Source organism: Vibrio sp. Isolate25 (assembly GCF_022398025.1).
Taxonomy (GTDB): domain Bacteria; phylum Pseudomonadota; class Gammaproteobacteria; order Enterobacterales; family Vibrionaceae; genus Vibrio; species Vibrio coralliilyticus_A.
The window spans coordinates 57,672-111,980 of sequence record NZ_JAKEUT010000018.1; the positions used below are offsets into that span (position 1 = coordinate 57,672).

Genomic DNA, 54,309 nt, shown 5'->3' on the forward strand with positions numbered 1-54,309 from the left:
ATACTTGTGCGATGGTCAGTGGAGGACTAAAGCTGAAATAGAGCGACTCCAAAACCAGCCACTGGCTGCCGGGGACTAACCCTTGGCTTATTTACCCTTTTATATAACTCCAGAAGAGTTTGCGGAGAAGCAAAAGCAGCAAGAGCAGGAGATTGCCTCTGGTCGCAATCAGATAAGTTGGTATAAATACGATATTGAGGAGCCAAATAGATATCACAATATATTNTAACCCTTGGCTTATTTACCCTTTTATATAACTCCAGAAGAGTTTGCGGAGAAGCAAAAGCAGCAAGAGCAGGAGATTGCCTCTGGTCGCAATCAGATAAGTTGGTATAAATACGATATTGAGGAGCCAAATAGATATCACAATATATTGATGAGCCTCGTACCTATTTCTTTATTGTCGGTGATGCTGGGTTATTTTTGGCTTGCTAGTGGCAAAGATGCCTTTATGGGTTTTGGTTCCCTTGTTCTTTTGGTGTTTGGCTATGGCTATTGTTATTTACTCTTTGGTCTTGATTATCGCTACGATTACCAGCTCTCTGAACTAGGCTTGGTTGTGAAAAAGCGGCGTAATATNGCTAGTGGCAAAGATGCCTTTATGGGTTTTGGTTCCCTTGTTCTTTTGGTGTTTGGCTATGGCTATTGTTATTTACTCTTTGGTCTTGATTATCGCTACGATTACCAGCTCTCTGAACTAGGCTTGGTTGTGAAAAAGCGGCGTAATATCCCCCGTTGGGTGAATAGTGCCTCTCAAGTGGCAGCGTGGTTTGGTGCCATTGTGTGCATTTTTGCAGTATCAGTGGCAGGCCCTATGATTCTGGCTGGTGCTGGTGGGCTAATTTTGCTTTCTTTCACCGCATTGAAGCGCCAGCCGGATGAAGAAACCGAAGTACGAATTGGGCATAGTGGAGATGGAATATGTGCCCGTTTTCACTCTAAAAGAAAAGTGATCGAACTATTTTACAAATTTGATGATTGTGATTTCGAGGATTTGGAAAAAACGCTAGTGTCCCGATATCACTCAATAGGTAAGTCCTATTTATTTTTTAGCTCACAGGAACAGATGGCTCAGGTAATAAAACTTCTGTCTAATGATTGGAATATATCTTGTGAGGAAGTGAAAGAGGCGAAAAATATTTTTGGTATAAAAAATTTACCAGAGGCTTTTTTAAATACGCCATTTAGGGGGGCAACTTTTCCTGTCGATGAGGTTCAATCACTACGCTTATCTAATGCGCCATTACCAGAACAGCGTTACTTCGAATCTTTAAATACAGACCACTAACCCTTGGCTTATTTACCCTTTTATATAACTCCAGAAGAGTTTGCGGAGAAACAAAAGCAGCAAGAGCAGGAGATTGCCTCTGGTCGTAATCAGATAAGTTGGCATAAATACGATGTTGAAGAGCCTTTTCGTTATTTCAATTATTGTATATCTATTGCTGTTAGTTCTCCTGCTTACCTTCTTGCCTACGTGCTTTTTGAGCGTGGTGAAACTTTTTTTAATGTATTGATGTTCGGACAGGCGATTTTCTTATCCGGCCTTGCTTACCTTATGTTTGGCCTTGATTATCGTTATGACTATACGCTTTCAGAGAGAGGGTTAGTGGTAAAGAAACGGCGCAATATGCCACGATGGGTGAATAGTGCTGCGCAGGTGATGGCATGGCTGGGGGCGGGTGTTTGTATCTTTATGGTTGTCACGGTTGACCCTATGATTCTTGCCGGTGCAGGCGGGTTGATTTTACTTTCTTTTGGTATGCTCAAACGCCAGCCGGATGAAGAAGCCGAAGTACGAATTGGGCATAGTGAAGACTGGTTATTCGCTTACTACAATAAAAAACGTAGAGTTATACAGTTTTTTCATAAGTTTGATCTGTGCTTTTATCGCGATACGGATAGAACAAAGGTCTTCCGCTCCAACAGTAGAGGTGACAGCTATCTATTTTTTAGATCTCAGAATGAATTGGAAGGTATGTTAGAGAGGCTATCTAATCAGTACCAACTAGAATGTATCGAGGTTGTTGAGCATAAAGAAATATTTACGGCCAAGGTTGAACCGAAGTTGGCAGGGATTCCCACCCGTTATCTTGAGTTTTCAAAGGCAGAGCTAGACAGTATTAAAGCGAGAAAAGAGCCACCACCAAGATGGAAATACTTGTGCGATGGTCAGTGGAAGACTAAAGCTGAAATAGAGCAACTCCAAAACCAGCCACTGACCGCCGAGGAGTAACCCTTGGCTTATTTACCCTTTTATATAACTCCAGAAGAGTTTGCGGAGAAGCAAAAGCAGCAAGAGCAGGAGATTGCCTCTGGTCGCAATCAGATAAGTTGGTATAAATACGATATTGAGGAGCCAAATAGATATCACAATATATTNGCTAGTGGCAAAGATGCCTTTATGGGTTTTGGTTCCCTTGTTCTTTTGGTGTTTGGCTATGGCTATTGTTATTTACTCTTTGGTCTTGATTATCGCTACGATTACCAGCTCTCTGAACTAGGCTTGGTTGTGAAAAAGCGGCGTAATATGCCCCGTTGGGTGAATAGTGCCTCTCAAGTGGCGGCATGGTTTGGTGCCATTGTGTGCATTTTTGCAGTTTCAGTAGCAGGTCCTATGGTTCTTGCTGGTGCGGGTGGGCTAATTTTGCTTTCTTTTACTGGGTTAAAGCGTCAACCGGATGAGAAAGCAGAGGTACGAACTGGCTATCGTGAAGACTGGTTATTTGCTCAATACAATAGAAAACGAAAAGTATTAATACTCTACTTTAAATATGATACCTGTCGCTATACTGATGTAGCAAAGACAAGCGTAGTGCGTAGCCATAATCGTGGTGGTAGCCACCTCTTTTTTAAGACCAATGAAGAGATGGATACGGTTATCGATCAACTTACTCAGTATTATTTTATTGAGTGTGTTGAAATTGAAAATCATCGTGACATGTTTGGCATAGAGTGCTTCAAACCTTCTAAGCTACTAGATACCCCGTCTAGGACTAAGCTTTATCCAGTCGCTGAAGCTATGGAATTGAATCGGACTAATGCTTCTCTTCCTGATTGGAAGTACCTTTATCAGGGAAAATTTCGTACTAAAGAAGAAATCACAAAACTACAAAGCCAGCCACTGACTGCTGGGGAGTAACCCCTAGCTTAGTGACCTCTTTCTTGGTCACTATAAACCAAGCAGCTTTAAACTGAGTGATTTTTAAACCACGCAAAGCTTTAACTCACAAAGCTCTGTGTGGTCTATAGCGCTGACGCTTTACCAATCTATACATGGCCATTTTCTGGTTTTGTTCCCCCCAACAATGATTCCACTCGACCTCTGGTCATTAGCGAAGAGTCGAGGTTTGTGATAGCCCTATCATTTTTCCCATGCCTATTTCGAGCCTTATGACATTGCTCACAATAGAGTTTAAGTGATACAAAAATATAGTTATTGGATTTTTTTTGCTATTTAAGAAATATCCGACATTCTTTAAATTTAACTCATTACTTCAGCACCAATGAGTTAAATAATGATTACAGAACTAACTAACGTCAATTTAATTAAAGGAAAGCTTCAGGCCAACAATAAAAAAGAAGTTTTTGAAGAGCTTTCCAGCATGCTATTTGAAAATGGCAACATTAATAGTAAAGAGAATTTTTTATCTGATATTGAAGCACGTGAATCATTAAGCGTGACGTCAATGGATGGTATTGCTTATCCCCATTCGAAAAGTAAAGCGGTGGTTAACCCTGCTATTGCGGTTGGTGTCAAGCGTGAAGGTATTGATTACGCTGATGAAGAAGGTGTTGAACCAACAGTCTTTTTTATGATCGCTTCTCCTGATAATGGTGCAGATCATCATATCTATGTCCTCCAAGAACTATTTGGCAAGTTTAGCGAAGAATTTATTGGAGAAATTCATAACGCACAAGACGAACAACAAATATTAAATGTTTTAATTAATTCTTAAGGCGTGAAATTATGACGGCAATTATAGCTCAAGAAAATAATAGTAGTGACTATAAAAAAATATTAACTACGATGAAAGGCCATCTTTTATTTGGTACTTCACATATGTTGCCATTTATTGTGGCTGGTGGTGTACTACTCGCTCTTGCAGTAATGGCATCAGGTAAAGGTGCGGTGCCAGCAGACGGCCTATTAGCTGATATTTCTAATATCGGTATTAAAGGTTTGGTGCTGTTTCCTATTATTCTTGGTGGCTTTATCGGTTACTCAATTGCTGATAAACCGGCATTAGCACCAGCGATGATCGCTTCTGGCATTATGGCTGATATGGGCGGTGGCTTTCTTGGCTGCATCGTAGCGGGCTTCCTTGCTGGCGGTGTCGTGCTTCAGCTTAAGAAGATACCGCTTTCTACCAACATGACCGCGTTGGGTGCGTACTTTATTTACCCTCTTCTTGGCACACTGATCTCGGCGGGTATTGTGCTGTGGGGGATAGGTGAACCTATTAAGGTTTTCATGGCGTCAATGAATGAGTTCTTGGCTTCAATGGCTGGGGCATCAAAAGTAGTGCTGGGAACGATTCTGGGTGCGATGACAGCCTTTGATATGGGCGGCCCAATCAACAAAGTAGCAACACTGTTCGCTCAAACCCAAGTGGATACTCAGCCTTGGCTAATGGGTGGCGTTGGTATCGCTATTTGTACGCCACCACTGGGTATGGCACTTGCTACCTTCCTATTTAAGAAAAAATTCACCAAGCAAGAGCAAGAAGCGGGTAAAGCGGCAGCAATCATGGGCTCAATCGGTATCTCGGAAGGTGCCATTCCATTTGCCGCAAATGACCCTGTCCGAGTTCTGCCTTCGATTGTAGTGGGTGGTGTTGTTGGCTGTGTATTTGGCTTCTTAACCGACGTATTGCTGCATGCCCCATGGGGAGGCCTGATTACTGCGCCTGTATCTAGCAATATTCCAATGTACGTTGTCGGTATCGCATTAGGTTCCATGACCACTGCTCTGATTGTCGGTTTCTGGAAGCCTGTTGCTGAAGAATCAGAAGACGACACGCAAGAAGCTGAGCCTGTTCAGGCAAAATCTGCACCTGTAGCTGGCGAAGGCGAGTATGACATTGTGGCGGTAACGTGCTGTCCTTCAGGTGTTGCACACACCTTTATGGCGGCAAAAGCACTGGAAAAAGCAGGCGCCGCGGCTGGCATTAAAATCAAGGTTGAAACCCAAGGTCAGAACGGCATTCAGAACCGTATTACTGACCTAGATGTTGCCAATGCGAAGCTGGTTATTCTGGCTCATGATATCCAAGTGAAAGATGTTCACCGTTTTGCAAACGCCAAGGTGGTGGAATGTTCAACCAAAGAGGCCATGCGCAAGGCAGCAACGCTGATTAATTCATAAGCATCCATAACGTTAAGCTCCTAATTAAGAGCCCTTTCCCCCAAAGGGCTCTCCTCCCTACTAAATATAACGATAATACGGTAAGTACATGTATAGACGTAGTTTACTTTCACTCGCCATTCTAGTCGGCCTTTCTGGCGGGTTAGTCGGTTGTAACAGTGACAATGACAACAGAGAAAAAAAACCTGTTGATTTGACAGTGTTGGAATATGTCGATCCCATGATTGGCACCGCAGCATCGGGACATACCTTCCCCGGAGCGACGGTACCGGCAGGCATGGTACAGTTGTCCCCCGATACGTTTATTGGCTCTGAAACGGACCATGAATCTGGCATGAACCCTTGGCATTCAGCTTCTGGTTATTGGGATTCATCAAATTACGAAACCGGTGAAATAGTCGATACTGATGTGCCACTTTACGGTTTCTCCCATACTCATCTCTCTGGCACAGGTGCCACCGACTTGGGTGATATCCTAGTTTTACCTTATGCTGATTTAGCCGATACCCAGCTAAACTCCTTTGACAAAGTCAATGAAGAGGCAAGCGCGGGCTACTACAAAACTAAGCTAAACCAAGGCCAAATTGAGGTTGAGCTGAGCGCAACCAAACGGGTTGGTTTACACCGATATGTCTTTGCTGAAGGTGCTGAGCGAAACGTTAAGTTCGATTTAGGCCATACCCTTTTGAACAATAACGGTGAATCACTCAACAACAAGCTGGAAGTGGTGGATGACTACACGCTTCGCGGTAGCAAAAAATCCACTGGTTGGTTCCAAGGCCAAGATCATCAAGGTCACGATATCTTCTTCTATGCCAAATTTAGTCAGCCAATTGCTAGGGCAATGTTGGGCGAAAGTGACACTTTGCCTACTCAACCGATGGCTCAGAGTTCGGTTTACGAAGGTGACGACCTAACCGCCTATCTAAATTTTGGCGCGGGTGATGAAGCTATTGAAATTCGAGTGGGTATCTCACCAGTGAGCTGGCAAGGCGCACAGAAGAACTTAGAAGCCGAAGTGCCTGAGTTTGATTTTGCGCAAACGAAAGAAGACGCAGAGTATGCATGGGCTGAAAAGTTAGCCAAAATCAAGCTAGAAGGAGGCAGTGACGCAGAGAAAACCAACTTCTACACCGGTATGTACCACATGATGATCGCCCCGATAGAGTTCTATGATGTCGATGGTCAATATGTGGATATGCTGGGCGGCCTGCGTAAACTAGAAGAGGGTGATACGCCCAATTACTCTATCTACTCCACATGGGATACGTTCCGTGCTGTTCACCCGATGTGGACCATTATCGATCCTAAACAAGCGACTTTGTACGCCAAAGATTTAATTCGCAAATCCAATCAGGAATTTGGGTTAGTGCCTAAATGGGAAGGGCACGGCTCAGAAACGGGCACCATGATTGGTTATCCCGCGGCTGCGATCTTGGGTGATGCAGTGACCAAAGGCTTAGTTGATGCTGAAGCGGCGTATTCCGCCTCGGTGAAGTCTGCACGTTACGCTCCAGATGAATATCCGCAGATCCACGATGATATTTTAAGTTCAGTGATGGCAGGTCAATTGAGCTATCACGAAGATGAACAGTGTGTGCGATACCCGAATTGGAACTCAGTCTCATACTCGTTGGAGTACTCCTTCTACGATTGGACCATTGCCGAAATGGCCAAAGCTACAGGCGACATGGACGGCTACGAAGAGTTTAAAGCGCGTTCCTATTACTCGCTTAATCATTGGGATGCTGATGCCGGTAATGCTGATGGCACAGGTTTCTTTGTACCTACCGAGCTGAAAAAGGGTGGCGTTGACCCATGTGAGCTGAAATATGCCTCTGCCGACTTTGACCCTTATCTATCAGATGCTTATTACTACACTGAAGGCAATGCATGGCAATGGCAATGGACCTTTATGCAGGACTTGGACAAGTTGACCGAGATCATGGGAGGCACTACTGGCTTAAACGAGAAGCTCAACAACCTGTTTAATGCTGATCCTAATGGCGGTGATGCCCATCAAGATATGACCGGTTACATTGGCCAGTACATCCATGGTAACGAGCCATCGCACCATGTGATTTATCTCTACAACCGTACGGAAGAATCGTACAAGGCGCAGGAGTATCTGGATCAGGTCTATGATGAGTTCTACAAGCCTACTCCGGATGGCATTATCGGTAATGAGGATGTTGGCCAAATGTCGGCGTGGTACTTAATGTCTGCCCTCGGTTTTTACCAAATTTCCCCTACGGATCCCACCTACAGCATAGGCCGACCTATTTTCGACAAAGCCACCGTAGATATCGGCTTGGGTACCTTTACAGTGACAGCGGAAAATAACGGCCCAGACAACATGTACATCAAAGAGGTGACCATTAACGGTAAGCCTTTAGATAAGTACAACACCTTCCAGCACAGCGAATTCAAAGCGGGTGGCGAACTCCATTTCGTCATGACGGGTGACAAGTCTCAGGCAATGAAAGCCAATCTTGGCGAGTAATCATTTCTAAGGGGGCTAAGTGCTCCCTTTTTTGTGTGCAAACTCAATCTTGGACAATAACCATGCAATTTAAGAAAACACTTCTCTCAATCGCAGTGCTCAGTGCTGTGTTTAGTCTGGCTGCTTGTAACAGCGATGACGAATCCGCATTTGATGTGACTGCTACGCCCACTCTGGCATACGTTGATACCTTGATTGGTACCGAGGGCTTAGGCAATGTAAACCCTTCCCCCGTGATGCCTGAGGGGATGATCCAGCCCTCACCGGATAACTTTGACCCGACAGGCTGGGAGGGTAAAGGGTCACCCGTGGAGTATGACCCAGTACACGATTTGCTGTCTGGCTTTTCCATGACCCATATTTCTGGTGCGGGTAAAGGGGATTTAAACGATTTTGCCTTTTTACCTTACACCGGGTTCGACACTGACCCAGTAACGATGGATAAAGCCTCTGAAGTGGCGGAAGTGGGTTACTACGCCGTGGATCTGGTGGAGACGGGTGTTAAAGCTGAACTTTCGGCCACAGATCGTGTGGCATTCCAGCGCTATACCTTCGAGCCCGGAGAAGACCGAAAAATCCGCATTGATCTGCAGCATGAGTTGCTAGAACAGTACGGCAACCATTCGCGCAATATCTATTACAAAAGGGTCAATGATACTACCGTGGTCGGTGCACGTACTTCTAATGAGTGGGGACAGTGGCAAACTGTCTTCTTTGCTGCTGAGTTTTCCGAGCCTATCGTTGAGGAAAACTTGTATTCAAAGTTGGTCTCAGAAACGGAGCTGACAGAGACGGACGCTACTGAGGTGGGGTTAGAAGACTACCGAGGGTACGCTGAGCATGAGTCCGTTCCGGGCGAGCCGGAACCAGATCCGGAGCGTTTGGCTCGGATGGCCAATGATGTAATGACGCATTTGAACTTTGGTAAGGGTGACGAGGCGCTAGTGGTCAAAGTCGCTGTGTCTGGAACGGGAGTGGACGGCGCACTGAAAAACTTAGCCGCAGATACTAATGGCTGGGATTTTGAGCGTGTGGTCGCCAAAAATCGCACTGCATGGCAAAACGTGCTGGGTGATTTTGAATTAGAGGGGAGCAATCAGGCAGATAAAACCCTCTTTTATACTTCTTTGTATCGCACTTTCATCGCGCCATTTGTCTACCAAGATGTGGATGGAAAGTACCGTGGTATGGATGGCAAAGTTCACCAAGCGGAAGAGGGCGTGGTGAATTATTCTGTCTATTCGATGTGGGATACCTTCCGCGCTGCTCAACCGTTGAAAACCATCGTAGATAAAGAGCGTGCCATCGAACATGTCCGTGACCTCTTGAATAAATACCGCACTGGCGGCGTACTACCTAAGTGGGAACTGCATTCCGATTATACAGGGGAGATGGTCGGTCATCCTGCTATGGCTGTGATTGCTGATGTCATGGTGAAATACCCTGACGCTTTTTCAGCCGAAGAGTTTGATTTGGCGCTGCAAGCAGCTGAAGAGTCGGTGAATTTTGACCTGAACAAAACCGAAACTTGGGTTCCTTACCAAGACGCATGGAATGGTGACAAACGTTTCACCATCATGACCCGCCACAATGAGTACCAAGAAGACAATGGCTTTATTCCAGCTAATACGAAGTGGGCCGCTGATGCGGGCGATAAGCCAGGCTATGTCGATGGTTTAAAAATGGATAAGTACGATGAACTGGTCAGCGAGTCTGTTTCTTATGGTTTAGAAAATGCGTACTACGACTGGTGTATCGCGCAAATTGCCAAGCTGGCGGGTGATGATGCCCAATATCAGCGCTATATGGCACGTTCAGAGTCGTTCAAAAACTACTTCGACTTCAATCCAACCTACTACGGTAAGTTGCAAGATCCCGATGGCAATGCCTTGGGTGTGACCGGATTTATGCGCCCTGTTTATCTCAATAATGGCTCGAAGGAGTGGGCAAATAACCTGAAAGTACAATGTCTGGATGACAATCTGGCGCTCGCGATTCCAGATCATATGGATTACGACCAGTGTAAAGACCGCGCGGATCTCAAGCCTTACGACACGTTCTGGCCATATCGCGCCGAGCACCGTGGTGAAGACTTCACCGAAGGCAATAGCTGGCAGTGGACTTGGTTTGCACCGCACAACCTCAATGGTTTAGCTAATGTCATGGCGGGCGAATTCATGGAACGTGATGACTTCTCGTTACCTGAAGATGTCACACCAAAAGGCAAAGCGGCATTTTTGACCAATTTGAACGCCTTGTTCAATGCGGATCCAAATGCAGATACCAGCCAATCTCACGACATGTCGGGCTACATTGGCCAATTTGTGATGGGTAATGAGCCCGATCACCATGTGCCTTATCTCTACAACTGGACGGCACAGCCATGGAAGACCCAAGAGGTCATTGATCAAGCCATGAACACGTTTTATCACCCGACCCACGATGGCTTGATTGGCAATGAAGATGTCGGTCAGATGTCGGCTTGGTATGTGATGTCCGCTTTGGGTTTTTACCAAGTGACGCCGGGTGATGCGACTTACACGATCGGACGCCCGTTATTTGATAAAGCGGTGATCCCTGTTGATGGCGGTCAGTTCACTATTACGGCGGAAAACAATAGTGACGAGAATATCTACGTCAAGTCAGCCACCATCAATGGTCAGCCTCTTGGGGAAAATTTTACTTTTGCCCACAACGAGCTTAGGGACGGTGGTGAATTGCATTTTGTGATGACATCCGATCAATCTGAAGCGATGCAAGCACAGTAATCCAGCCTCTCCACAATCGCAAAAAGAGGGGCAAGCCAGCCCCTCTCTTTCTGTAGACACTTTAATCACTATGGAATAGAAACATGAAACTAAAAAGAACGCTCGTCTCTACTGCAATCATCGCTGTGATGTTGGGGCTCGCTGGCTGTAATCCTGAAGAGGACAGCAGCGGCTCCGGCACGGTTTTAGACACCACTCTGACTCAATATGTCAACCCAATGATAGGTACCGGAGCTGATGGCCACACCTTTCCTGGCGCGGTCGTGCCTTATGGCTTGGTTCAACTTTCCCCCGATACTGAGATGGAGGGCTGGGGATCAGCCGCGGGTTACTTTGATCATGGTGAGCTGACTGAAATTCCTGTTTATGGTTTCTCTCACACTCACCTCTCAGGCACCGGAATTACCGATCTTGGAGACATCCTCGTTTTGCCCTTTACCGAGAAAGAAAATGCGGTTTACAACACTTTCGATAAGAAAAACGAAACTGCAGCAGCCGGATATTACGCTGTGGAGCTAAACGAAGGCAAAATCCAAGCTGAGCTGACAACGACTCAACGTGTTGGTTTTCATCGCTACACGTTTAAACAAGGCACAATTCCACGCATCAAGTTCGACCTTGACCACACCCTAAACAAGGGTCATTTTGATAACCGTACAATGAATGGCGACCTTGAGTTTATTGACGCTTACACCATACGCGGTATGCGTAGCTCAAATGGTTGGGCGAACAACCAGCATGTCTATTTCTATGCGAAGTTCAATCAGCCTATCGTCAAGGCAATGGCGATGGTGGATGGCGTAGAGACTGAAATTGATGTTGAAAATGACAATATAGATGCCACCAAAACCATCGCCTATTTAGATTTTGCGCCTTCATCGGTACCGCTGGAAATTCAAGTCGGCTTGTCTCCGACAGGTGTCGAAGGCGCTCAAAAGAACTTAGAAGCCGAAGCACAAGGTGTCTCTTTTGATATGGCACGTGAAAAAGCCAATGATGCGTGGCACCAAGAGCTGAGCAGAATGATAGTGTCGGGTGGCTCAGAAGATCAGAAAGAAATCTTCTACACCGCGCTTTATCATGCCTCGATTGCCCCTATGATTTTCCAAGATGTAGACGGTCAATATCCGGCGATGCGCACCCGTATTCAAAAAGATGCCGGAGAGACACCGAACTATTCCGTCTACTCAATGTGGGATACCTTCCGTGCCGCTCACCCGTTAAAGAGCATCATAGATCCTGAGAGAGCCGAAGAATTTGCTAATGACTTGATTCGTAAGTATCAAGATGGGGGAATTTTGCCCAAATGGGAGTTGCACAGCCATTACACCGGCACCATGATTGGCTTCCCTGCCGTTTCCATTATTGCGGACGCAATGGCGAAAGGCTTGGATGTCGACCCACAGCTTGCCAAAGAAGCGGCGGAGTTCACCGTTCGTTACCACGAACCGGAGGAGTTCCCAGACTGGACCGAAGATAACAATATCGGCGCGGCAAGTGTGGTGCAGGTACAAGCGTACGAGGATAATGGTTTTGTCCACCACGGTTACTGGAACAGTGCCTCTTATACCCTAGAGTTTGCTTATGGCGACTGGGCGATGTCAGAAATTGCCCGCATGGCGGGTGATACGGATCTGCAGAACGAGTTCTTAACTCGGGCGGAAAACTGGCTGAACCATTGGGACCCAAGAACGGGGTTCTTACGCGCGAAAAACCATCCTGACAGCACATCACCTAACAAACCACCACTCGAGTTTTATCAGCCAGTGGATGAGGAAAGATTGGATGAGTGTGTTTTGGTGGAATTCCCTAGCGGTTCTGGCGAAATGAAACCGCAATGCCCGTTATTGCCGTTTGACCCTTATTACGTCGACGAGTTTGCCTATACCGAGGGCAATGCATGGCAGTGGAAGTTTCAGCCGATGCATGACTACAAGCGCTTAAAAGAAGAGATCTATAATGCGGATGCAATACGAGGTAAAGACACTACTCCAGAGATAGCCTTCCGTGAAGATTTGGATGAGCTCTTTAATGCCAGTTCATCCAATACTGGCGAAGAATTACCTGATTTGACGGGCTACATTGGTCAATACATGCATGGCAATGAGCCATCGCATCATATCCCATACCTGTATGCGCTTACCGATGAACCTTGGAAGACGCAGGAATATCTCGACCAAATCATGTCCGAGATGTACACCACTGAGCCTACCGGACTGATTGGTAACGAAGATGTAGGTCAAATGAGTTCTTGGTATCTGATGTCCGCCATGGGCTTCTATCAAGTGACCCCAGCCGATCCAACTTACACTATTGGCCGCCCACTGTTTGACGAAGTTACCATTCCGGTAGAAGGCGGTGAGTTTAAGATTATTGCGGACAATAACAGCCCTCATAACAAATACGTCAAGTCAGCCACCATAAATGGTCAGCCTCTGGGTGAGAACTTCACCTTCAAGCACGATGAAATTAAAGCCGGAGGTACACTCCATTTTGTGATGACCGGCGATAAGTTACAGGCGCTTCAAGCGCAGTAAGCTGTGATAGCAATATAAGAAAATGGCTTGGCAATCTGTCCAAGCCATTTTTATTAGCGAGTGGCCGGGGTAAAAAGACTAAAGGGAGAAAACTGTATATATGTAACCTTTCTCAATGGTGGAGATATCTGTAAGGCAAATAATAAAATCGTTAACATTATTATATTCTAGGCAGTTTGTGGCGTAGTGTTTACTGTAAGATTGGTGTGCTTTCTGGATTTTTGTAACCTTAAAATGAAAGTGTGAGATGGCTCATTAGTACAAAAGACCGGTAGGGTGTATACCTGTAGGCAGAACTAATTCAAACATGGGTTATCTTGAATTAGCTTTGTGTATAGAACCCTATGCGTAGAGTGTAGCTAATGATTTTTAATGACTTAATTTCATCGGTATTAAATGAGCGAGAGCCATTTCATAACATATGGTTTGCGGGGGATTTTCACACACCGCCAGAATTTAGCTATCAGGTTAATTTCCCCCGTTTAGAATTGGTTCTTAGTGGGGAATATATTAATGAAATGGAGAGTCATGACCTCAAAGTGACTCAAGTTATTGCTCAACAAGGGGACGCGATATTTATTCCTCCCAATTGCTGGAATAAGCCGGATTGGGATACCGATTGTTCTGTGTTAAGCATTCTATTTGGTCGCCGCCAAATGGGCTTTAGCCTAGTCAGTAAGAGAAAAAATGAAGCAAGCTTTTTCGATATCCAAAAGCATAGTATTCAAACTCGTTCCGGCTTTGCTATTGATAACATTCTAGAGGCACTCAGTGCTTTAGCTCGTGAAAGCAACAAGAAACCCATGGATGAGCTTTTACTACAGGCACTACTGCAGTATTCAAAGAGTATGCTGGACACTCCAGTTGAGAAGAAATCCCATAATCGTGTTCAGGATCTGTATCAGGGGATTTGTATCTATATTCAAGAGAACTTTCATCGCCCAATTACCCGTGTCAGTATTGCATCACGTTTCAGTATCTCCTCTAACCACCTCTCTCGTTTGTTCCGCCAGCAGGGGCACATGACACTCGCGGACTACATTACATGGGTCAGGATCGATCGCGCTAAATTCATGTTGAAGAAGTATAACTTTAAGCTGAATGAGGTATCTATCCGCTGTGGATTTAAAGATGTGAATTACTTTTGTCGTGTGTTTAAAAATCGAACTGGCAAAACACCTACAGAATACCGCGCGTCTATCTAGTTAATATTAAACAAGTAACCTTGACATGGCGTACATAAGTAGCGCTTGTAAGTCGACACTGCTTCTTGTTAGTAGCAACCGCTCAGCGACTTGGCCTGTCAGTAGATTACGGGTGAGGTTGGTTGCTGCCATGATTTGCTCAGGCGTTGGTTTGGTTGGCATAACCAGAGCTATGGCGAGATTGACGTTGCCCATTTTGGACGCCCAATCTATTGGTGCTTCACTGGCAATAACAGCGACAGCAAGGTGCTCTGCATCCGCAAACATGACATGGGGGAGAGCGATACCAGGTGTGACACATGTGGATGAGCGCTCCTCTCGCTTAATGAGGTCGAGAACGAGCTTATCGGCTTGGAGTGGATGAATGAGCTGGGCTAATCCTTTGAGGCATTCGAACTTATTGAGCTCAGTGTAGGCTTTGGCGTAGTACCATTGGATCTCACAGGGTGGGCATATTTGGGGTATGCGTTCAGCAAGTTGGCTGCAAAACTGATAGTCGATATGAGAGCCAACCACAGTAAAGTGTTCCGCGATGATATCTTTGATGACAAAACAGGCTAGCTCCGCATCAATACCCTTTGCGGTGATCTGGCAAAGGTCACCATGTTGAAGACCCACTTGCAACATGGCAACGGACTTGGTGAGGTTAGCACTGCGGTTTTGCGTGATATTGATGATACGTAACGTACTTTTGAACTTTTTGGCTACCCGATTAAGGGGCAAGCTCACGTAGGCGCTGGCATTGCTATTGTCGACAAAAAAGGTGATTTGGTATTCGCTCATCAACAGACTTAGCCACGGCAATGCACTAGGAATACTTTATCGACATTAAGTAATACACTTTCGATTGAGATTTGAACTTGGTTGGAACCTTCAAAACGGCCGGGCTGTTCAATCTCAATATCGGACACAATCAATACGCGATCCGCTTGATCAATATCATGGGGGGTGAGTTGGTTTTCTATCCCCATCGCGCCTTGAGTTTCAACTTTAATCTGTACGTTATACTTTGGGGCTGCTTTGATGAGAGCATCCGCTGCCATATAAGTATGAGCGATGCCTGTAGGGCACGCTGTCACCGCTACGATTTTCATAGTTTATCCACCTATTTTTGGGGGATATTATCACAGCGCTTTGGAGGGGAATTGATTTAATATCAATAAACACAAGAGCACTATCACAGTTTAAATTTCACGTTACATTAATCCAGTAAATGCACCTTCTGTCCTGTATATCGAGGGAAGCGGGGTCGCTAGGGTATATACCGCGTGGAGCGTTTCAAGGTACCAATAATGGACATAACCAACCTAATAAAGCCGGAGACCATTTGCTTAGATCTTAAGGCCGAAACCAAAGAGGAAGTGCTCAAGGAGCTTGTGGGCATGCTCGATGCTGCAGGTAAGCTTGAGAGCAAAGAAAGGTTCCTCTCTGATGTTTGGCGGCGGGAAGAGATTGGCAATACCGGCTTTGATGAGGGGATCGCCATTCCGCATGCCAAAAGCGATGCGGTAGTTCAGCCATCTGTTGCTGTGGGCATTAGTCGTAAAGGCATCGATTACGGTGCTGATGACGGTGAGCTATCAGATGTTTTTTTTATGCTGGCATCGCCAAATAATGACGAGCACCACCATATTGAAGTATTGGCACAAATTTCTACCAAGATCATTGAAGATGGTTTTGTTGAGCAGCTCAAAGCGGTTGATACTGCCTCAGAGGCGCTAGAGTTACTAACTGGTACTCAAAATAATGCTAATGAGAGTGCATTAGGCTCTTCTGAGTATGTGCCTGTGAGCCCATGGGCTCGAAAGCTCAGTCGTATCAAAGAGCACCTGTTGTTTGGTACCTCCCATATGATCCCGTTTATAGTCGCGGGTGGGGTGCTGCTTTCCCTTTCGGTGATGTTATCCGGACATGGTGGTGTGCCCGAGGAAGGCGTTCTTGCTGATATTGCAGAGATGGGCATGGCTGGCCTTACACTCTTTACAGCGGTATTGGGTGGTTACATCGCTTATTCTATAGCGGATAAGCCTGGTTTGGCCCCTGGAATGATAGGCGCTTGGATCGCAGTGAGTCATTACAATACTGGTTTTTTAGGAGCAATTGTCGTCGGTTTTTTCGCCGGGTTTGTGGTTTGGTTACTAAAGAAGATTCAGTTGCCAGACAGCATGATGTCGCTTGGCTCCATTTTTATTTATCCGTTGATTGGTACGTTTGTCACCTGCGGGGCGGTGATGTGGCTGATAGGATCACCCATTGCCACAGCCATGACGGTAATGAATGACGTGCTCACTGGTATGGCAGGTTCTGGTAAGGTGATGTTAGGTACGGTATTAGGGGCGATGACCGCCTTTGATATGGGAGGGCCGATCAATAAAGTCGCGACCTTGTTCGCTCAAACCCAAGTCCATACCCAGCCTTGGCTGATGGGCGGAGTGGGTATTGCCATATGTACCCCGCCATTAGGCATGGCATTAGCAACCTTCCTGTCACCGAGTAAATTCAAACGTGAAGAGCGAGAAGCAGGAAAGGCGGCGGGTCTCATGGGGATGATCGGGATCAGTGAAGGCGCGATTCCTTTTGCCGCTGGCGATCCCGCGCGAGTACTCCCCGCGATTGTGGCTGGTGGTGTTGTGGGAAATGTGGTGGGTTTTATGTTCCACGTGACCAACCATGCACCATGGGGAGGTTGGATTGTGTTACCTGTCGTTGATGGCAAGGTTGGCTATATTGTGGGCACGGTTGCAGGCTCAATGACAACGGCTCTGATAGCCATTGCTTTGAAGAAACACGTAGTGGAAGGAGAGAGCCTTATTGCTCAGTCGCCAGCTTATTCATCCGTTATAGGTGAGGGCGAAGCGGATATTCTCGCGGTGACTTCATGTCCGTCAGGGGTAGCGCATACTTTTCTGGCGGCGAAATCTTTGGAAAAAGCAGCAGGTGCTGTGGGGGTTAAGATTAAGGTCGAAACCCAAGGAGCAAATGGCATCATCAACCGAATTACTCCCGCTGACATCGAAAAGGCCAAAGTGGTGATATTTGCTCATGATGTTGCAATCAAAGAGCCTGAGCGTTTCAAAAAGATGCGAGTTATTGATGTGAGTACCAAAGACGCCATGCTTAACGCTGCTGCGTTAGTACAGGCGAACACAGAATAATTAGCATCTGGTGCTGAAGCTTGGTTAGATTACACGATTTTAGGTTGTCCGTCTGAAGCGGTGGCACCACCATCAACGGGTAAATTCACACCATTAATAAACGAGGCATCCTCACTGGCTAAAAACGCGACTACCGCAGCAATTTCTTTTGGTTCAGCTGCACGCCCCAAAGGGATACGTTCATTAAACTTGTCGCGCACTAAATCTGGCCAACCATTAGTCATATTGGTTTTGACTAAGCTTGGGCATACGGCATTGATGCGAACCCCGTCCAAACCATGGTCCAGCGCCATTGCACGGGTTAGATTTACCACCGCTCCTTTCGTTGCACAATAAAATGCTGCACCCCAATCACCACCTAAACCAGACACCGACGCTGTGTTGATGATGCAGCCGCGGGATTTCAGTAACTCTGGTAAGGCAAATTTTGTACAGTAAACCACACCATCGATATTCACTGCCGAAATTTTACGCCAATCTTCTACACTACATTCCAGCACATTTCCGGGAATATGAATGCCCGCATTGTTGACTAGAATATCCAGTTGCCCGAAGTGTTCGACACAAGTTTGGATTAAGGCTGCCACTTGTTGAGCATCTGAGACATCGACTTTCTGCGCGGCCACGCGAGACTGATCAAAGTGCTCTAAAGCTTTTAGCAACTGCTCTTGCTCCCAGTCTGCTAGCATCAATTGAGCCCCTTCATCATAGAGACGTTGCGCAATAGCTAAACCAATACCATTCGCGGCACCAGTGATGATTGCCACTTTGTTGGTTAAACCTTTCATAGAAAAACTCCTTCGTTGTTAATTTGAAAAACAGGATCTTGTTGCTCTTCGCTTCTGGCTTGCATGAGTTTGTAGTTGTCTGAGTAGTCCACGGGAATCGCGACGACTGCTGGCCCTTCTACTTCCATTGCTTGGCGGAGAATAGGCATTAATTGCTCCGCTTGTGTCACGGCAAACCCATGCGCACCGAACGACTGCGCGTAAGCTTGAAAGTCTATCGGTCCAAACTTTACGCCTGAGATGCGTTGATATTTTTTCTGCTCCTGCATTTCCACCATGTTGTAAGCATTATCGACCCAAATGATATGAACTATGTTGCAATTTAAGCGCACTGCGGTTTCTAGCTCCATGCTCGACTGCATAAAGCCACCATCACCAGAAACTGACACTACCTTATGCCCAGGTTTTAATAAGCTCGCAGCAATTGCCCAAGGTAGCGCCACTCCCATCGTTTGCTGACCGTTCGAGACCAACATCTGTCGAGCGCGAAAACAGCTTAAATAGCGTGCTATCCAAATATGAAAACTCCCCATATCGAGACACAAGGTGGTATCGGGTGTGATGATTGCCTGCATGGTTTTGAGCAAGCTTAACGGGTGAAAACCTGCTACTCGCTGCTTAATCGGAGAGCTTTTGATGATATGCCTTTGTTGCGCCACTTCTTCTAGAATCGATACTGCCGTAGACGATAAACGGGAGCATTCGCGGATCTGTGTACAAAGTGTTTGTAATGTCGAACCAATATCGCCAACAATTTCGAGACAGGGTTGATAGTGCTGTTGATACTGCGCAGGCTCAATATCAATATGAATGATTGAGCAACGGCGAGCATTCCATAGTTCTGGGTCGTATTCGATGGGGTTAAAGCCGATGGTGATAATCAAATCGGCATCTTGCAGTAGCACATCCCCCGGTTGATTATTGAATAGCCCGACTCGGCCAGCAAAATGGTGATAATAGTGAATATCGACGGCCCCTGCCGCTTGATAAGTCCCCACCACTGGTAATTGCGTTTTTTGTAAAAATTGACTGATCGTAGAGGCGTTGGCTTGATCGCTGGCATGTAAGCCAAGCAGTACCACGCAGCGCTGTGCTTTATTAATCCGATGAGCGGCTTCTTCAATGGCGACCCGATCCGCATAACCGCTTGGGCGAAAACTAGGTGGGATAACTAAGTCTGTATCCGTTTGCTCACTTAAGACATCTTGTGGAATGCTGATAAAACATGCGCCTTGGCGTCCAGACTCAGCAATTCGAAACGCATTGGCCATGATTTCACTCGCTGCGTCAATATGCTGGATCTCTGCGCTGTATTTGGTTACTGAGCGAAAAATGCTCACCGTGTCCATGCTCTGGTGAGTCTGTTTTTGCTGGTAAGTTCGTTTTACCGCGCCACCAATAGCCAGCATCGGATCACCCTCTGCGTTGGCTGTTGCAACACCGGTGACTAAATTTCCACATCCCGGACCTGAAGTCGCCAAGGTCACGCCCGCTTTACCCGTCAAACGTCCCATGATGCCTGCCATAAACGCGCCATTGGCTTCGTGTCTTACCGGAATCAGTTGCACTTTAGTGTCTTCCAGAGCGTCAAATAAGCGATCAATTTTAGCTCCGGGTATACCAAAGACATACCGAACACCTGAGGTTTCTAGCTGCTGGGCAATTAACTGCGCGCCACTGCGCAAAGCGTGAGGGGATGACATAACATTTCCTTTTGACTGACTATGTGTTGAGTTATTTTTCAGCCGCTTCGATAGCGGCATGAAGATCTTTTGGTACTAGGTCGGCATCAAGAAAATCGCTTGATACTGGTGTATCAATCACAAGACGTGAGACACGACCTATTTGTAGAAAACCCGATGAAATTAGGTAGTCCTGAACATGGCCTCCGCCTGTTCTCGCTCGATTAATAAAATGTTCGTGATAGCCGGGGACATTAATTCCAGTGGTGTACCTAGGACTGCGAAATCCTGCCATCACACCGGATTGATGCTTAAAATGAAACGTGGGTTGCTGTTTTATTGCTTCGAGCATGGGCCGATACGGACGTTGCTGTTTAGGCACCGTGCGGGTTTGGACGAGTGGAAAACTCCCTTCAAGCCGAATCGCACAAAAGATGTTGTCACTAGGAATCAGACGATCGATAAGTCGATGGACTTCTTGACGGGTTAACGTGTCATTAATTGGCAGCTCAATGTCTGGTTTGAAAAAAGTGAACACCGCGAAAGGGGTTTTTTGATCAAGCTGAGCAGGATGTGCTGAGCCATTCGCGTGCAGTTGGAACACTTGATTATCAAAAGCAATCAATTCGCCATCTAATTGATTAAAAGTCCCTAAACCAAAATCACCGTGTTCAAGCAATTCAGCAATAGTTGTTGACCCTTCATAAACACCAGCAATCAAAGCACTCATCAGTGAAGTTTGATAAATCTCGCCTTCTCCTGAGCCTTGCTGATAGCGAGCAAACTGTTCTGAAATTTGCTGAGAGCAAGAACAGACTGAAGAGATAGAACGTTGCATAACTGAACCTAAATATGAATCAAGATGTATATTTAGATTGACTTGAGGCGCCCAACAAATCCAATATAAAAAAGATTTATTTTGATATGAAAAATATATGGATGAATGATGGAATTTCGCTACATGAAGTACTTCGTCGCAGTAGCTAAAGCGAAACATTTTACCCGTGCAGCAGAGCAGTTAGGCATCGCTCAACCACCGTTAAGTCAACAGATAAAGAAACTAGAAGAGGAGTTAGGCGTTACTTTATTTAAGCGCTTATCTCGCGGTGTTGAGCTGACCGCAGCGGGTGAAGAGTTTTATCATGATGCACAGCACATTTTACAAGAGGTGGAGTGTTGTCAGCGTAAGCTAGAGCAAATTGCGCGAGGGGAAAAACAGGAGTTACGTATCGGACTTGCTTCTTCAACGGCGAGTAGCAGTGAAGTTTTAGAAAATATTCGCAGGTTACATGAGCAATATCCGACGCTTAATTTAGTGGCTGTTGAGCACTCAATGCCCGAGTTGGTCACATTGATTAAACAGCGGCGTTTGGAATTCGCTTTTATGCGCCTGCCTTGCTATGCCTGTGAGTCACTTAACCGGCAGGTCTTATTTGATGATCCTCTTGTGGCAGTTACTCCGGCTAGCTATCGTTTGGTTGCTCATTCAACACTCGACTTGACCCAGTTAAATAATGAGAATGTCTTAATGTTCCCTCGTGATGCTGGCCCAGCGCTGTATGACCGTATTGAGGCGGCTTTACATAATGCGGGAGTACATATTGCTCGACCTTATGCTGCGCCACAATTGCGCACCGCAATTACCATGGCACAAGCCGGCTTTGGCATTGCGATAGTACCGTTATCTTTAACTGAACATCTTGATCAGTCAGTCGTTATACAGCAAATCAATGATATGCCTTTTGTCAGTCAGGTCGCATTGGTATGGGATAGCCATCATCATCACCCCTTAATTAATACCAGTATTCGATGCATGAATAGCCTTAAACATGATCGCTTGCATGCCTAACACATGTAATCAATATCAGACTTATGCACGGTATTTTTAATGGTCAGTTTGTCTGTTCATAGACATGACTTGATTCGATTGATATCCCCTACATTGGCCAAGAAACCACTGACCATACCGATGGCATAGTTAGTCATTGATACTAGTCGGTATTGGATAGGCCTAGCCTTCTTTGCCAGTATCCGGATTGCATGAAGCGCTGCTCGCTAGCGTAGAGAGAGTATCTAAGGCCAACATACTGATTAAAATCTGAAAAAACTTGGTCTTGATAGTGCGAAAGTGTAGAGGTTGAACGTTTAGCTAGTGCATCGTGAACACTCGACCCTGCAAGCTGTCCATGCATGAGTGCTTTGGTAATTCCTGCTGAACTGATGGGATCATAGCTAGATGCTGCATCGCCTACAGCCAGCCAGTTTTGAGCTACCACTGCACTTAAGATGCTGGAGCTCGCCCCACGTTTGAAAAGAGTAACTTGGTCGGTCAATCTTTCAGTGAGTCGCTCTTTCAGTGTTTCTCTGATGAGCTGAGTTTGGTTGAGCAGAGAGTACCAGACATTTAGGTTATCGAGATTTTGTTCCTGCATTTGCTGTGTGTCAGTGCAAAGCGTCACTATAAGCTTATTCCCGGGTAGCTTTGCTGCATACCACCACCCATACGAACAAGACTCAACCAGAGTACGCGTAGGCATTAATACTGGCTGTATTTGTGTCGCCTGATCATCAATAAGCGCACCAATATAAAGCACTTCATCAAAGGTATTACGCGCTATATCTAGTCTGCGAGCCGATACAGCGGCACAACCAGTCGCATCGACAACAAAATCAGTATTGATGGTTTGTCTCTCTGTTTTTTTGTTTAGTTGTAAACTAAAGCCGTGCTTGTTTTTGGAGAGTTGTGCTAGTCGCGAGTGTGGATTGAGATGGATTCCTTTATGTTGAGCAATGTCACTCAGTTGTTCTTCAAATCGCTTTCTATCTAAGTGGTAGCCTTGCCCATCAAGGTCGAACATAAAATCGTTCATACCCGGCTGATCACTTCCCCACAGGGAGAGGGAGCCTGGACACACGGTATGTTCTGCTAGCATGCGATCTAGGTGTTCACCAACTAGATCGCGTAGTATCGGTGTGGCGGCAGGTGGAATGGTTTCACCAATTTTTGCTTTGGCCTTGCCGTTGGCTTCGAATACGTCGATATGAAACTTTTCACCTGAAGCATTGGCGTGATTTTTCAGAGCCAACGCGGTAGCAAGTCCTGCAGGTCCGCCACCAATTATTGATACGTGGTAATCTTTCATAGGGTTATGACAGCTCTTCTTTTAACAAGCGGGCAAACCTTTGCTTGCCCGCAGTAGGTGACAATCGCCGATGGCCAGTTAATCTTCTGGAATGGCAGAGGTTAAGCCTGGCTGTACTAGATCACCCTCAGACTTATACTGGCTAGCGACTTCAATGAACTTGTCTACTCCGTAGTTGTTCCCTTGCTCAGCTTTGACTTGTATCCCTTGGATCACGAAACCTGTTTTGTGCCAGTTTTCAACGTAATCAATGTATCTTTGAAAGCGACCACGATTTTGTGGGTAATCGGTTTCTGTTCCTTCCCCGCGAACGCTGAAGAGCTGCCTGCCGAGAGACCAAGTCTGGCTGCTCTCGTCGAATGTGCATAAATCTACGGGATAGACTTGTACAGGGCGCTGCGCCGGCCAAGACCAATAAAGCGTATTGTTCCCCGGTGGATTAGGATCTGGCTCGTGTACTGCACAACTGTTGTAGTCTGTATGCCAAGGCTGAGCCATGAATTTAGATAGATCCCCAGGCTCGACAGGGTCTTTGTTTAGTGGAATGTAACCTATGTTTAGGAAGGGTTGATCAGGAGTGGCATCTTGATAATCGAGTCTTTGTTGGTTAATGCGAAATGGCCCTGCTTCTCCTTGCCACTTCTGCTGGTAAAGGTTTACATCACGAACAATGAAGGTGAGATCGATTCCGGGTGAATAACGTCCTCCCAAGCAGTTTTCTAAAACCACTTTATCCAGTTTTTCCCCAAGGCTGAGTGATGGGGCTTCAGCTTCGCTTATGCCGTTATGCCATTGCTTTAAAAGAAAATATTGAGTTGTGGAAAGTGATAAAAAGCTTTTTTGCGCATCACCTAATGAAAGCGGCATCATACGACCTTGCTCACTTTGAGCGGGATCGTTGGGATTGCGAATCAAACTGTCAAAGTTGGGAAATTTTACCTTAGGATCGTCAGACGGTTTGATTGCAGCTACAAACCGGTGACCGTTAATCGCTTGTCCGGGAAGATTGGTATTCCACTGTTGCAAAAAAGCGCCGTGAAATACTGGGAGTACATCTCCATAGAAAGAGGCGGCGTATTCAGGGTTGTATTTGCCATCAGCAAAAAGGTTTGGGATGAGATCTAGCTGTTCAACCCAAGTATTGAAAATATCATCCCAGGTTGAGACGACATTACGTGTCTGTGGCGCGTAGCTTGGATCGGTGCAGACAAACCATCCTGCAACAACGCTTGCTTGGCTACCATCATTAAATTTAATGATCGCGTTTACCGGACCGTCTGAGACATCATCGAACCAACCATCGTTATCGAGTGGATCTTCTAATGTTGGCTTATTGCCATCTGCATCGACAAAGGCAAATGCGTTACCGTAGCCCCCTGTAATGATCAATCTGCCGGTATCTGGCTCAATTTGTAATTGTCCAAGAGTGGTAATGTCCCCTGAGCTTGGGTTTTGATTTTCAAAATGATCGGCGGGGAAGCTAACTGGGTAATCGCAACTGGCTATATTACCTTCACTGTTGATATAGGTGCTCGGTGTTTTGGCGTCAAACTCGACAATTTTTCCTGACTCGGAAGATTGAATAGTGCGTGGTCCTGGGTCAATGACCAGTTTTGTCATTCTGTCATTGGTGTTTAGTACAGTGCCGTAAGAAGGATTACGAATTGGTGGTGTCTGACCATTGCGATAGGCATTTATGCCTTCTTCTTGCCCATTGGAGCTCTGGATTCCCCAGTTGTTGTTCTTTTTGTTGGCAACATGTACTGACCAGATAATGTCTTCGATGGTTTTGCCATTGACTACATCACCAATTTTCACTTCTTTACCGGCAGTATTACTCGGATAGCTATGTTGCTCGTCACTGTAGGCGAAAATACGAAAACGAGCTGCTTGACGTTTCACTTTTTTGTCGGGAGTGGAGTCGCGGAAGTCTTCGGCAGTGATAGGGGTATCTTCAGTGCCTGGTTTGATTGGTAATCCACCGAAGAGCCCTGTGTCTTTGTCTAACAACTCGCCCGCAGCGGTCTCTGGCGCAATGTAATACTCTTCACTGTTTCCGACTCGTGCGAAATTGATAGCCGGATGTACTCTAAAAATACTTGTCATAATTGTCTTTCCTTAGTGTTTGACTATTGCCCGTCATTACTTAGCTTTTTTGGCTTGCTTCAACTCTTGATCCCAGAAGTAGACATTCATAAAGGCATGGCTGATATTAAGGTTCGTTCCGGGTAGGGGATCCAAATTGACGGCTGGGGGAAAACGTTGTGATGTATTGTGACAGCGAAAGCAGTTGTTCATTGTGCTCTGGCTTTGAGTAAAGGTTTCAATAGTTGAGTTTGATAAACGTAACCCTCCAATAAGCAACTGGTTACCTGATGAGTCGACATCAGTCTGTAGATCCATATCAGGGACGAGGGCGTTCTCTTGGCGGAACCAAATTGCAGAAACCTCGAAGTAGTTTGACCAAACATCATTCTTATTCAGTTTACCGAGAACACTTTCATTCAGTTGATTGACGACTTTGATATTCGTTGGAACTGCAAACGACATTTGGGTTGCGAGATTGCCATCTTCGAATTGTCGACACACTTGCGTTACTGGCGATAGCTCTTGTGTTGCTTCATCGAGGGTGAGTGCACCGCCTTGGTTTAAATTACATTGCGAAAATGGAGTCTTCGCTTGATAAAACGTCCAATCCTTGTCAGATATAATGGTGCTTGGTGAATATTTAGAGGGAACGTTAGGAGCATTATTTTTATGTTCGAACGTTGCCCAGATCATTTCAGGGTGGTTTTTAACGACGCCTGCAATATGAAAACCGACTAGTGCCAATTTAACGTTAAGTGATTTGGAATCATCAACGACAATTTTGCCTCCTGAGTTTTTTAGCGCATAGACTGATGAGTCCATAGTATAAAAACCCGAAACATCCTCATTCGGCTGAACTATTTTCCAAGAAGCTTTAAATTCAGCCACATTGATAGGGAAAGTAGTTTCAGGATGCTCTTTTGCAAGCTTTTGAACCGTTTTATAGTTGGTTAAGTCTCTATCTTTCATGAAGTTAACGAATTCGGGGTTGATGTATTGAGAGTAGTAAACGGCACGACCATCTTGGTCCACTAATATCCCTTCCGTACCTGCTTGTAGGTATTCATCCATACTGTGAGCGGTCATGGTTTTCGTCATGCGAGGCATTAAATGTTCGCGATCAGAAATTCCAAGTAGATCATAGGGAGTGTCGAAGCCAAGAAACCTGGGTTTACCGTTTTCTTCTTGCGTTAGCCATAAAAACATTTGCCAAGACCAGCGATGAAAGTCGCAGCTAGTGTCATCTGAAAATTCATTACCATCGGGGAACGGGGTTTGCTCGTGTGGAAACCAATTGGTTTCGGCGACACATTGCTTATCGGAAGCGGGAGGCTCTGAGTCGGCGTATGCGACGGGAGCAGTAAGGGTACATAGTAGGCCTAGCCATGCGCAGTGTATTTTGTTGAGCATTTTTTATCTCCGTGTGAATGTTTATATTCAACTGGTTTATTATTCAGGGTTGAGTATAGGCCGGAGCTTATGGTTGGCCGGTTAAGGGAGGATTATTTGGCTTGGAATGGTCAAAATATATTCAAGTATTAGATTTAAAGCACAATAAATGGCCCCTTAAACTTCAGCAGTATCAATAGCTCCTTAACGACTGCCTATTGTTTTAAGTGTTTGCTTTTAAATGATATTTTTGTTTTTAATGAGGGAATTTGAAACGAATGACGCGAACTTTTTGACTAATGTTAGATAAGAGGCTAAGAGGATTAAAACTCGTGTGTGATGGTTTGGAACGGTATGAGTATTGAAGTAGTGAAAATCAAGCAGCACAGCAAGACCTGATTGCTGTGCTGCTTCCTGTATTATTTACCTGTGTAGGATGTTTTTCCTAGGGCTATCTCATAGTAACAAACTCTTCTGAGCCTGTTGGGTGGATAGCCACCACAGAGTCGAAGTCGGCTTTGGTTGCGCCCATCTTCATTGCTACACCGAAGCCTTGGATCATTTCATCGACCGTGAAGCCGATACCGTGTAGGCCGACGACGGTTTCTTCTTCACCGGCGCAGACTAGTTTCATCTTACATGGTTGACGATGCTTAGTAACCGCTGTGTACATTGCGGTAAAGCCAGACGTGTAGACTTTAACGTTGTCTTTACCGTACTTCTCTTCGGCTTCCTGGGTTGTTAGGCCGATAGTGCCGATTGGCGGGTGGCTGAATACCACCGTTGGCACTAGGTTGTAGTCCATCTTGGCTTCTGGTTTGTTGTTAAACAGACGCTCAGATAGCTGACGACCCGCTTTAACGGCCACTGGCGTTAGCTCAATACCACCTTCCATGATGTCACCGACACAGTAGATACCAGGCACGTTGGTCTGCTGGTATTCATCGACTTTGATGTAACCACGGTCATTGGTTTCAACACCTGTTGAGGCTAGGTTAATCGCATCGGTTGCCGGATGACGACCAATAGCCCAGATTAGCGTATCGACGTTTTGAGTATTACCGTTCTCTAGGTGAAGCGTTAGGCTGCCATCGGCTTCCTTAACCACTTCTTTTGGTACTGAGTGAGTGTGCAGTGTTGGGCCTTCCGCTTCCATCACTTCAACCAGCGTCTCAATGATCATCGGATCAAAGCTACGCAGTGGTGATTCTTTACGGCAGAATAGGTGAGTTTCTGTGCCAAGAGCGCTCAGTACGCCAGCAATTTCAACGGCGATGTAACCCGCGCCAATAACCGCTACGCGTTTTGGTTGCTCGTTCAGCTCGAAGAAACCGTTTGAATCGATGCCGTGCTCTGCACCTGGGATGTTAGGAATCGTTGGACGACCACCTACAGCGATTAGGATGTGATCGGCGGTGTAGTGCTCGCCGTTAACTTCAACAGTTTTCTCGTCAATAAACTTAGCGAAGCCTTTAATAACATTGACTTTGTTGTTGCCAAGTACGCGATCGTAAGACTGGTGAATACGACCGATGTAAGCTTGACGACTTTCAACCAGTTTGCTCCAGTCAAAGCCTTTCACATCAACGTCAAAACCGTAGTCTTCAGCGTATAGGTTCATCGCTTCAGCCACCTGAGCACCATGCCACATGACTTTCTTCGGTACACAACCTACGTTTACACACGTGCCGCCTAGATCCTGAGCTTCAATCAGCGCAACTTTAGCACCATACATCGCTGCTCGGTTTGCTGAAGCAATACCACCACTACCGCCACCGATACAGATATAGTCAAAATGAGTCGCCATTACTTTCTCCAATTATTGCGGGATTAAGGCGCTGTGCGACATGTGTTGCCCAGTCGCAAGCTCCCTGCGAGTTTTAATTCATTGTCTTTGATATGGAGGATAGATCGGTTGAACTCAATCTACCCTGTTTAATTTTTCTTCGGCCTGCGCTGTACATTGAGCGCGAGTGTCCGTTATTCCGGTACAATCCAGTCTACTTTGAAATGACCGGTTGCAGGCGCGATGGCTTCTTTGAGGAAAGGCAGAATGGCCTTCATCTGGCTTTCCAGCTTCCATGGAGGATTAATCACAATCATGCCTGATGCGGTCATCCCGTGCGCATTGCTGTCTGCCGCAACACCTAATTCAATTTGTAAGATCTTACGGATGCCAAGGCCTTCAAGACCTTCAATCATGTCTTCAATGTCGCAGCGATTAACGACCGGATACCAGATAGCATAGATCCCCGTGGCCCAGCGCTTATGACTCTGATAAATCGCTTGGACGACATCACGGTACTCTTTTGCCAGTTCGTAAGGCGGGTCAATCAGTACCAGACCACGACGCTCCTGCGGCGGTAAGCTCGCCTTCAATCGCTTGAAGCCATCTTCCTTATAGATGCTGACCTGACGGTCGCGATGAAACTCCTGCTCCAGTAACGGGTAGTCACTTGGGTGAAGTTCCGTCAAGACCATGCGGTCTTGTGGACGCAGATGCGCGCGAGCGACACGCGGCGAGCCTGGGTAATAACGCAGCTTGTCACTGTTGTTCAGTGCCTGAATCGATTCAAGGTAGCTTTGGATTTCTTCTGGAATCTCAGTTTGTTGCCAGACACGTGCGATACCGTGTTTGTATTCACCTGTCTTTTCAGACCATTCGTGGGTTAAGTCATAGCGACCCACTCCTGAGTGGGTATCATGGTAAACAAATGGCTTATCTTTTTGCTTGAGCGCGTTGAGGATAAGGCTTTGAACAATATGCTTAACCACGTCAGCATGGTTGCCTGCGTGGAAACTGTGGCGATAACTTAACAAATTGACACTCTCTAACGGGTGACCGCACTGGGTAATTTAATGGCTGATAGTATACGCCACTATTGAAAATTGCTGAACCTACCTATATTTACTATTTAAGACGAACTAGCAATAACCTAGACGAACTCGTCAGTTCGCTTTGCCAATAAAAGGAATCTTTATGTCTAATCCTCTTCTTAGCTTTACCGATTTGCCCCCGTTTTCTGAAATAAAACCTGAACATGTGAAACCAGCCGTTGAACAGGCGATAGCAGATTGCCGTGCAAAAATCGAACAGGTATTAGAAGGAAACAGCGACCCAAGTTGGGAAAATGTCGTTGCGCCAATTGAAGAAGTGGATGATCGTCTCAGCCGCATTTGGTCACCCGTGAGCCATATGAATTCGGTGATGAATAGCGATGAGCTGCGTGAAGCGTACGAAAGCTGCTTACCGCTACTGTCTGAATACGGCACTTGGGTTGGTCAGCACAAAGGTTTATTCGAGGCTTACAAAGCAATTAAAGCGAGCGAAGCGTTTGCAGGTCTGACGCAGGCACAGCAGAAAACCATCACAGATTCCTTGCGTGATTTTGAGCTATCAGGCATTGGTTTGCCAGCGGATGAACAGCACCGCTATGGTGAGATCAGCAAGCGTATGTCTGAGTTGGGTTCTAAGTTCTCCAACAATGTATTGGACGCGACTATGGGTTGGACCAAACATGTTGAAGATGAAAAACAGTTGGCAGGTATGCCGGAGTCTGCGCTGGCAGCCGCCAAAGCAGCAGCGGAGTCTAAAGAGCTGGAAGGTTACCTGCTGACGCTGGATATTCCGTCTTACCTTCCGGTGATGACTTACTGTGATAATCAGGAATTACGTAAAGAGCTGTATGAAGCTTACGTCACCCGCGCCTCGGATCGTGGCCCTAACGCAGGAGAGTGGGATAATAGTGAAATCATTAACGAGCAGCTAAAGCTGCGTTATGAAATTGCCCGTATGCTGGGCTTCAATACTTACAGTGAGAAGTCTCTGGCGACCAAGATGGCCGAAACGCCATCGCAAGTCTTGGGTTTCCTCAATGATCTTGCCAGCAAAGCAAAGCCGCAAGGTGAGCGTGAAGTTGAAGAGCTACGTCAGTTTGCCAAGAGTGAGTTTGGTGTTGAAGAGCTCAACTTATGGGACATTGCTTACTACAGTGAAAAGCAGAAGCAGCACCTGTTCCAGATTTCGGATGAAGAATTGCGCCCTTACTTCCCAGAACAAAGAGCTGTCAGTGGCTTGTTTGAAGTCCTCAACCGCGTATTCGGTATGAGTGTCAAAGAGCGAGAGGGCGTTGATGTTTGGCATGAGTCAGTACGATTCTTTGATATTTTCGATGCCAATGATCAGCTTCGAGGCAGCTTCTACCTTGACCTGTATGCGCGTGAGCACAAGCGTGGCGGTGCATGGATGGACGAATGCCGTGTGCGTCGAATCAATGCGAAAGGTGAGCTGCAATCACCGGTGGCGTATCTGACTTGTAATTTTAATAAACCGATTGGTGATAAGCCTGCGTTGTTTACTCACGATGAAGTCGTGACTTTATTCCATGAGTTTGGCCACGGTATTCACCACATGCTGACTCAGGTTGATACAGGGGCAGTTTCAGGTATTAATGGCGTGCCATGGGATGCGGTCGAACTGCCAAGTCAGTTCCTAGAGAACTGGTGTTGGGAGGAAGAGGCACTGGCGTTTATCTCCGGTCACTTTGAAACGGGGGAGCCATTACCAAAATCGATGTTGGATAAGATGTTGGCAGCGAAGAATTTCCAGTCGGCGATGTTTATTCTTCGTCAGCTAGAATTCGGTTTATTTGATTTCACGCTGCACACCGAATTTGACCCAGAAATGGGGCCTCGCGTGCTAGAAACCTTGGCTGAGGTCAAATCTAAGGTCGCAGTCTTGCCAAGCCTAGAGTGGAATCGATTCTCACACAGCTTTAGCCATATTTTTGCCGGTGGTTACAGTGCAGGTTATTACAGTTACCTGTGGGCAGAAGTGCTTTCTTCGGATGCGTTCTCTCGCTTTGAAGAAGAGGGTATTTTTAACACAGAAACCGGTAAGAGCTTCCTAAACAACATTCTCGAAATGGGTGGTAGTGAAGAGCCAATGGAGCTGTTCAAGCGCTTCCGTGGTCGTGAGCCGCAAATCGATGCCTTGCTGCGTCATTCAGGAATTCGTGCTTAAGCACTAAGGTTTGAGACTAAAATCGCCCTCCAATGGAGGGCGTTTCTGTATCGGTTTTAACCTTGTAACTTACTCTTAATTAGCTTATCCAGAGAAAACAAGCCAGGTCCCCAGACTACAACGTTGAGAATCATCAGGCCCCACAACTGATGGTCGTAAAAGCCTTTCTCCCACAGCAGTGGGTAGGATACGACGGCAATGATATTGAACACGAACAAGATGGCCGCCATTGGGCGGGTCAACAGGCCGAAGGCGATAAAGACAGGCAAGATCAGCTCAGCGGCGGTACCCATGTAAGCCGCTAATTGCCAAGGTAAAATCGGCACCTGATATTCGTACTCAAATAGGTACAGAGTACTGTCCCAAGAGGCAATTTTGGTCAGGCCAGAATTAAAAAAGACCCAAGCAACCCAGAGCCGACAAAACAGCAGTAACAGAGGCACAAAGACACATTGGGCTTTATCGACTAAGGCGTCGTAGCTCTCGATCATGTTTTTTATTGCGTTAGACATAGTAACAATCCTTATTCTTATTGGGCGAGAGAAAACCCAGAAATTAACTGGTTCTCCAGCAGCACTCCCAGATAAGGCAGGTGTGTTTCCGGGATTTCCCCTAGCGTGCAACCTGAGCTGAGATACTGAAGCAGTTCAAAAGGCAGCTGTTCGAGTGACATAGTCCAACATTGACCGTCGGGTTGACTGATGATCACGCCATATTCAGCCTGATTGAGCGTCAGCTGTTCGAAATCATTATTCTCAATGGCCAGACGCAGCGAGTACACCGCGTAGGGCGAATGAAAAGGCAAAGTGCCGGGCGAAAGATGAAAATGGATGTAAGGCTGCTGTTGTTCTGCGACTTCTGCCAGGCGAGCAATTGGTAGAATAGCCTCTGGTGCTTTGACACCACCTTGAAGCTGTTGAGAGACATCGATTTGCCATTCAAAACGCGCCACATCCGCCAGATAAGGCGCAGCCTCAACCACGGCAGGGAAAGCTTCTATGGTGGTTGCGAAATGTTCACCATAGTAAGTCACGTCACCAGAGCGAAGAGGGTGGTTGAGCACATGCTGACGAGCTAATTGTTCAAAGCACTCTTCACCCACCAGCGCCAGCACCATAGGGTAAGTGGCCTGAAGTACTTCGCTTAAGCTGATGATAAAATTGTTGCGGTAAATCTGCATTCGTTCGTCGGCACTGAAGGTATCAGAGCAGATATCACAGGCATCACCCGTCGCCTGATAGTGCAGAGCACTGGCGAAGTTCTTTTGCAGTTCTGCTAGAGATTGAGTCATGACGCCTTTCTCCCCTGCAGAGCGTCAAACTGAATCAGCCTCTCACTGGCTTTATGGCACTCTGCCAGTAACACGTCAGGCTGAGGAATATCCAGATCCCATTCAATCAGCGTATTGCGCGGACCGTGAGTTGTCAGCCATTGTTCGTACAGTGTCCATACTTCATCAGAAACAGGCTGACTGTGGGTATCAATCCAGATTTCACCTTTTTCCAGCTGCTTAATCGTAAAGCCTGCCAAATGAATTTCATCGACTTTATCGGCGGGAATCGCGTTGATGTAGGTCTGGCTATCAAAACCGTGATTAAAGGCGGAAACGTGAATATTGTTGAGATCAAGCAGTAGTCTGCAGTCGGTGCGCTTTTGTACTTCAGCCAGAAATTCCCACTCGGCAATCGTAGAGTGAGCAAATTTCACATAGCTCGAAGGGTTTTCTATCAGCATTGGGCGCTGAATATAATCCTGAACTTCGATGACATTGCGGCAAAACACTTCCAAGGCTTCTTCTGTATAAGGCAGTGGCAGAAGATCATTGAAATAGTGGCCGCCATTTTCACTCCAGCTGAGATGATCGGAGACCAAAAATGGGTCGACTTCATCAATGAGCGATTTGAGCTGTTTAAGGTGATTGGGATTGACTCTTTCAACGCTACCCAGCGATAAACCAATACCGTGACAGCTGATCTGGTAGTCATCCATCAGTTTGCGCAGGCTTTGTCTGGCTGGTGAATAGGGCTGAAAGTAGTTTTCACTGTGGATCTCCAGCCAAGATAAGGCAGGCTTATTGTCAGTGAAATAATCGATATGAGGAGAGCGCAGTCCTACACCCACCTGGTCGTGGTAGTTGTCCTTATTCACGAACTCTTCCTATGCGAGTAAAACAACAATAAAGGCGACCGGGTTGAGCCTAGGTCGCCTTATCCAATCGATTAAGAAGACTGAGTGCTACCGCCAGCTAGCTTGCCACATAGTCCTTTAGGAACGACTACAAAAGCATCTTTCTGGTTATCTTCTTTTGCAGTACCTGCACAAGAACTGGTTTTGGTTGCACAATCATTTTTACCTGCTTTCGAAACGCCGTAGCATTTCTCTTTTTCTGCAGCAACAGCCGGTGCAGCAGTGAGCATTGTGCCACCTAGAGCGAGTAGACCAGTAACAGCAGCAGTAACAGCAAGATTAGACTTTTTCATAGTAATTTCCTCAGACTTTTCCTTTCTTAGTGAATACCCAAGTAATCTCCGTCAAAACGGTTCTTAAGAGGTCACTTGGGTATTTTTCACAAGCTAATTCATCAACTTGCTTAATTAAAAGGATAGAAAAAGCGCAAATAAACTTTCAGAAAAATAATAAAAAAATACTCTCTTATTACTTTTGTATATTTAAGATTATGTTTTTTAAAGAAAATGCAACATAAAAAATTTGTGTTTTTTCTTCTGAAATAGGCAGGGAGTTTAGGTTATAATCGATTTTCATGTATAGATAACCAGTAGCTGAACTCATAATGGATCCTTCATTACTTCTTGACGGCCTTAACGATAAGCAGCGTGAAGCTGTTGCCGCTCCACTTGAAAATTTACTTGTCCTAGCGGGCGCGGGGAGTGGTAAAACCCGGGTGTTGGTGCACCGTATCGCGTGGCTGATGTCGGTGGAGCAGGCGTCTCCTTTTTCCATTATGTCGGTGACGTTTACCAATAAAGCCGCAGCGGAAATGCGAGGCCGTATTGAAGAGCTGATGCTGGGCAGCGCTTCTGGGATGTGGAACGGTACCTTCCATGGTATCTGTCATCGTATTCTGCGCGCCCATTACCTTGATGCCAAGTTACCGGAAGATTTTCAGATCATCGATAGCGATGATCAGCAAAGGCTGTTGCGCCGTCTCATCAAAGCGCAAAATCTGGATGAGAAGCAGTGGCCAGCGCGCCAGGTGAGCTGGTGGATCAACGGCAAGAAAGACGAAGGCCTGCGTCCAAATCATATTGATGCTTACCATGATCCTGTGACCAAAACCTATCTGCAGCTCTATACGGCTTATCAGGAAGCGTGTGACCGTGCGGGTTTGGTCGATTTCGCTGAAATTCTTCTACGTGCTCATGAGTTGTTGCGTGATAACAAGTTTATCCGCGAGCACTATCAGGCACGCTTTAAACATATCTTGGTAGATGAGTTTCAGGATACCAATAACATTCAGTACGCTTGGCTGCGAATGATGGCTGGTCCAGAGTCACACGTGATGATTGTCGGAGACGATGACCAGTCTATATATGGTTGGCGTGGCGCTAAGATTGAAAACATTGAGAAGTTCACCCGCGAGTTCCCAAGTGTAAATACCATTCGTCTGGAGCAAAACTACCGCTCGACCAAAACTATTCTGGAAGCTTCCAACACTCTGATTGCCAATAACACAGAGCGTATGGGTAAAGAGCTATGGACTGATGGTGTCGAAGGTGAGCCCATCTCTGTTTATTCTGCTTACAATGAGTTGGATGAAGCCCGCTTCGCAGTCAACAAAGTTAAAGAATGGCAGGAAAAAGGTGGTGCACTGAATGATGCCGCCATGCTTTATCGTAACAACGCCCAGTCTCGTGTACTGGAAGAAGCGTTAATTCAGGCTGGCTTGCCATACCGTATCTACGGTGGCATGCGATTCTTCGAGCGTCAGGAAATCAAAGATGCGCTGAGCTATCTACGCTTGATGGCGAACCGCAATGATGACGCGGCGTTTGAGCGTGTGGTTAATACGCCAACACGTGGTCTCGGGGATAAAACCCTAGAGACGATTCGTTTCGCGGCTCGTGATCGTGGCTGCACTATGTGGGAAGCCAGTGTTGCTTTGTTGGATGAAAAAGTCTTGGCGGGCCGAGCGGCGGGTGCTTTGGGCCGTTTTGTTGAGCTGGTTAATGCATTGGAAGATGATACCTGTGAAATGTCACTGCATGAACAGACCGACCACGTGATCAAGTACTCTGGTTTGTTTGCCATGTACGAGCAGGAAAAAGGTGAGAAGTCCAAAGCACGCATTGAGAACTTGGAAGAGCTGGTAACGGCAACGCGTCAGTTTGAAAAACCGGAAGAAGCGGAAGAAATGACCTTGCTTACGGCATTCCTGACCCATGCTGCGCTAGAGGCGGGTGAAGGTCAGGCCGATGAATTCGACGATGCGGTGCAACTGATGACCTTGCACAGCGCAAAAGGCCTGGAGTTCCCATTGGTGTTTATGGTCGGCGTCGAAGAGGGCATGTTCCCAAGCCAGATGTCCGCTGAAGAAGCCGGGCGTTTAGAAGAGGAACGTCGACTTTGCTACGTGGGGATGACACGAGCGATGGAGAAACTCTACATCACTTACGCTGAGATGCGTCGCTTGTACGGTCAGGACAAATACCATAAACCATCGCGCTTTATTCGCGAATTACCAGAAGGCTGCTTAGATGAAGTGCGTATGAAAGCACAAGTCAGTCGCCCGGCAAGTTCGGGGCGCTTTAGCCAGACTGTGGTCAAAGAGAGTTTCAATGAAACTGGCTTTAGCCTAGGCGCAAGGGTGATGCATCCCAAATTTGGTGAAGGGACGATCATCAATTTTGAAGGCAGTGGCCCACAGAGCCGGGTTCAGGTCGCTTTTAATGGTGAAGGCATTAAGTGGCTGGTAACGGCTTATGCCAAACTAGAAAAGATGTAGATTAGAGAGATGTTTCAGAGGATGGCTCTTTGACTCGACTACATCGAGCCTGCCTCTGTGCATAGGAAGCCAATGTACAGGGGCAAAACCTGAAGAAAAATAGATAAAGAAAAACCCCGAGGGCTTGCGCCCATCGGGGTTATAGTCTTACTCGCAGCAATCCGGCTACTAGAAGTGCTCCATGCATCAAATCCTTGATAGTATGCTGACGTCCTTCAGCTTAGTCCATTCATCGCCATCCTAGCGGTGTCCTTGACCCTATCCTGGTCTGCTAACAATCCTCGTTAGCTCACTTCGCTTGTTCCTTGAGCGGTGTCCTTTTCATCATCCTGATGATAAGTCCTTTCCTCGTCCAGAGGTGTCCATTTCCCATCCTTAGTAGTAACCATCCTAGTTACTATTGAGTCCGTTCAATGTCCTATTTGCTATCCTTGCCGATTGTTCATCCTGAACAACCGAATCTTCTTCCTGAAGATTACCAAATCCGTGGTAATTCCTGTTCCGTGTCAGCATCCTTCCGACAGGTTTAATATTACGTTTTTGACGGTATTCAGCAATAGCACAGAATTTGACTTATTGAATAAAAGTTTGGTTAAAATTAGAACGTTTTCTTTTATTACAATGACATACGCTTCGTAAGTTGTAATCTTCTCACTAAAAAAGCTATTTTTGCTCACCAGCCTGTAAGAGATCTCGCACAAGCTGGTGAGCAGATCGACGCTATTGGCCGATAGCGGCACCTTCGCGTCTTGGGTCTGCAGCGCCTTCTAATTCATTATTTTTGAATAGAATTGCGTGTAGGCCAGAATTCAAGTCACGAATATTCACTTCGAAACCCATTTTCTCTAACTCTGATTTGAATTTTTCTGCCTCTGTTCCTTGCTCAATATCTAATGTACCGAAGCGATTTAGCAAGTGTGGCTGGTTGATGGCTTGTTGAATATCCATATCCCATTGCGTGTGAGCAATGATCGCTTGGGCAACATAACCTATGATACGGCTGCCACCCGGAGAACCGATAGCCATATAAGGTTTATCGTCTTGCATGATGATGGTCGGTGCCATTGAGGAGCGAGGGCGTTTGCCCGGCTCTAAGCGGTTGGCGATAGGGTAACCGTCTTTGTGGGTACGGAAAGAGAAGTCGGTCAGCTCGTTATTGAGCAGGAACCCATTGGTCATCAAGCGTGAGCCAAACGCGTTCTCAATCGTGGTGGTGATCGACACCACGTTGCCCTCTTTATCAACCACATTGAAGTGGCTGGTAGATGGCAGTTCGATGGATTCATCACGGCTTTGGCGCTGAGCGTAGTCCCAAGGTGGTGTGCCCGCTGGTGCTGACCCCAGTGCTTTCCCTGGCGTGATCAGTTTCGCGCGCTGCTTAAGGTAGTCTGAGTTGATCAAACCTTGAGTTGGCATAGGGACAAAATCTTCATCGGCCATGTACATGCCACGATCTGCAAAGGCTAAGCGTGAAGCATCGGCGATAACCTGCCAGGATTTAGCGTTATCAGGGCCCCAGTTTTTGAGATCAAACTGCTCTGTCATCGCCAGAATCTGACCCACGGTAAGGGCGCCAGAACTTGGTGGACCCATTCCGCAGATGTCGTAGCTTTGATACGCAGAGCAGACAGGTTGACGCTGTTTGATTTGGTAAGCATCGAAATCAGCTTGTGCCAGTACGCCCGGGTTGCCAGCGGCTGACTGAACGGTGTTGACAATATCGCTTGCAATTTTGCCTTTATAAAACGCATCCGCACCACCTTTGGCGATGGCTTCGAGTGTCGCTGCATATTCAGGGTTCTTAAGTAATGTGCCTTGCTGTTTGACAGAGCCATCACTATTAAAGAAGTAAGCTTTTGTGGCAGGGAAACGCGACAAGCGCTCTTCATCCTTTTCAATTAAGGTTGCTAGACGAGGGCTAATGGTAAAACCGTTCTTAGCGACTTCGACCACAGGCTCAATTAGCTTTTTCCATTCAAGCTTGCCGTATTTCTGATGAGTATCCCACATCAGTTTTACGGTACCTGGTGTACCAACAGAACGGCCACCCACGACGGCGTCGTAAAACTGCATTGGTTCGCCATTCTCATCTTGGAAAAGGCGAGGGGTGGCGGCGAGAGGCGCGGTTTCACGGCCATCATAAGTCGTTAACTGCTGCTTTTTAGCATCCCAGTAAACCAAGAACGCGCCGCCACCAATCCCTGAGGACTGCGGTTCAACCAGACCCAGCATGAGCTGAGTGGTGACCATAGCATCGATAGCGTTACCGCCTTGCTTGAGGATATCAGCGCCCGCTTGTGTCGCTAGCGGGTTGGCGGCGGTGATCATCCAGTCTTTGGCCTTAACCAGTTGCTTTTGTTCTAAGCCACTACTGTGTTCTGGGGCAACTGAATCGGCAGCCTGATTTGCGGCAGCACCAACGGACGTTAGTAATAGGCACGTCGTTAGGAAAGTACGTTTCCACTGCATCTTGTTCTCCTTGTTATTTATGCAGCGACAAGAGTGACAGTGGAGTAACTTTGAGTCTAAGGATTTGTTATGGAAATGTAATCTTGAATCAAATTTTAGACACTTGAGAGCAGGGCAGACAGGGATTGCCACAAAATGCTCAGGCCGATAAGGGTGAATAGGACACCACAAAGGCTATCGATATATACGGCCAGAGAATGAATTTTTCGCTGCATACGTTGAGTTGATAAGGCCCACGCAAGAAATGAGAACCATAGTAAAGACAGCCCCCAAAGAATGACCAATGCCATTCCTTTACCAGTTAGTGACATGCTGGCTGGCACTAAGCTCGACATCAGGCTGACAAAGAACACCAACGCCTTTGGGTTGAGGATGTTGGTGGCAAAGCCGCGCGAGAAAGCCTGACGCTTGTTGCTTAGTAATAAGCTGGTTTGAGCGGATGGTTCGTCGTTTAGATTGTTGTTACGTAGTATTGACCAACTGGCCTTGAGTGCGCCATAGCCTAGGTAGAATAAGTAACTGCCGCCAGCGAGTTGCAGGACTGCAAATAAAGTCGGCTGCTGGTGAACAAGGTAACTGACGCCCGTTAGGCTCAATACAGAGTGAAGCAGAATGCCAAACGACAAGCCAAGCGCAATGTATAAGCCTGTCTGGCGACCGTAACGTGTTGCGTTTTGTACCACTAGCGCGAAATCCGGCCCAGGGCTCATTAAAGCGATAAAGTGTACAGTTGCTAACGTGGCAAGAATGGTCAGTTCGTTCATGGTAAGGCTCTTTAATAATTGATGACCGGATTGTGCCCTGTTCGAAAGCACAATAATTGTAAATTATTGGCACTGAACCTTAGAAGGGGGAACACCATAAGTGGCTTTAAACGCTTTGCTGAAATGGGCTTGGTCGTAGAAGCCAATCTGGTGTGCCACTTCGGTACCGCAGACACCGCTTTTGAGTAGCTTAAACCCCTGCTCTAAGCGCAGGCGGCTCAGCCAGGCGTAAGGTGTCAGACCAACTTTGGCTTTGAAATGGCGCTGAAATTGCGTTGGGCTGAGGTCACATAGCTGGGAGAGCTGTTCAAGTCTGACTGGCTGCGCCAGATTCTCCATCAGATATTCTTTTAACGTTGAGACTGACTGATTACCTAGCGGGACGATAGGCTTTTGCTCCAGAGCACCATAATGGGTGAAAAGCTGCTCGAAGCCTTCGTACGGCATACAGTCTTTCGCCAGCTGACTCAGTTGGTTATCGGCTAACGCACTGTGCAACTGAGCGAGAGGATTGAAGATGCGCGAATCGGAGACAATCAACTGATTGAATTGGATCTGAGCATTGTTTTGCTTCAGCTCTGCTAATTCACTGAACCACTCCGGTTCGACGGAGAACACGCGCACTTGATAGCCACTGTCGAGCATAGGGCGCCCGTCATGCAGCTCATCCGGTGGCATGATGACGATTTGCCCAGCGCCAACATTGTGGCTCTGACCTTGATAATGGAATTTTTGCTGGCCGTGTGTGATCAACCCGATATGAAAATCAAGATGATAGTGGCGCTGAAAGGCAAACTTCTGATAGTTGGCTTCAATCAGGCTAATCTCTTTATTTTGTGTCGTGTGGTAGCTGACCTGATCCATAAAACAAAAAAGCTTGGTGAAACTTTCACCAAGCTTATATCGGCTGTGTCACATTGTCTTGTAAAAAACGATCACTTTACCGTTGCGATTTTTCGTGATTGTTTATTGGTCTTAAGTCCGTCAAAGCTAAATACCATGAGTGCGCCCCAGATAAAGGCAAAGGTAATGGCCTTGTCTGTGGTAAAGGCTTCGCCATATACCAGTACTGCCAGTAAGAACATCAGGCTTGGGCCAATGTACTGAAAAAAGCCCAAAGTGGAGAGCTTAAGACGGGTAGCAGCCCCAGTGAAACACAGTAGTGGCAAGGTCGTAATGATCCCAGCGGAGATTAGCAGCAGGTTTAGGTTCATCGGGTTCGCTGCAAAATCGGAAGTTGGGGAATCGGCAATCCACAGTAAATACACCGCGGCGGCAGGTAGCATGATCAAAGTCTCAATGAATAAGCCTGTTTGGGCATCTAGGCTGACTTTCTTACGTAATAGTCCGTAAAAACCAAACGTCAGTGCCAGAGCAATGGCGACGGTGGGGACTGAACCAAAAGCGATCAACTGAACCATGACACCGCAAGCCGCAAGTGCAACGGCAAACCATTGTAGCTTGCGCAGTCTTTCGCCTAAGAACAGCATACCGAGCAGGACATTAATCAAGGGGTTGATGTAGTAACCGAGGCTGGCATCTAACATATGATTGGCATTCACTGACCAGATGAAAATTAACCAGTTCACTCCCACGAGCAGTGAGGTGGAAACCAGAAATAGCATTTTGGTTTTGGATCGGATCACATCGCGCACACCACGCCAGCGACGGCCAACGTGCAGTAACACGGCCAGTAGAACAAAAGACCACACAACGCGGTGACCTAAGATTTCAAACGGTGAAACTTCACTGATGGTTTTAAAATAGATCGGTGCAATCCCCCACATGGTGTAGGCACCGATGGCGAGAAGGACGCCTTGCCGTGCTCTCTGTTGCTCTTCTGCTGTCATTGACGTTTACTCAAAGGGTGATTTTTAAAAAGGAAGCATCCAGTATACGAATGAGTCAGTTAATCACCTAGCAATTTGCGGTTTTATTCATATCGTAACACTACTACAATGTGCCCTTTGCTTTCCTCCACTCTTGGCGCTATCGAGATATCAATGACCGCGACGCTGCTTGCTGAACAATCTGACCCTTCACTGACACCACAAAGCGTACTTGAGGATGTGTTTGGTTATCAGTCATTCCGAGACGGCCAACAGGAAGTAATCGATGCCGCTGTTGATGGACAGGACAGTTTAGTCATCATGCCGACGGGTGGCGGTAAGTCACTCTGTTATCAGATCCCAGCACTTGTCCGTGATGGTCTAACTTTAGTGATTTCGCCGCTGATTTCATTAATGAAAGACCAAGTCGATCAGCTTAAAGCCAATGGTGTGGCGGCGGAGTGTGTCAACTCAGCTATGCCTCGTGAAGATTTGGTTTCTGTATATAACCGGATGCGTTCAGGTCAGCTTAAACTGGTGTATGTGTCACCGGAGCGTGTCTTGATGCGTGACTTTCTCGAACGCCTTGAAAGTCTGTCGCTGTCCATGATCGCCGTTGACGAAGCACACTGTATCTCCCAGTGGGGGCATGACTTCAGGCCGGAATACGCTTCACTCGGGCAAATAAAACAACAGTTTCCTCATGTGCCTTTTATGGCGCTGACAGCAACGGCCGATGATGCAACACGCAGTGACATCATGCACCGTTTGCAGCTCAATGACCCACACATCTATTTGGGCAGTTTTGATCGCCCTAACATCCGCTACACCTTAGTAGAAAAGCACAAACCGATTTCTCAGGTGATCCGGTTTCTCGATACACATAAAGGTCACTGTGGCATTATTTATTGTGGTAGCCGCAAGAAAGTCGAGATGGTGACAGAAAAACTGTGCAAAAACCATATACGTGCGGCCAGTTATCATGCTGGGTTGGATGTTGATGAACGTGCCTATGTGCAAGAAGCGTTTCAGCGTGATGATATTCAAATTGTCGTCGCGACTGTGGCGTTTGGTATGGGGATCAACAAACCCAACGTGCGCTTTGTGGTTCACTTTGATATTCCGCGCAACATTGAATCCTATTATCAAGAAACTGGTCGTGCAGGTCGGGATGGCTTACCTGCGGAAGCGATGATGCTGTATGACCCAGCGGACATCAGCTGGCTAAGGCGCATGTTGGATGAAAAAGATGACGGGCCGCAAAAGCAGGTGGAAGCGCATAAACTCAATGCGATGAGTGCTTTTGCTGAAGCGCAGACGTGCCGCCGTCAGGTGTTATTGAATTATTTTGGTGAGTACCGTGAGCAGCCTTGTGGCAACTGCGACATCTGCTTGGACCCGCCCAAGCATTTTGATGCCACTGAACAGGCACGTAAAGCCTTGTCTTGTGTCTATCGGGTTAATCAGAGCTTTGGTATGGGTTATGTGGTTGAAGTTCTGCGCGGAATGCAGAATATCCGCATTCGTGAAAATGGCCACGACAAGCTCACTACCTATGGTATTGGACGTGAAAACAGTCACGATTACTGGGTGAGTATTTTCCGTCAGTTGATCCATAAAGGGATGCTGTTCCAGAACATTACTCGCAACTCGACCTTACAGCTTACTGAGGAAGCGCGCCCACTATTGCGTGGAGATACCGCTCTTGAATTAGCCGTGCCTCGTCTGGATACCGCCGCAAGAGCGGCTAAGTCCGATAAGCTCACCAGTAAAAACTACGACAAAAAGCTGTTTGCTAAGCTGCGTAAGCTACGCAAAGCGATTGCCGATGAAGATGGCTTACCGCCGTACGTGGTGTTCAGTGATGCCACCTTGATTGATATGGCGGAAATTTTGCCAACCTCTTATGGTGAAATGCTAGCGGTCAATGGAGTAGGGCAACGTAAGTTAGAAAAATACGCGGACCCATTCTTAGATTTAATTCAGGAGCACATTACTCATCATGGTTGATTCAGGGCAACAAACGGAATTTGGTTTACTTGAGTATCAAGCGCAACAAGGTCGTATCATCATTCGAGCTCCACGCTTTGATTTTGATAGTTTTCCTCAGCTGGCCGATAAGCTGATTACACTCCTTTCTGCGTCTGTGATTGAAAAGCAATGGGATGCTGATATTCACTCATGGTTGATTGATTTTGAGGGGTGTCAGCTGTTTCTTAAGTCCGAGCATTACAGCGAAAGTATCTGGTTGGAAGCTCTGAGTATAGATGCCAGCAAAGAAGAGTTAGATTACCTAGCGGGCCTGTTTCAGCGTGGATTTTAGCTAGGTTAACGATTGCGTAAAACCTGCCTATTGCGACTCATATTGGTTAATGTATAATCGCCCGCCGCGATATTTGTCGTGTCGGAGGTTTTTGCAATGTAATAGCTGAGTGTCAGTTTGCACAAACGGTACGACTTAAATATCACATTGATTTTTCATTTTACATTGTTGGTCAGAGTCCTTCCGTGGCTTGGAAGTGATTCGATTTGGGTTCCCTCACCCCCAAACCAAACTAAAAAGGTATCGCATGAGTAACTTTACCCCTGCGCAGCAGCGCAAAGCCCTTTTCTTATTAGTCCTGTTCCACCTGATCATTATTGCATCAAGTAACTATCTGGTTCAGCTTCCGTTCACCGTGTTCGGGTTTCATACCACTTGGGGCGCTTTCACTTTCCCGTTTATCTTCCTAGCGACCGATTTGACGGTGCGGATTTTTGGCGCGCAACTAGCTCGTAAGATTATCTTCTTGGTGATGCTGCCAGCTCTTGCGGTGTCTTATGGCCTATCCGTTCTCTTCTATGAAGGCGCATTCCAAGGCTTTAGCCAATTAGGCGAGTTTAACTTGTTTGTGGCACGAATCGCGATTGCGAGCTTTATGGCTTATTTGCTGGGTCAGATTTTGGATGTGCACGTATTTAACCGTCTACGCCAGCTAAAGCAGTGGTGGGTTGCCCCAACGTGTTCAACCTTATTTGGTAATGCGCTCGACACCATCGCGTTTTTTGCGATTGCGTTTTACCAGAGTCCTGATCCATTTATGGCCGAGCACTGGACAGAAATTGCGCTGGTGGATTATGGATTCAAACTGGTGATCAGCTTAGGTCTGTTTGTGCCTATGTATGGCGTCTTATTGAATTATTTGGTGAAGAAGCTGACAGCCGTTAACCCAGAGTTTAAAGTGGTCGGCGCTCAGTAAGTGTGAATCAAAACAAAGCCCGGTAGAGAATACTCTGACCGGGCTTTTTTATTGGGCTTGCTACTTAGCAATGATATTTAAGGGCCAGCCAATATCACTTTGACGGTTGGCTTCAATTTCTAACTCTGCGGCAGTCAGAGGGTTGGCTTTCAGCCATTGTTCTGCGATAGTCAAAGTTAGCTTATCGCCTTGAGATTGAAGAGTGATGCTTGGTTCTAAATCTGGGTTGCGACGATGAGTGAGAAGAACCGCCAAACGCAACAGGCGCAGGACTCGTTTAGCACTATTACCCGACAGTGCGTGTTGCTCTGGTAGAGACGTGAGCTGCTCACGGTAACGACGCGAGATTTCACCTAGAAAGTGTTTTTGTGCTCGGGTATAACCCGGAAGATCAAGGTTTTGTAGCAGGTAAGCACTGTGTTCGCCGCCTTTCTTGAAATCAATCGTCAGACCGATCTCGTGCAGCTTGGCCGCCGTTTCGAGCAAAATACTTCCCTGAGCTTCTGTAATCCACTGGGCTTCACATTGCTCAAGTAATTTACTGGCTAAAGTAGCCACTTGCTCCCCGTATGCGGTATCAATCTGATAGCGACTTTGTACACTGGCAATTGTGCGCGCACGAATGTCGTCTTGTTTGAGTTCATCGACCATTTCATACACTAGGCCTTCGCGCAGTGCGCCGCCAGCTAGTGTCATCGAATCAATTTCAAGCAGTTCAAAGATAGCGATGAGAATCGAAAGACCGCTTGGGAATACCAATGCGCGCTCTAGCGTTAGCCCTTCAATCTCCAGCTCTTCCAAATGATCCGCCAGCATAGCTTGTTTTTGCAGACGTTTGAGTTTGGCGTGAGTAATGACCTCGTCCATACCTTGCGCCAGCATAATTTCCTGCAAGGCCTGAACCGTACCAGAAGCACCCACGCACACGTCCCAGCCAATTTGAGTGTATTGCTCAAGGATAGGTCTCAGCGTTTCTTTGGCCGCTTCAATCGCATGATTAAAATTGGTTACGGTGAGCTGGCGGTCTTTAAAGTGACGTTCCAGCCAAGTGACACAACCCATCTTCAGGCTGGTCAGCGCTTTGGCTTCAAAACCTTCACCGATAATCAATTCAGTACTGGCACCGCCAATATCGACCACCAAACGTCGTCCGCAGCCACCTGATGTGTGGGCGACCCCTTTATAAATGGTCGCGGCTTCCTCCTCACCGCAGATAACGTCAATCTTGTGGCCGAGAATCTGATTCGCTTTCTCAACAAAGACATCCGCATTGGTTGCGGTGCGCAGTGTAGCGGTACCCACAATGCGAATGTGTTGAGCTGGGATATCCTGAAGTCGCTCGGCAAAGAGACTCAAGCAGTCCCACCCGCGTTGCATGGCCTCTTGGCTTAACGCATTGTTGCTGTCTAACCCTGCGGCAAGACGAACCTTACGTTTGATTTTGGCCATAGTTTGAACGCTGCCATCAATATGACGCACAACGAGCATGTGAAAACTGTTCGACCCGAGGTCGATGGCAGCGTAGAGCGGAGAAGAAACTGCTTGGCTCATAGACGACTTAAGAATCCTTTTGTTGACGTTGACGAGAGCGGTTGTGGTTACGACGGTTGCCTGAGCGTGAGCCACCAGTATTAGTGCGACGTTGCTGCGGACGGTTAGAGCGCAGACGTAACGGTGCTGGTAGATCTTCAATCAAAGCACTTGGGTCGTAGTCAGACACAGGAATCGTGTGTTCAATATACTCTTCAATTGGCGGAAGGTTGATCGCATAATCTTCACACGCAAAGCTGATTGAGTGACCACTGGCTCCTGCTCGACCTGTACGACCGATGCGGTGTACGTAATCTTCGCAATCGTCAGGTAGGTCGAAGTTAAACACGTGAGTCACTTGAGGGATGTGGAGACCACGAGCTGCCACGTCTGTCGCCACTAGCAGGTCAACTTCACCTTTAGTGAACTGCTCTAAGATGCGTTCGCGCTTCTTCTGCGGTACATCGCCCGTCAATAGTCCTACACGGTGGCCATCAGCGGCTAGGTGACCCCATACGGATTCACATTTGTGTTTGGTATTGGCAAAGATGATCGCGCGCTCTGGCCACTCTTCTTCAATAAGAGTTTGTAGCAGAGACATCTTGTGTTCGTTAGACGGGTAAAACAGCTCTTCCTGAATGCGGTGACCGGTTTTGACTTCCGGTTCCACCACAACGTGCTCTGGGTTGTGCATATGTTCGAAAGCCAGCTCTTGAACACGGTATGACAGTGTTGCTGAGAACAACATGTTCAAGCGCTCTTTGGGCTCAGGCATACGGCGGAATAGGAAACGGATGTCTTTGATGAAACCAAGGTCGAACATGCGATCGGCTTCATCAAGCACAACCGCCTGAATATTGTTCAGGTTGAAGACTCGTTGCTTATAGAAATCAATAATGCGACCTGTGGTGCCAATGAGTACATCGACGCCTTGCTCAAGCTTCGCCAACTGCTTGTCGTAGCTTTCACCACCGTAAGCTAAAGCTGCTTTGATGCCTGTGCTTTGGGTGAGAGGTTCTGCATCGTTGTAAATCTGAATTGCCAGTTCACGGGTCGGTGCCATGATGATGGCACGTGGTTGCGTTGGTTTACGACCCTCGTGCTCTGGAGTGTTCAGCAAATGGTTAAAAGTAGCCGTCAGGAAGGCTAGGGTTTTCCCTGTACCTGTTTGAGCCTGACCTGCGATGTCTTGGCCGGTGAGCAGTACCGGCAACGCCAAAGCTTGGATTGGGGTACAAAACTCGAACCCTTTTTTCTCCAAACCTTCAGTAACTTGGGGGTGTAAACCCAAATTGGCGAACTTTTGCTCTGTGATATGCGTCTTTTTCATGGCTATAGAATATCAGCTTAAGCTTGCAATACGAAAGTAAATACATTCCAATAGGGCATCTAAATACTGGTTATCATCCAACCAGTTCCGAAAAAACACATTGGAGTGGAAGATGAGTGATAAGATTTTGCAGCTAACTGATGACGGTTTTGAAGCCGACGTACTAAACGCTGCAGGCCCGGTTCTTGTTGATTTTTGGGCAGAATGGTGTGGTCCTTGTAAGATGATTGCTCCTATTTTGGACGAAATCGCCGACGAGTACGAAGGCAAACTCACTATCGGTAAACTGAATATCGACCAAAACGCAGGTACTCCACCGAAATTTGGTATTCGTGGTATCCCAACGTTACTACTTTTCAAAGATGGTAGCGTGGCAGCGACGAAAGTAGGTGCTTTATCTAAGACTCAACTAAAAGAGTTTTTGGACGCGAACCTATAAATAAGTTGTTCAGATAAGACCGTACATTGACCTCAATGTGCGGTTTTGTTTTTGAAGGCTAACAAAATCTAGACTAGGCTAGTATTTAGTGCTAATTTATCGCACGTTAAATAAACAAGTATCTCTTCTTGGTCGATCCTGTGACCAAATTCATCTTAACTAAATAACAGATCCTATTTTGACTAAAAAAGTATCCACCACAATGAATCTAACAGAACTGAAGAACAGACCTGTGTCTGATCTTGTCAAACTTGGCGAAAGCTTGGGCCTTGAAAACCTGGCACGTCTAAGAAAGCAAGACATCATCTTCGCCATCCTTAAAGCACATGCAAAAAGTGGTGAAGATATTTTTGGCGACGGGGTTCTGGAAATACTTCAAGACGGTTTTGGCTTCTTGCGTAGCGCAGACAGTTCTTACTTGGCAGGTCCAGACGATATCTATGTCTCTCCAAGTCAAATCCGCCGTTTCAACCTTCGTACTGGTGACTCGATTGCCGGTAAGATTCGTCCACCAAAAGACGGCGAGCGTTACTTTGCTCTGTTGAAAGTTAATACAGTTAATGATGACAAGCCGGATAACGCACGTAATAAGATTCTATTTGAAAACTTAACGCCACTGCACGCCAATGAGCGTATGGTGATGGAACGTGGTAACGGTTCGACAGAAGATATTACAGCTCGTGTTTTAGACTTAGCCTCTCCAATCGGTAAAGGTCAGCGTGGTCTAATCGTGGCTCCGCCAAAAGCGGGTAAAACAATGCTGCTGCAAAACATTGCTCAAAGCATTGCTTACAACCACCCTGAGTGTGAGCTAATGGTACTGCTTATCGACGAGCGTCCAGAAGAAGTAACCGAGATGCAACGCCTGGTTAAAGGTGAAGTGGTTGCGTCAACGTTTGATGAGCCAGCGTCTCGTCACGTACAAGTTGCTGAAATGGTGATCGAGAAAGCGAAACGCTTGGTTGAACACAAAAAAGACGTGGTTATCTTACTTGACTCTATCACTCGTCTAGCTCGTGCATACAACACGGTAGTTCCTTCATCAGGTAAAGTTCTGACTGGTGGTGTCGATGCAAACGCCCTACATCGTCCTAAGCGCTTCTTCGGTGCTGCACGTAATGTAGAAGAAGGTGGTAGCCTGACGATTCTAGCAACGGCTCTAGTTGATACTGGTTCTAAAATGGATGAAGTTATCTACGAAGAATTTAAAGGTACAGGTAACATGGAAATCCACCTGAACCGTAAGATCGCTGAGAAACGTGTTTTCCCTGCTATCGACTTCAACCGTTCAGGCACTCGTCGTGAAGAACTTTTGACTAAGAATGAAGAGCTGCAGAAGATGTGGATTTTGCGTAAGATTGTTCATCCGATGGGTGAGATCGACGCGATGGAATTCCTAATCGATAAGCTCGCAATGACTAAGACCAATGATGAGTTCTTTGATGCTATGCGTCGTCAGTAAGAATTTGTGATTCCAAACGCCATCGACATTGTCGGTGGCGTTTTTGTTTGCATTCTCATTTGATAGGGCTCACAATGAGCGAGAATGTTAAGAGGAGGTTAACATGCAACAAGGAATGTTGTCGTCGGTTCTCCTATGCACATCTTTATTGATTGGAGCGCCAACGGTTGCTGCGATGGAAATGCATCCAGACAAAGCCGAACAGTTACTTCAGGATCAGCAGATTCACTACAAAGTCGCTGAACTTCTCCAATATGCTGTCGAAAATAATATCGACTCGCTCAATTTCGCTCTCGAAAGATTGTCGCTTCCTCAACAAGAAGTGGCTCGCTACCTTTTACTCAAGAAAATTGAAGACCAAAATGTCATCTTGACACCGAAAATGGCTTTATTCGTTGAACAGCAAAAAGCCATGGTGCCGACCTATCAGGTACTGGAAAGAGGTGACGGTTATGAATTTTCTGTTCCTGCGTTTAATTATCCGGCAATAGCCAGTCGGTTGCTCAAGCAGTGGCACCAAGATCAGTCCACTCTCGATTTTGTTCTTAGTGCCGAGCGCGGTGAATTGGAACTGAAAAAGTGGCTGTCTGGTAGTGATTACCAGGTACAGGCTCGGGAAGCATTACTCATCCGTGAGTTGGACAGCTTATCACCTGAGGCGGTTGATAATTTAGTCGTTCAGTTGACCGGAGAAGCGGTTACCAGCTGGTTACCCTCTTCTCAAGTCATGGTTCGTTTAGCTCAGGTCAGTGAAAATCCAGAAGTCTATAAACTCCTTTGGTTGATGCGAGCAGATTTCCACAGCGAGACGGAGCTAAGCCGATTAGCTAAGGTGGGTGATGTCTTTGCAGTTAACCAGATCATGCATGCTGCTCATAACCCCAGTCTTAAAGAGCAAGCCATTAAAGAGTTGACTCGAATTAAACCCATGACTGAAGAAGTGAAAGCCTTCTTGATCGATAGAATGGCGATTCGTGATGAGGCCTCCATGGTGGCCACGGAATTAGCCAACCAGGGTTATTCCACTTGGCTAGAAGAGCTTGCTAGCCATAATCAAAAGGTACGTAGCAGCGCGATTTTGAACGTATTATCACAATAAAAATAACCTTATAGAAAAGAGGGATCGGAAGATTCCTCTTTTTGTTATACTGCTTGCACTTTAATCAGTCACAGAAGACCTATGAGTTTTAAGGATTTACGCGACTTTATCGCTCACCTTGAGCAGGAAGGGAAGCTTAAACGCATTTCCGAGCCTGTTGATCCACATTATGAAATGACAGAGATTAGCGACCGTACTTTACGTGCAGGTGGCCCGGCATTGTTGTTTGAAAATCCCATTGGCTACGATGTGCCTGTGCTGACCAACTTGTTTGGCACTCCTGAGCGGGTTGCGATAGGTATGGGTCGTGAAGACGTCAAAGACCTTCGTGAAGTGGGCAAATTGTTGGCTTATCTTAAGGAGCCCGAGCCACCACGTGGCTTTAAAGACGCGTTAGAGAAACTTCCTGTTTTTAGACAAGTCTTAAACATGCCAGCCAAAAGGTTACGTAAAGCTGCCTGTCAGGAGATTGTCTGGCAAGGTGACGAAGTTGATCTCGATAAAATCCCTGTGATGAGTTGTTGGCAAGATGATGTTGCGCCTCTGCTTACGTGGGGGTTAACCGTGACTCGAGGGCCACATAAAAAGCGCCAGAATCTTGGAATTTACCGTCAGCAGAAAATTGGTAAGAACAAAATCATCATGCGCTGGCTGGCACACCGTGGTGGTGCCCTTGATCTGCGTGACTGGATGGAAACCAACCCGGGAGAGCCTTTCCCTGTTTCAGTCGCATTTGGTGCTGACCCAGCCACTATATTAGGCGCGGTAACACCAGTACCAGATACCTTATCCGAGTATGCGTTTGCGGGCTTGCTTCGAGGCAGTAAAACTGAAGTGGTTAAATCTGTAAGTAATAACCTTGAAGTGCCTGCTAGCGCAGAGATCGTGCTTGAGGGTTACATTGACCCGAATGAGTATGCGGACGAAGGGCCTTATGGTGACCACACTGGTTATTATAACGAAAAAGAAAAACACCACGTCTTTACCATTACTCACATTACCATGCGTAAGGACCCGATATATCACAGCACTTACACAGGGCGTCCGCCAGATGAACCTGCTGTATTGGGTGTAGCGTTAAATGAAGTGTTTGTTCCGATCCTGCAAAAGCAGTTTCCTGAAATAGAAGATTTCTATTTGCCACCGGAAGGGTGTTCGTACCGCATGGCGGTGGTGACGATGAAAAAGCAATACCCAGGGCACGCTAAGCGAGTCATGATGGGGGTATGGTCTTTCCTTCGCCAGTTCATGTACACCAAGTTCGTTGTAGTGTGCGATGAAAGTGTCAATGCGCGCAGTTGGGATGATGTCGTGAAGGCCATGTGTGAGCATATGGAACCTGTTCGCGATACCTTAATGATTGACAACACGCCTATTGATTCTCTCGACTTCGCCTCACCGGTTGTAGGGCTTGGCTCTAAGATGGGCTTGGATGCAACGCTTAAATGGGATGCCGAAAAGGCCTCTGACCCAGAGCTAGCATCCGCAAGCCAAACAGCGATTACAGATGAGCAGTTACAACAACTTCGTCAGGCATTCCCGGAAATTGTTGATATCGCTTTACCAGAATCTGCGGGGGCCGATCGCTTCATGGTGGTATCGATGAAGAAAACGCATGCTATGCAATCGAAAGCGGTGCTCAATGGCGTATGGGAGTTTCTTAAGCAGTATACGGATGCCAAGTTTGTTATTCTCTGCGATGATGACGTCAATGTGCACGATTGGAATGACATTATCTGGGCAATCACCACGCGAATGGATCCTAATCGTGACACCGTAAAAATAGAAGCAAAAGAAGGTCGCAGTTCTAAGTTAGGTTTGGATGCGACCAACAAGTTTGAGGGAGAAGTCCAGCGAGAGTGGGGCATCCCAATCAAGAAAGATTCTCAGTTAGTTGCGCAGGTCGATGCAAAATGGAGTAAGCTGGGAATATTATGAGCCATTTGGTGACCTTGCAGCCGCAGAATATACAGTTCGATGTGCAGGAAGGGGAAACGGTATTGGAAGCTGCGCTCAACCATAACATCAGCTTCCCAAACCGTTGCCAAGTGGGAGCGTGCGCAGCGTGTCTGTGTCGGAAAATAGAAGGTCGAGTCACTTACCAGCTTGAGCCAATGCTCACAGAGAAAGAGCAGCAACAAGGCTGGGTGTTTGCTTGTCAGGCCTTCGCAGAAAGTAATTTGGTACTTACTTTTGAGGAGTAAGTAAGAGGAATAACATGACCATCCAATGTAAAGTAAAGTCTATTGAGCCGTTAGCTTGTAATACCCATCGAATTCTGTTGCATCCAGAGACACCAGTCAGCTTTAAAGCTGGCCAGTATCTAATGGTTGTGATGGGAGAAAAAGATAAACGTCCATTCTCTATTGCAAGCAGCCCTTGTCGCCACGAAGGCGAGCTAGAGCTTCACATTGGTGCAGCAGAGCATAACGCGTATGCTCTTGAAGTTGTCGAAGCGATGCAAAACGCATTAGAAAATGATGGTGACATCAGTATTGATGCTCCTCATGGTGATGCCTGGGTTAAAGAAGAGAGCGAACGCCCTCTGCTTTTGATTGCTGGTGGTACAGGCTTTAGTTACGTGCGTTCGATATTGGATCACTGCGTAGCTCAAAATAAGACCAATGAGATCCACCTTTACTGGGGTGGCCGAGATGAACGCCAGCTATATGCTAAAGATGAACTGGATGGTATCGCAGCACAGTTGAGCAACGTGCACTTTATTCCAGTAGTAGAAGAAGCGACTTCTGAATGGCAAGGCAAAGTCGGAAACGTACTTCAAGCCGTCAATGACGATTTTGATTCTCTTGCAGAATATGACATCTACATTGCTGGACGTTTTGAAATGGCGGGTGCGGCTCGTGAACAATTTACCCAGAACAAAGGCGCTAACAGTGACCGTATGTTTGCTGACGCGTACGCATTCATTTAAAACTGAATGAAATAGATAGATAAAAGAGGGCTTTTTGCTCTCTTTTTTGTTGTTTTGAACACATTTTCAACGAACGATGAGTTTTTTCAATTTTTTTTGAAAAAGGGCTTGCGCTATCAGAAGGACTCCCTATAATGCGCTTCCACTGACACGGCAGACGCCACAAGGCTTCAGCAATGTTAGAGAGGTGAAAAGCTTCTGAGAAAATAAGTTTGAAAAAGTGTTTGACTCTTCAAATTATCTCGCTAGAATGCACCTCCGCTTTGAGAGAAAGTTTCTTGAAAAGCACAGCTCTTTAACAATATAAACCTATCAATCTGTGTGGGCACTCGTTGATGATAATCCAAATAGTTTCTTCGGAAACAATTTAGGTTTCAATGAAACGAAGTGACCATTCGAATTGGGAAGCAGCCTTGAGCTGTTTTGTTTTACTTTTTCAAAAGTGAAAACCAATTAGAGCACAGTCAATTCAAACATTACTTTATGTAATGTTCAGTATTCATTGAGCCGACAAAATCTTAAATTGAAGAGTTTGATCATGGCTCAGATTGAACGCTGGCGGCAGGCCTAACACATGCAAGTCGAGCGGAAACGAGTTGTCTGA

Annotated in this window: 42 protein-coding genes and 1 rRNA gene (1 of these 43 cut by a window edge); 23 read left to right on the top strand and 20 right to left on the bottom strand. The window is 46.5% G+C overall.

Annotation, left to right across the window (positions count from 1 at the left end; all coding sequences use genetic code 11):
• The 9 genes from L1D15_RS20075 to L1D15_RS20115 all read left to right on the top strand — a co-directional run.
• On the top strand, nucleotides 1-79 hold the 3' end of the coding sequence (locus tag L1D15_RS20075) for a hypothetical protein (protein WP_239876820.1). It extends 866 nt beyond the left edge of the window; only the last 79 of its 945 coding nucleotides appear in the window; the start codon falls outside the window, past its left edge; it ends in the stop codon at nucleotides 77-79.
• Nucleotides 80-1,291: 1,212 nt separating this feature from the next.
• Nucleotides 1,292-2,236 (top strand): hypothetical protein, encoded by a 945-nt coding sequence (locus L1D15_RS20080; protein WP_239876821.1) that lies wholly within the window; start codon nucleotides 1,292-1,294, stop codon nucleotides 2,234-2,236.
• A 3-nt stretch (nucleotides 2,237-2,239) separates the two neighbouring features.
• The gene (locus L1D15_RS20085; protein WP_239876822.1) at nucleotides 2,240-3,142 is read left to right on the top strand and encodes a hypothetical protein; all 903 of its coding nucleotides are present in this window, start codon (nucleotides 2,240-2,242) and stop codon (nucleotides 3,140-3,142) included.
• A gap of 376 nt (nucleotides 3,143-3,518) precedes the next feature.
• Entirely contained in the window at nucleotides 3,519-3,959 is a 441-nt protein-coding gene (locus L1D15_RS20090; protein ID WP_239869811.1) for a PTS sugar transporter subunit IIA, read from the top strand.
• An 11-nt stretch (nucleotides 3,960-3,970) separates the two neighbouring features.
• Entirely contained in the window at nucleotides 3,971-5,368 is a 1,398-nt protein-coding gene (locus L1D15_RS20095; RefSeq protein ID WP_239876823.1) for a fructose-specific PTS transporter subunit EIIC, read from the top strand.
• Nucleotides 5,369-5,456: 88 nt separating this feature from the next.
• Entirely contained in the window at nucleotides 5,457-7,871 is a 2,415-nt protein-coding gene (locus L1D15_RS20100; protein ID WP_239876824.1) for a GH92 family glycosyl hydrolase, read from the top strand.
• 62 nt (nucleotides 7,872-7,933) lie between these two features.
• On the top strand, nucleotides 7,934-10,639 hold the full coding sequence (locus L1D15_RS20105; protein WP_239876825.1) for a GH92 family glycosyl hydrolase: 2,706 nt from the start codon (nucleotides 7,934-7,936) through the stop codon (nucleotides 10,637-10,639).
• A gap of 83 nt (nucleotides 10,640-10,722) precedes the next feature.
• On the top strand, nucleotides 10,723-13,176 hold the full coding sequence (locus tag L1D15_RS20110) for a GH92 family glycosyl hydrolase (RefSeq protein WP_239876826.1): 2,454 nt from the start codon (nucleotides 10,723-10,725) through the stop codon (nucleotides 13,174-13,176).
• Between the two features lie 362 nt (nucleotides 13,177-13,538).
• Complete coding sequence (locus L1D15_RS20115) at nucleotides 13,539-14,381, top strand: AraC family transcriptional regulator (RefSeq protein WP_239869783.1); 843 nt, start codon at nucleotides 13,539-13,541, stop codon at nucleotides 14,379-14,381.
• 6 nt (nucleotides 14,382-14,387) lie between these two features.
• Here L1D15_RS20115 and L1D15_RS20120 read toward each other — a convergent pair whose 3' ends face one another.
• Nucleotides 14,388-15,164: a PTS sugar transporter subunit IIA gene (locus tag L1D15_RS20120; RefSeq protein ID WP_239869781.1), complete on the bottom strand. Its 777-nt coding sequence runs from the start codon at nucleotides 15,162-15,164 to the stop codon at nucleotides 14,388-14,390.
• A gap of 8 nt (nucleotides 15,165-15,172) precedes the next feature.
• A complete protein-coding gene (locus L1D15_RS20125; RefSeq protein ID WP_239838707.1) occupies nucleotides 15,173-15,475 on the bottom strand; it encodes a PTS fructose transporter subunit IIB in 303 nt (100 codons plus the stop codon).
• A gap of 198 nt (nucleotides 15,476-15,673) precedes the next feature.
• Between L1D15_RS20125 and L1D15_RS20130 the strand changes: the two genes are divergently transcribed.
• The gene (locus tag L1D15_RS20130; RefSeq protein WP_239876827.1) at nucleotides 15,674-17,536 is read left to right on the top strand and encodes a fructose-specific PTS transporter subunit EIIC; all 1,863 of its coding nucleotides are present in this window, start codon (nucleotides 15,674-15,676) and stop codon (nucleotides 17,534-17,536) included.
• Nucleotides 17,537-17,565: 29 nt separating this feature from the next.
• On the opposite strand, the gene L1D15_RS20135 is transcribed toward L1D15_RS20130, so the two are convergent.
• Genes L1D15_RS20135 through budA form a run of 3 tightly spaced genes read right to left on the bottom strand, consistent with a single transcriptional unit; the run spans nucleotide 17,566 to nucleotide 20,844 of the window.
• Entirely contained in the window at nucleotides 17,566-18,324 is a 759-nt protein-coding gene (locus tag L1D15_RS20135) for an SDR family oxidoreductase (protein ID WP_239876828.1), read from the bottom strand.
• Nucleotides 18,321-20,027 (bottom strand): acetolactate synthase AlsS, encoded by a 1,707-nt coding sequence (gene alsS, locus L1D15_RS20140; protein ID WP_239876829.1) that lies wholly within the window; start codon nucleotides 20,025-20,027, stop codon nucleotides 18,321-18,323. The genes L1D15_RS20135 and alsS overlap by 4 nt, the downstream gene beginning before the upstream one ends.
• A gap of 31 nt (nucleotides 20,028-20,058) precedes the next feature.
• Nucleotides 20,059-20,844 (bottom strand): acetolactate decarboxylase, encoded by a 786-nt coding sequence (gene budA, locus L1D15_RS20145; RefSeq protein ID WP_239869749.1) that lies wholly within the window; start codon nucleotides 20,842-20,844, stop codon nucleotides 20,059-20,061.
• A gap of 108 nt (nucleotides 20,845-20,952) precedes the next feature.
• On the opposite strand from budA, the gene L1D15_RS20150 reads away from it, so the two are divergent.
• Complete coding sequence (locus tag L1D15_RS20150) at nucleotides 20,953-21,855, top strand: LysR family transcriptional regulator (protein WP_239870210.1); 903 nt, start codon at nucleotides 20,953-20,955, stop codon at nucleotides 21,853-21,855.
• Between the two features lie 142 nt (nucleotides 21,856-21,997).
• On the opposite strand, the gene L1D15_RS20155 is transcribed toward L1D15_RS20150, so the two are convergent.
• The 5 genes from L1D15_RS20155 to L1D15_RS20175 form a co-directional block, all read right to left on the bottom strand.
• Entirely contained in the window at nucleotides 21,998-23,149 is a 1,152-nt protein-coding gene (locus L1D15_RS20155; RefSeq protein ID WP_239869747.1) for a tryptophan 7-halogenase, read from the bottom strand.
• 78 nt (nucleotides 23,150-23,227) lie between these two features.
• Nucleotides 23,228-25,255: a LodA/GoxA family CTQ-dependent oxidase gene (locus tag L1D15_RS20160; RefSeq protein WP_239869745.1), complete on the bottom strand. Its 2,028-nt coding sequence runs from the start codon at nucleotides 25,253-25,255 to the stop codon at nucleotides 23,228-23,230.
• A gap of 36 nt (nucleotides 25,256-25,291) precedes the next feature.
• A complete protein-coding gene (locus L1D15_RS20165; protein ID WP_239876830.1) occupies nucleotides 25,292-26,647 on the bottom strand; it encodes a hypothetical protein in 1,356 nt (451 codons plus the stop codon).
• A gap of 430 nt (nucleotides 26,648-27,077) precedes the next feature.
• Nucleotides 27,078-28,433, bottom strand: coding sequence for a glutathione-disulfide reductase (gene gorA / locus L1D15_RS20170; protein WP_239876831.1), 1,356 nt, complete (start codon nucleotides 28,431-28,433; stop codon nucleotides 27,078-27,080).
• A 173-nt stretch (nucleotides 28,434-28,606) separates the two neighbouring features.
• The gene (locus L1D15_RS20175) at nucleotides 28,607-29,446 is read right to left on the bottom strand and encodes a 23S rRNA (adenine(2030)-N(6))-methyltransferase RlmJ (protein ID WP_239876832.1); all 840 of its coding nucleotides are present in this window, start codon (nucleotides 29,444-29,446) and stop codon (nucleotides 28,607-28,609) included.
• A 160-nt stretch (nucleotides 29,447-29,606) separates the two neighbouring features.
• Here L1D15_RS20175 and prlC point away from each other — a divergent pair, with 160 nt between their 5' ends.
• Nucleotides 29,607-31,649: an oligopeptidase A gene (prlC, locus tag L1D15_RS20180; protein ID WP_239876833.1), complete on the top strand. Its 2,043-nt coding sequence runs from the start codon at nucleotides 29,607-29,609 to the stop codon at nucleotides 31,647-31,649.
• A gap of 56 nt (nucleotides 31,650-31,705) precedes the next feature.
• On the opposite strand, the gene L1D15_RS20185 is transcribed toward prlC, so the two are convergent.
• From L1D15_RS20185 to L1D15_RS20200, 4 genes are all read right to left on the bottom strand, one after another.
• On the bottom strand, nucleotides 31,706-32,161 hold the full coding sequence (locus tag L1D15_RS20185; RefSeq protein WP_239876834.1) for a DoxX family protein: 456 nt from the start codon (nucleotides 32,159-32,161) through the stop codon (nucleotides 31,706-31,708).
• A gap of 17 nt (nucleotides 32,162-32,178) precedes the next feature.
• Nucleotides 32,179-32,940, bottom strand: a complete 762-nt coding sequence (locus L1D15_RS20190) for a DNA-binding domain-containing protein (protein WP_239876835.1) — start codon at nucleotides 32,938-32,940, stop codon at nucleotides 32,179-32,181.
• A complete protein-coding gene (locus L1D15_RS20195; protein ID WP_239876836.1) occupies nucleotides 32,937-33,797 on the bottom strand; it encodes a DUF692 domain-containing protein in 861 nt (286 codons plus the stop codon). The genes L1D15_RS20190 and L1D15_RS20195 overlap by 4 nt, the downstream gene beginning before the upstream one ends.
• A gap of 71 nt (nucleotides 33,798-33,868) precedes the next feature.
• On the bottom strand, nucleotides 33,869-34,129 hold the full coding sequence (locus L1D15_RS20200) for a DUF2282 domain-containing protein (protein WP_006957632.1): 261 nt from the start codon (nucleotides 34,127-34,129) through the stop codon (nucleotides 33,869-33,871).
• 308 nt (nucleotides 34,130-34,437) lie between these two features.
• Between L1D15_RS20200 and uvrD the strand changes: the two genes are divergently transcribed.
• The gene (gene uvrD, locus L1D15_RS20205) at nucleotides 34,438-36,612 is read left to right on the top strand and encodes a DNA helicase II (protein ID WP_239876849.1); all 2,175 of its coding nucleotides are present in this window, start codon (nucleotides 34,438-34,440) and stop codon (nucleotides 36,610-36,612) included.
• Nucleotides 36,613-37,332: 720 nt separating this feature from the next.
• On the opposite strand, the gene ggt is transcribed toward uvrD, so the two are convergent.
• The 4 genes from ggt to rarD form a co-directional block, all read right to left on the bottom strand.
• Nucleotides 37,333-39,081, bottom strand: coding sequence for a gamma-glutamyltransferase (gene ggt / locus L1D15_RS20210; protein ID WP_239876837.1), 1,749 nt, complete (start codon nucleotides 39,079-39,081; stop codon nucleotides 37,333-37,335).
• 95 nt (nucleotides 39,082-39,176) lie between these two features.
• Complete coding sequence (locus tag L1D15_RS20215; protein WP_239876838.1) at nucleotides 39,177-39,845, bottom strand: LysE family translocator; 669 nt, start codon at nucleotides 39,843-39,845, stop codon at nucleotides 39,177-39,179.
• Nucleotides 39,846-39,908: 63 nt separating this feature from the next.
• Nucleotides 39,909-40,709, bottom strand: coding sequence for an AraC family transcriptional regulator (locus L1D15_RS20220; protein ID WP_239876839.1), 801 nt, complete (start codon nucleotides 40,707-40,709; stop codon nucleotides 39,909-39,911).
• Between the two features lie 71 nt (nucleotides 40,710-40,780).
• Nucleotides 40,781-41,695, bottom strand: a complete 915-nt coding sequence (gene rarD, locus L1D15_RS20225; RefSeq protein ID WP_239876840.1) for an EamA family transporter RarD — start codon at nucleotides 41,693-41,695, stop codon at nucleotides 40,781-40,783.
• 153 nt (nucleotides 41,696-41,848) lie between these two features.
• Between rarD and recQ the strand changes: the two genes are divergently transcribed.
• From recQ to L1D15_RS20240, 3 genes are all read left to right on the top strand, one after another.
• Complete coding sequence (recQ, locus tag L1D15_RS20230; protein WP_239876841.1) at nucleotides 41,849-43,684, top strand: ATP-dependent DNA helicase RecQ; 1,836 nt, start codon at nucleotides 41,849-41,851, stop codon at nucleotides 43,682-43,684.
• Nucleotides 43,677-43,997 carry a DUF3630 family protein gene (locus L1D15_RS20235; protein ID WP_239876842.1) on the top strand — a complete coding sequence of 107 codons (321 nt, stop codon included), beginning with the start codon at nucleotides 43,677-43,679 and terminating at the stop codon, nucleotides 43,995-43,997. The genes recQ and L1D15_RS20235 overlap by 8 nt, the downstream gene beginning before the upstream one ends.
• A gap of 247 nt (nucleotides 43,998-44,244) precedes the next feature.
• A complete protein-coding gene (locus L1D15_RS20240) occupies nucleotides 44,245-44,913 on the top strand; it encodes a 7-cyano-7-deazaguanine/7-aminomethyl-7-deazaguanine transporter (RefSeq protein ID WP_239876843.1) in 669 nt (222 codons plus the stop codon).
• 60 nt (nucleotides 44,914-44,973) lie between these two features.
• Here the strand turns inward: L1D15_RS20240 and gppA are convergent, their stop codons facing one another.
• Nucleotides 44,974-46,464 (bottom strand): guanosine-5'-triphosphate,3'-diphosphate diphosphatase, encoded by a 1,491-nt coding sequence (gene gppA / locus L1D15_RS20245; RefSeq protein WP_239876844.1) that lies wholly within the window; start codon nucleotides 46,462-46,464, stop codon nucleotides 44,974-44,976.
• A 7-nt stretch (nucleotides 46,465-46,471) separates the two neighbouring features.
• Nucleotides 46,472-47,773 (bottom strand): ATP-dependent RNA helicase RhlB, encoded by a 1,302-nt coding sequence (gene rhlB, locus L1D15_RS20250; RefSeq protein ID WP_239838688.1) that lies wholly within the window; start codon nucleotides 47,771-47,773, stop codon nucleotides 46,472-46,474.
• Between the two features lie 112 nt (nucleotides 47,774-47,885).
• Here rhlB and trxA point away from each other — a divergent pair, with 112 nt between their 5' ends.
• The 7 genes from trxA to L1D15_RS20285 all read left to right on the top strand — a co-directional run.
• Nucleotides 47,886-48,212, top strand: a complete 327-nt coding sequence (gene trxA / locus L1D15_RS20255) for a thioredoxin TrxA (RefSeq protein ID WP_239838687.1) — start codon at nucleotides 47,886-47,888, stop codon at nucleotides 48,210-48,212.
• A gap of 202 nt (nucleotides 48,213-48,414) precedes the next feature.
• The gene (rho, locus tag L1D15_RS20260) at nucleotides 48,415-49,674 is read left to right on the top strand and encodes a transcription termination factor Rho (protein ID WP_004745495.1); all 1,260 of its coding nucleotides are present in this window, start codon (nucleotides 48,415-48,417) and stop codon (nucleotides 49,672-49,674) included.
• A gap of 103 nt (nucleotides 49,675-49,777) precedes the next feature.
• Nucleotides 49,778-50,773: a hypothetical protein gene (locus tag L1D15_RS20265; RefSeq protein WP_239876845.1), complete on the top strand. Its 996-nt coding sequence runs from the start codon at nucleotides 49,778-49,780 to the stop codon at nucleotides 50,771-50,773.
• Between the two features lie 81 nt (nucleotides 50,774-50,854).
• Nucleotides 50,855-52,711 (top strand): 4-hydroxy-3-polyprenylbenzoate decarboxylase, encoded by a 1,857-nt coding sequence (ubiD, locus tag L1D15_RS20270; RefSeq protein WP_239876846.1) that lies wholly within the window; start codon nucleotides 50,855-50,857, stop codon nucleotides 52,709-52,711.
• Entirely contained in the window at nucleotides 52,708-52,977 is a 270-nt protein-coding gene (locus tag L1D15_RS20275) for a 2Fe-2S iron-sulfur cluster-binding protein (protein WP_006957648.1), read from the top strand. The genes ubiD and L1D15_RS20275 overlap by 4 nt, the downstream gene beginning before the upstream one ends.
• Nucleotides 52,978-52,991: 14 nt before the next feature.
• Nucleotides 52,992-53,705, top strand: a complete 714-nt coding sequence (fre, locus tag L1D15_RS20280) for an NAD(P)H-flavin reductase (protein ID WP_239876847.1) — start codon at nucleotides 52,992-52,994, stop codon at nucleotides 53,703-53,705.
• Between the two features lie 520 nt (nucleotides 53,706-54,225).
• Nucleotides 54,226-54,309, top strand: a 16S ribosomal RNA gene (locus tag L1D15_RS20285); the annotation flags it as partial.

Bases quoted from the DNA above. Each gene is read 5' to 3' on its own strand.
- L1D15_RS20090 (WP_239869811.1), top strand. From the start codon at position 3,519: ATGATTACAGAACTAACTAACGTCAATTTAATTAAAGGAAAGCTTCAG.
- L1D15_RS20095 (WP_239876823.1), top strand. From the start codon at position 3,971: ATGACGGCAATTATAGCTCAAGAAAATAATAGTAGTGACTATAAAAAA.
- L1D15_RS20100 (WP_239876824.1), top strand. From the start codon at position 5,457: ATGTATAGACGTAGTTTACTTTCACTCGCCATTCTAGTCGGCCTTTCT.
- L1D15_RS20105 (WP_239876825.1), top strand. From the start codon at position 7,934: ATGCAATTTAAGAAAACACTTCTCTCAATCGCAGTGCTCAGTGCTGTG.
- L1D15_RS20110 (WP_239876826.1), top strand. From the start codon at position 10,723: ATGAAACTAAAAAGAACGCTCGTCTCTACTGCAATCATCGCTGTGATG.
- L1D15_RS20115 (WP_239869783.1), top strand. From the start codon at position 13,539: ATGATTTTTAATGACTTAATTTCATCGGTATTAAATGAGCGAGAGCCA.
- L1D15_RS20120 (WP_239869781.1), bottom strand. From the start codon at position 15,164: ATGAGCGAATACCAAATCACCTTTTTTGTCGACAATAGCAATGCCAGC.
- L1D15_RS20125 (WP_239838707.1), bottom strand. From the start codon at position 15,475: ATGAAAATCGTAGCGGTGACAGCGTGCCCTACAGGCATCGCTCATACT.
- L1D15_RS20130 (WP_239876827.1), top strand. From the start codon at position 15,674: ATGGACATAACCAACCTAATAAAGCCGGAGACCATTTGCTTAGATCTT.
- L1D15_RS20135 (WP_239876828.1), bottom strand. From the start codon at position 18,324: ATGAAAGGTTTAACCAACAAAGTGGCAATCATCACTGGTGCCGCGAAT.
- alsS (WP_239876829.1), bottom strand. From the start codon at position 20,027: ATGTCATCCCCTCACGCTTTGCGCAGTGGCGCGCAGTTAATTGCCCAG.
- budA (WP_239869749.1), bottom strand. From the start codon at position 20,844: ATGCAACGTTCTATCTCTTCAGTCTGTTCTTGCTCTCAGCAAATTTCA.
- L1D15_RS20150 (WP_239870210.1), top strand. From the start codon at position 20,953: ATGGAATTTCGCTACATGAAGTACTTCGTCGCAGTAGCTAAAGCGAAA.
- L1D15_RS20155 (WP_239869747.1), bottom strand. From the start codon at position 23,149: ATGAAAGATTACCACGTATCAATAATTGGTGGCGGACCTGCAGGACTT.
- L1D15_RS20160 (WP_239869745.1), bottom strand. From the start codon at position 25,255: ATGACAAGTATTTTTAGAGTACATCCGGCTATCAATTTCGCACGAGTC.
- L1D15_RS20165 (WP_239876830.1), bottom strand. From the start codon at position 26,647: ATGCTCAACAAAATACACTGCGCATGGCTAGGCCTACTATGTACCCTT.
- gorA (WP_239876831.1), bottom strand. From the start codon at position 28,433: ATGGCGACTCATTTTGACTATATCTGTATCGGTGGCGGTAGTGGTGGT.
- prlC (WP_239876833.1), top strand. From the start codon at position 29,607: ATGTCTAATCCTCTTCTTAGCTTTACCGATTTGCCCCCGTTTTCTGAA.
- L1D15_RS20185 (WP_239876834.1), bottom strand. From the start codon at position 32,161: ATGTCTAACGCAATAAAAAACATGATCGAGAGCTACGACGCCTTAGTC.
- L1D15_RS20190 (WP_239876835.1), bottom strand. From the start codon at position 32,940: ATGACTCAATCTCTAGCAGAACTGCAAAAGAACTTCGCCAGTGCTCTG.
- L1D15_RS20200 (WP_006957632.1), bottom strand. From the start codon at position 34,129: ATGAAAAAGTCTAATCTTGCTGTTACTGCTGCTGTTACTGGTCTACTC.
- ggt (WP_239876837.1), bottom strand. From the start codon at position 39,081: ATGCAGTGGAAACGTACTTTCCTAACGACGTGCCTATTACTAACGTCC.
- L1D15_RS20215 (WP_239876838.1), bottom strand. From the start codon at position 39,845: ATGAACGAACTGACCATTCTTGCCACGTTAGCAACTGTACACTTTATC.
- L1D15_RS20220 (WP_239876839.1), bottom strand. From the start codon at position 40,709: ATGGATCAGGTCAGCTACCACACGACACAAAATAAAGAGATTAGCCTG.
- rarD (WP_239876840.1), bottom strand. From the start codon at position 41,695: ATGACAGCAGAAGAGCAACAGAGAGCACGGCAAGGCGTCCTTCTCGCC.
- recQ (WP_239876841.1), top strand. From the start codon at position 41,849: ATGACCGCGACGCTGCTTGCTGAACAATCTGACCCTTCACTGACACCA.
- L1D15_RS20235 (WP_239876842.1), top strand. From the start codon at position 43,677: ATGGTTGATTCAGGGCAACAAACGGAATTTGGTTTACTTGAGTATCAA.
- L1D15_RS20240 (WP_239876843.1), top strand. From the start codon at position 44,245: ATGAGTAACTTTACCCCTGCGCAGCAGCGCAAAGCCCTTTTCTTATTA.
- gppA (WP_239876844.1), bottom strand. From the start codon at position 46,464: ATGAGCCAAGCAGTTTCTTCTCCGCTCTACGCTGCCATCGACCTCGGG.
- rhlB (WP_239838688.1), bottom strand. From the start codon at position 47,773: ATGAAAAAGACGCATATCACAGAGCAAAAGTTCGCCAATTTGGGTTTA.
- trxA (WP_239838687.1), top strand. From the start codon at position 47,886: ATGAGTGATAAGATTTTGCAGCTAACTGATGACGGTTTTGAAGCCGAC.
- rho (WP_004745495.1), top strand. From the start codon at position 48,415: ATGAATCTAACAGAACTGAAGAACAGACCTGTGTCTGATCTTGTCAAA.
- L1D15_RS20265 (WP_239876845.1), top strand. From the start codon at position 49,778: ATGCAACAAGGAATGTTGTCGTCGGTTCTCCTATGCACATCTTTATTG.
- ubiD (WP_239876846.1), top strand. From the start codon at position 50,855: ATGAGTTTTAAGGATTTACGCGACTTTATCGCTCACCTTGAGCAGGAA.
- L1D15_RS20275 (WP_006957648.1), top strand. From the start codon at position 52,708: ATGAGCCATTTGGTGACCTTGCAGCCGCAGAATATACAGTTCGATGTG.
- fre (WP_239876847.1), top strand. From the start codon at position 52,992: ATGACCATCCAATGTAAAGTAAAGTCTATTGAGCCGTTAGCTTGTAAT.